At 66.5% G+C, this 57524-nt stretch carries 46 protein-coding genes (1 of these 46 running past the window's edge); 16 read left to right on the top strand and 30 right to left on the bottom strand.

Features of this window, described 5'->3' with window-relative positions; translation table 11 throughout:
- A partial coding sequence (locus AC5Y4H_RS01935; protein ID WP_499978065.1) for an amino acid adenylation domain-containing protein occupies positions 1-12821 on the top strand: 12821 nt, incomplete at its 5' end.
- 42 nt (positions 12822-12863) lie between these two features.
- Here the strand turns inward: AC5Y4H_RS01935 and AC5Y4H_RS01930 are convergent.
- Together AC5Y4H_RS01930 and AC5Y4H_RS01925 are read right to left on the bottom strand one after the other, a co-directional pair.
- Positions 12864-13166, bottom strand: a complete 303-nt coding sequence (locus AC5Y4H_RS01930; protein WP_499978062.1) for a protein UsfY — start codon at positions 13164-13166, stop codon at positions 12864-12866.
- Between the two features lie 156 nt (positions 13167-13322).
- Positions 13323-14150, bottom strand: a complete 828-nt coding sequence (locus tag AC5Y4H_RS01925) for a DUF732 domain-containing protein (RefSeq protein WP_499978060.1) — start codon at positions 14148-14150, stop codon at positions 13323-13325.
- A gap of 145 nt (positions 14151-14295) precedes the next feature.
- Here AC5Y4H_RS01925 and AC5Y4H_RS01920 point away from each other — a divergent pair, with 145 nt between their 5' ends.
- Positions 14296-15249 carry a lytic transglycosylase domain-containing protein gene (locus AC5Y4H_RS01920; protein WP_499978059.1) on the top strand — a complete coding sequence of 318 codons (954 nt, stop codon included), beginning with the start codon at positions 14296-14298 and terminating at the stop codon, positions 15247-15249.
- A gap of 106 nt (positions 15250-15355) precedes the next feature.
- Here the strand turns inward: AC5Y4H_RS01920 and AC5Y4H_RS01915 are convergent, their stop codons facing one another.
- The 4 genes from AC5Y4H_RS01915 to AC5Y4H_RS01900 form a co-directional block, all read right to left on the bottom strand.
- Positions 15356-16342, bottom strand: a complete 987-nt coding sequence (locus AC5Y4H_RS01915) for an MAP_0585 family protein (RefSeq protein WP_499978130.1) — start codon at positions 16340-16342, stop codon at positions 15356-15358.
- A 40-nt stretch (positions 16343-16382) separates the two neighbouring features.
- Positions 16383-16865, bottom strand: coding sequence for a lipoprotein LpqH (locus AC5Y4H_RS01910; protein ID WP_499978057.1), 483 nt, complete (start codon positions 16863-16865; stop codon positions 16383-16385).
- Between the two features lie 184 nt (positions 16866-17049).
- Positions 17050-17718, bottom strand: coding sequence for a S1 family peptidase (locus AC5Y4H_RS01905; RefSeq protein ID WP_499978054.1), 669 nt, complete (start codon positions 17716-17718; stop codon positions 17050-17052).
- 88 nt (positions 17719-17806) lie between these two features.
- Complete coding sequence (locus AC5Y4H_RS01900) at positions 17807-18682, bottom strand: alpha/beta fold hydrolase (RefSeq protein WP_499978051.1); 876 nt, start codon at positions 18680-18682, stop codon at positions 17807-17809.
- A gap of 132 nt (positions 18683-18814) precedes the next feature.
- Between AC5Y4H_RS01900 and AC5Y4H_RS01895 the strand changes: the two genes are divergently transcribed.
- Complete coding sequence (locus AC5Y4H_RS01895; protein ID WP_499978050.1) at positions 18815-20308, top strand: amidase; 1494 nt, start codon at positions 18815-18817, stop codon at positions 20306-20308.
- A 16-nt stretch (positions 20309-20324) separates the two neighbouring features.
- Here AC5Y4H_RS01895 and AC5Y4H_RS01890 read toward each other — a convergent pair whose 3' ends face one another.
- On the bottom strand, positions 20325-20501 hold the full coding sequence (locus AC5Y4H_RS01890; RefSeq protein WP_499978046.1) for a hypothetical protein: 177 nt from the start codon (positions 20499-20501) through the stop codon (positions 20325-20327).
- Positions 20502-20882: 381 nt separating this feature from the next.
- Between AC5Y4H_RS01890 and AC5Y4H_RS01885 the strand changes: the two genes are divergently transcribed.
- The gene (locus tag AC5Y4H_RS01885) at positions 20883-21125 is read left to right on the top strand and encodes a hypothetical protein (RefSeq protein ID WP_499978127.1); all 243 of its coding nucleotides are present in this window, start codon (positions 20883-20885) and stop codon (positions 21123-21125) included.
- A 344-nt stretch (positions 21126-21469) separates the two neighbouring features.
- Entirely contained in the window at positions 21470-23032 is a 1563-nt protein-coding gene (locus tag AC5Y4H_RS01880) for an LCP family protein (RefSeq protein WP_499978045.1), read from the top strand.
- Positions 23033-23197: 165 nt separating this feature from the next.
- Here the strand turns inward: AC5Y4H_RS01880 and AC5Y4H_RS01875 are convergent, their stop codons facing one another.
- The 5 genes from AC5Y4H_RS01875 to AC5Y4H_RS01855 form a co-directional block, all read right to left on the bottom strand.
- Positions 23198-23989 carry an SDR family NAD(P)-dependent oxidoreductase gene (locus tag AC5Y4H_RS01875; RefSeq protein WP_499978043.1) on the bottom strand — a complete coding sequence of 264 codons (792 nt, stop codon included), beginning with the start codon at positions 23987-23989 and terminating at the stop codon, positions 23198-23200.
- A gap of 13 nt (positions 23990-24002) precedes the next feature.
- Positions 24003-24833 (bottom strand): SDR family oxidoreductase, encoded by an 831-nt coding sequence (locus AC5Y4H_RS01870; protein WP_499978042.1) that lies wholly within the window; start codon positions 24831-24833, stop codon positions 24003-24005.
- A gap of 102 nt (positions 24834-24935) precedes the next feature.
- Positions 24936-25871: an enoyl-CoA hydratase gene (locus AC5Y4H_RS01865; protein ID WP_499978040.1), complete on the bottom strand. Its 936-nt coding sequence runs from the start codon at positions 25869-25871 to the stop codon at positions 24936-24938.
- Between the two features lie 110 nt (positions 25872-25981).
- Positions 25982-26770, bottom strand: a complete 789-nt coding sequence (locus AC5Y4H_RS01860; RefSeq protein WP_499978038.1) for an ABC transporter permease — start codon at positions 26768-26770, stop codon at positions 25982-25984.
- On the bottom strand, positions 26770-27534 hold the full coding sequence (locus AC5Y4H_RS01855; RefSeq protein ID WP_499978125.1) for an ABC transporter ATP-binding protein: 765 nt from the start codon (positions 27532-27534) through the stop codon (positions 26770-26772). The genes AC5Y4H_RS01860 and AC5Y4H_RS01855 overlap by 1 nt, the downstream gene beginning before the upstream one ends.
- A gap of 80 nt (positions 27535-27614) precedes the next feature.
- Here AC5Y4H_RS01855 and AC5Y4H_RS01850 point away from each other — a divergent pair, with 80 nt between their 5' ends.
- The 3 genes from AC5Y4H_RS01850 to AC5Y4H_RS01840 all read left to right on the top strand — a co-directional run bounded on the left by AC5Y4H_RS01850 (position 27615) and on the right by AC5Y4H_RS01840 (position 29924).
- Complete coding sequence (locus tag AC5Y4H_RS01850; RefSeq protein WP_155765966.1) at positions 27615-27779, top strand: hypothetical protein; 165 nt, start codon at positions 27615-27617, stop codon at positions 27777-27779.
- On the top strand, positions 27780-29261 hold the full coding sequence (locus AC5Y4H_RS01845; RefSeq protein ID WP_499978033.1) for an alpha,alpha-trehalose-phosphate synthase (UDP-forming): 1482 nt from the start codon (positions 27780-27782) through the stop codon (positions 29259-29261).
- Between the two features lie 84 nt (positions 29262-29345).
- Positions 29346-29924: a hypothetical protein gene (locus AC5Y4H_RS01840; RefSeq protein WP_499978030.1), complete on the top strand. Its 579-nt coding sequence runs from the start codon at positions 29346-29348 to the stop codon at positions 29922-29924.
- 10 nt (positions 29925-29934) lie between these two features.
- Here AC5Y4H_RS01840 and AC5Y4H_RS01835 read toward each other — a convergent pair whose 3' ends face one another.
- From AC5Y4H_RS01835 to AC5Y4H_RS01780, 12 genes are all read right to left on the bottom strand, one after another.
- A complete protein-coding gene (locus AC5Y4H_RS01835; protein WP_499978028.1) occupies positions 29935-30426 on the bottom strand; it encodes a mammalian cell entry protein in 492 nt (163 codons plus the stop codon).
- Positions 30426-31133 (bottom strand): Rv1363c family protein, encoded by a 708-nt coding sequence (locus AC5Y4H_RS01830; protein WP_499978025.1) that lies wholly within the window; start codon positions 31131-31133, stop codon positions 30426-30428. The genes AC5Y4H_RS01835 and AC5Y4H_RS01830 overlap by 1 nt, the downstream gene beginning before the upstream one ends.
- Entirely contained in the window at positions 31133-32860 is a 1728-nt protein-coding gene (locus tag AC5Y4H_RS01825; RefSeq protein ID WP_499978024.1) for a virulence factor Mce family protein, read from the bottom strand. Before AC5Y4H_RS01825 ends, AC5Y4H_RS01830 begins: the two co-directional genes overlap by 1 nt.
- A gap of 14 nt (positions 32861-32874) precedes the next feature.
- The gene (locus AC5Y4H_RS01820; RefSeq protein ID WP_499978022.1) at positions 32875-34029 is read right to left on the bottom strand and encodes an MCE family protein; all 1155 of its coding nucleotides are present in this window, start codon (positions 34027-34029) and stop codon (positions 32875-32877) included.
- Entirely contained in the window at positions 34026-35468 is a 1443-nt protein-coding gene (locus AC5Y4H_RS01815) for a virulence factor Mce family protein (protein WP_499978020.1), read from the bottom strand. The genes AC5Y4H_RS01820 and AC5Y4H_RS01815 overlap by 4 nt, the downstream gene beginning before the upstream one ends.
- The gene (locus AC5Y4H_RS01810) at positions 35465-36532 is read right to left on the bottom strand and encodes a virulence factor Mce family protein (protein ID WP_499978018.1); all 1068 of its coding nucleotides are present in this window, start codon (positions 36530-36532) and stop codon (positions 35465-35467) included. The genes AC5Y4H_RS01815 and AC5Y4H_RS01810 overlap by 4 nt, the downstream gene beginning before the upstream one ends.
- Positions 36522-37574, bottom strand: coding sequence for a virulence factor Mce family protein (locus AC5Y4H_RS01805; RefSeq protein WP_499978014.1), 1053 nt, complete (start codon positions 37572-37574; stop codon positions 36522-36524). Before AC5Y4H_RS01805 ends, AC5Y4H_RS01810 begins: the two co-directional genes overlap by 11 nt.
- A complete protein-coding gene (locus tag AC5Y4H_RS01800) occupies positions 37574-38776 on the bottom strand; it encodes an MCE family protein (RefSeq protein ID WP_499978013.1) in 1203 nt (400 codons plus the stop codon). The genes AC5Y4H_RS01805 and AC5Y4H_RS01800 overlap by 1 nt, the downstream gene beginning before the upstream one ends.
- Before the next feature lie 20 nt (positions 38777-38796).
- The gene (locus AC5Y4H_RS01795; RefSeq protein WP_499978011.1) at positions 38797-39639 is read right to left on the bottom strand and encodes an MlaE family ABC transporter permease; all 843 of its coding nucleotides are present in this window, start codon (positions 39637-39639) and stop codon (positions 38797-38799) included.
- 19 nt (positions 39640-39658) lie between these two features.
- Entirely contained in the window at positions 39659-40423 is a 765-nt protein-coding gene (locus AC5Y4H_RS01790) for an MlaE family ABC transporter permease (RefSeq protein ID WP_499978009.1), read from the bottom strand.
- 236 nt (positions 40424-40659) lie between these two features.
- Positions 40660-41574, bottom strand: coding sequence for a 3-oxoacyl-ACP reductase (locus tag AC5Y4H_RS01785; protein WP_499978007.1), 915 nt, complete (start codon positions 41572-41574; stop codon positions 40660-40662).
- Positions 41575-41618: 44 nt separating this feature from the next.
- Positions 41619-41810 carry a ferredoxin gene (locus AC5Y4H_RS01780; protein WP_007772497.1) on the bottom strand — a complete coding sequence of 64 codons (192 nt, stop codon included), beginning with the start codon at positions 41808-41810 and terminating at the stop codon, positions 41619-41621.
- Positions 41811-42022: 212 nt separating this feature from the next.
- Here AC5Y4H_RS01780 and AC5Y4H_RS01775 point away from each other — a divergent pair, with 212 nt between their 5' ends.
- The 4 genes from AC5Y4H_RS01775 to AC5Y4H_RS01760 all read left to right on the top strand — a co-directional run bounded on the left by AC5Y4H_RS01775 (position 42023) and on the right by AC5Y4H_RS01760 (position 46640).
- Positions 42023-43204, top strand: a complete 1182-nt coding sequence (locus AC5Y4H_RS01775; RefSeq protein ID WP_499978005.1) for an acyl-CoA dehydrogenase — start codon at positions 42023-42025, stop codon at positions 43202-43204.
- 29 nt (positions 43205-43233) lie between these two features.
- Entirely contained in the window at positions 43234-44331 is a 1098-nt protein-coding gene (locus AC5Y4H_RS01770; protein ID WP_499978004.1) for an acyl-CoA dehydrogenase family protein, read from the top strand.
- Positions 44332-44336: 5 nt separating this feature from the next.
- Complete coding sequence (fadD17, locus tag AC5Y4H_RS01765; protein ID WP_499978003.1) at positions 44337-45848, top strand: long-chain-fatty-acid--CoA ligase FadD17; 1512 nt, start codon at positions 44337-44339, stop codon at positions 45846-45848.
- A gap of 78 nt (positions 45849-45926) precedes the next feature.
- Complete coding sequence (locus AC5Y4H_RS01760; RefSeq protein WP_499978001.1) at positions 45927-46640, top strand: hypothetical protein; 714 nt, start codon at positions 45927-45929, stop codon at positions 46638-46640.
- Here AC5Y4H_RS01760 and AC5Y4H_RS01755 read toward each other — a convergent pair.
- From AC5Y4H_RS01755 to AC5Y4H_RS01740, 4 genes are read right to left on the bottom strand one after another with little or no spacing between them, the layout of a single operon-like run.
- Entirely contained in the window at positions 46626-48176 is a 1551-nt protein-coding gene (locus AC5Y4H_RS01755; RefSeq protein WP_499977999.1) for an acetolactate synthase large subunit, read from the bottom strand. The two genes, AC5Y4H_RS01760 and AC5Y4H_RS01755, sit on opposite strands and share 15 nt — an antisense overlap.
- Positions 48173-49000 (bottom strand): amidohydrolase family protein, encoded by an 828-nt coding sequence (locus AC5Y4H_RS01750; RefSeq protein ID WP_499977996.1) that lies wholly within the window; start codon positions 48998-49000, stop codon positions 48173-48175. Before AC5Y4H_RS01750 ends, AC5Y4H_RS01755 begins: the two co-directional genes overlap by 4 nt.
- Positions 49001-49039: 39 nt before the next feature.
- Positions 49040-49807 (bottom strand): fructosamine kinase family protein, encoded by a 768-nt coding sequence (locus AC5Y4H_RS01745; protein ID WP_499977993.1) that lies wholly within the window; start codon positions 49805-49807, stop codon positions 49040-49042.
- A 28-nt stretch (positions 49808-49835) separates the two neighbouring features.
- The gene (locus tag AC5Y4H_RS01740; protein WP_499977991.1) at positions 49836-51488 is read right to left on the bottom strand and encodes an acyl-CoA synthetase; all 1653 of its coding nucleotides are present in this window, start codon (positions 51486-51488) and stop codon (positions 49836-49838) included.
- 34 nt (positions 51489-51522) lie between these two features.
- Here AC5Y4H_RS01740 and AC5Y4H_RS01735 point away from each other — a divergent pair, with 34 nt between their 5' ends.
- Positions 51523-52386, top strand: coding sequence for a crotonase/enoyl-CoA hydratase family protein (locus tag AC5Y4H_RS01735; RefSeq protein ID WP_499977988.1), 864 nt, complete (start codon positions 51523-51525; stop codon positions 52384-52386).
- Positions 52387-52499: 113 nt separating this feature from the next.
- Entirely contained in the window at positions 52500-53390 is an 891-nt protein-coding gene (locus tag AC5Y4H_RS01730) for a type IV toxin-antitoxin system AbiEi family antitoxin (RefSeq protein ID WP_499977986.1), read from the top strand.
- Between the two features lie 19 nt (positions 53391-53409).
- On the opposite strand, the gene AC5Y4H_RS01725 is transcribed toward AC5Y4H_RS01730, so the two are convergent.
- Complete coding sequence (locus AC5Y4H_RS01725; protein ID WP_499977984.1) at positions 53410-54633, bottom strand: cytochrome P450; 1224 nt, start codon at positions 54631-54633, stop codon at positions 53410-53412.
- Between the two features lie 42 nt (positions 54634-54675).
- Here AC5Y4H_RS01725 and AC5Y4H_RS01720 point away from each other — a divergent pair, with 42 nt between their 5' ends.
- Positions 54676-55398, top strand: a complete 723-nt coding sequence (locus AC5Y4H_RS01720; RefSeq protein WP_499977982.1) for an acetoacetate decarboxylase family protein — start codon at positions 54676-54678, stop codon at positions 55396-55398.
- A 179-nt stretch (positions 55399-55577) separates the two neighbouring features.
- Here the strand turns inward: AC5Y4H_RS01720 and AC5Y4H_RS01715 are convergent, their stop codons facing one another.
- Positions 55578-56609, bottom strand: coding sequence for an LLM class F420-dependent oxidoreductase (locus AC5Y4H_RS01715; RefSeq protein ID WP_499977980.1), 1032 nt, complete (start codon positions 56607-56609; stop codon positions 55578-55580).
- A 67-nt stretch (positions 56610-56676) separates the two neighbouring features.
- Between AC5Y4H_RS01715 and AC5Y4H_RS01710 the strand changes: the two genes are divergently transcribed.
- Positions 56677-57524, top strand: the 5' portion of a protein-coding gene (locus AC5Y4H_RS01710; protein ID WP_499977978.1) for a Zn-ribbon domain-containing OB-fold protein. 154 nt of this gene lie beyond the right edge of the window; the window shows 848 of its 1002 coding nt (coding positions 1-848); it begins with the start codon at positions 56677-56679; its stop codon lies off the right edge, out of view.

Here is a 57524-nt window from a genome sequence, read left to right as displayed (position 1 = left end):
CCGGCCTCCCCAAAGGCGTGGCCATCCCACACCGGAACGTCACCCGGCTGTTTGAGTCACTAGCTGGCGAGCTTGAGTTCGCGCCCGGCCAGGTGTGGACGCAGTTCCACTCCTGTGCCTTCGACTTCTCGGTGTGGGAGATCTGGGGGGCGCTGCTGCACGGTGGGCGACTGGTCGTGGTCCCCGAAGACGTCACCCGCTCCCCAAACGACTTCCACGCCCTACTCGCCGCCGAACACGTCAACGTCTTAAGCCAAACCCCCTCAGCGTTTTATGCGCTGCAAAACGCCGACGCGCTGCAGTCCAATGCGGGTAATCAGCTCGAGCTTCACACCGTGGTCTTCGGCGGCGAAGCCCTTGAGCCACAGCGTCTTCGAACTTGGCTGAACAATCACCGTGCGCTACCGCGCTTGATCAACATGTATGGCATCACTGAGACGACGGTGCATGCCTCGTTGCGCGAGATCGCCAACGGTGACACCGACCGCAATGCCAGTCCGATTGGCGTGCCTTTGGCAGATCTTGCGTTCTTTGTGCTCGATGGGTGGTTGCGCCCGGTGCCGGCCGGCGTGGTCGGCGAGCTGTATATGGCCGGGGCCGGGGTGGGCGTGGGTTATGTGGGCCGGGGGTCGTTGACGGCGTCACGGTTTGTGGCCTGTCCCTTCGGCGGCCCAGGGCCGTGGGGACAGCGCATGTATCGGACCGGCGATTTGGTGTGCTGGCGCACCGATGGGCAGTTGACCTATCTCGGCCGCGCCGATGAGCAGGTCAAGATCCGCGGGTATCGCATCGAGCTGGGTGAGATCCAGGCCGCCCTGGCCGCGGTGGCTGGCGTGGTGCAGGCGGTGGTGATCGCCCGCCAGGACCGGTTGGGCGACAAACGCCTGGTCGGCTATATCACCGGGACGGCCGACCCAGCCCAGGCGCGCGCCATGCTGGCCGAGCGGCTACCGGCCTACATGATCCCCGCCGCGGTCATCGCCTTGGACGCGTTGCCGTTGACGCCCAACGGCAAACTCGACACCCGCGCCCTGCCGGCACCCGACTACACCGATGCCGAGCGGTATAGCGCCCCCGACACCGCGATGGAGGAGATCCTGGCCGGCATCTACGCCCAGGTCCTCGGCATCGAACGGGTCGGAATCGACGACTCCTTCTTCGATCTGGGCGGCGACAGCATTGCGGCGATGCGCCTGGTCACCGCGATCAACACCCACCTGGATTCCGGCCTTTCGGTGCGCACCGTATTCGAGGCACCGAAGATCGCCGAATTGGCGCCCCGCATCGGCGGGGAGGCGGGTAGGCGTCCGCCGTTGGTCCCGGCGGAGCGCCCGGCGGTGGTGCCATTGTCATTCGCCCAGCAGCGGTTGTGGTTCCTCAACCGATTCCAGGGCGGGGTTGCGACCTACAACATTCCGACGGCTTTCCGGATGAGCGGGGCGCTGGACGTCGAAGCGTTGAGCGCGGCACTCGATGACGTGATCGAACGGCATGAGTCGTTGCGCACCATATTTCCCGACGCTGACGGTGTGCCGTTCCAGCAGGTGCTGCCGGCCGTGGCCGGGATGTGGCGGCGCGGAGGCGCAACGGTGATATCACTGTCGGATCAGGATCTCGCCCGCGAATTGATGGTGTTGGCGGGATATCGGTTTGACCTGTCGACCGAGATCCCGATTCGCGCACAGATCTATTCGGTGGGTCCCGAGCAGCACGTGCTCGCAATTGTGGTGCACCACATAGCTTTTGACGGGTGGTCCCTGGCCCCGATGGTCCGCGACGTGGCCGAGGCGTATCGGGCGCGGCGGCAGGGCCTGGCCCCACAGTGGGCGCCGTTGCCGGTGCAATATGTCGATTACACGCTGTGGCAGCGGGATTGCCTGGGCGCTGAGTCCGACCCCGACAGTCTGATTGCCGGGCAATTGCGGTACTGGCGGCAGGAGTTGGCCGATCTGCCGGAGGTGGCGTCGTTGCCGACCGACCACGCCCGCCCGCCGGTGCCGAGTTACCGCGGTGATGCGGTGGAGATTCGGATCGACCCTCTGGTATGGGCGCGTGCCAAGGCGCTGGCGACGGCGAACAACGCGACGGCCTCGATGGTCTTGCAGGCGGCGTTGGCTGTGGTGTTGCACCGTGTCGGGGTCGGTGACGACGTCGTCCTGGGCGCGCCGATTGCCGGACGGCAGGACGCGGCACTCGACGAGCTCGTCGGATTTTTCGTCAACACATGGGTCTTGCGGGTGGGGGTGAATGCTCAGCAGCGGTTCAGCGATGTGCTTGCGCAGGTGCGGCAGAAGGCGCTGGACGCCTACAGCAACCAGGATGTGCCGTTCGAGCGACTCGTCGAGCAACTCAACCCGGCCCGCTCCACCGCGCACCACCCGCTCTTCCAAGTGGCGATGGTCTTTCACAACAACGTGCGACCAGACGTTGTGGCGTTCGACGGCGTCGACATCGAGCCGCTGGGGGGATCAACCCGCACCGCCAAGTTCGACCTGGATTTCCATCTCAGCGAGGTGCGCACTGAAGACTCCGACGCGCCGATGGCCGCAGGGGTGGTGACCTACGCGACCGATCTATTTGACCGGGCCACCATCGAGCGGTTGATCACCTGGTTTGGGCGGGTGATCGAGGTGGCCGCGGCCGACGCGTCGGTGGCGGTCGGCGACGTCGCGTTGCTGGAGCGCGGTGAGCGTGATCTGGTGCTGTCGGAGTGGTCTGGCGTCGGTGTGGAGCCGCCGGTTGGGGTGGCGCCGCAGTTGCTGGCCGCGGCGGTTTCGGCCGATGCAGACGCGGTGGCGGTGGTCGACGGTGCTCGAGAGTTGTCGTATCGCCAACTCGATGAGTGGTCGACGCGGTTGGCGCGGATGCTGATCGAGGCCGGGGTCGGTCCGGAGCGCGCGGTGGGCGTGGCGATGGATCGGTCCGCGGAACTGGTCGTGGCGTGGTGGGCCGTAGTCAAAGCCGGCGGTGTGTATGTGCCGCTGGATCGGGCCCATCCGCCCGAGCGGATCGCGACGGTGTTGGACGCGGTGGCGGCGGTATGTGTGCTGACTTGTGGTGAGGACCAGGTGACCGGGGCCGGGGAGCGCCCGGTGCTGCGCATCGACGGCTTGGACGTGTCCGGCCACCCTGCGGATTCGATTACTGACGCCGACCGTCTGGCGCCCCTACGAGCGGATGACGCCGCCTACGTCATCTTCACTTCCGGGTCGACCGGTACCCCTAAGGGGGTGGCTGTCAGCCACGCCGGGTTGTTGGGAATGGTTGCGGCGCAACGCAATATCTTCGGGTCGGCCCAGGATGCGCGGGTATTGATGGTCTCTGTGCCGACCTTCGATGCCTCGGTATTCGAGCTGTTGTGGGCGGTGGGACCCGGGGCGGCGTTGGTGATAGCCCCACCGCAGGTATACGCCGGGGAGGCATTGACAGGCTTGCTCGTTGACCGGCGGGTCAGCGCGGCGGTGATGACCCCGTCGGTGTTGTCGTCGCTGGATCAGAGCCGGCTCGACCGGTTGGACACGTTGGTCACCATGGGCGAGGCCTGCCCGCCGCAGTTGGTGGCCGCTTGGGCGCCGGGTCGGCGAATGTTCAACGCTTACGGTCCCACGGAGACCACCATCTGGGCCTCGTGCAGCGCGCCGCTGTCGGCGGGACAGCCGGTTAACATCGGCGCCCCGATTCCGGGGATGTGCGCGCTGGTCCTCGACGCCCGATTGAACCCGACGCCGATCGGGGTGGTAGGCGAGCTGTATCTCTGCGGACCGGCGCTGGCGCAGGGCTATATAGCGCGCGCGAATTTGACCGCGGAACGATTCGTCGCGAACCCGTACCTGGGTGCGGGGTCACGCATGTATCGCACGGGCGATCTCGTGCGCTGGACCCGCAACAGCACCCTCGATTATCTGGGCCGGGCCGACACACAGATCAAATTGCGTGGACAGCGCATCGAATTGGGCGAAATCGAAAACACGTTGTTGGCCTGTCCGCAGGTCGCGCGCGCCGCTGTCACGGTGCATCAGAGCGGCGCAGCCGCCCAGCTGGTCGCTTACATCACCATCGAGCACACCAGTACCGCCGACCGGGACGCCGAAATCGTCGAGGATTGGCAACACCTTTATGACCAGCTGTACGACGCTGAGGTCGAGGCGCCGGGCTTCGGCATGGATTTCCGGGGTTGGAACAGCAGCTACACGGATGACCCGATCCCACTCGCGGAGATGATGGAGTGGCGTTCTGCCACGGTGGATCGGATCATGGCCCTGCAGCCGCGGCGGGTGTTGGAGATCGGCGTGGGCTCCGGACTCGTGTTGTCGCAGGTTGCTCCCGTGTGTGAGCGCTACGTCGCCACAGATATGTCCGCGGTGGTTATCGACCAGCTGGCAAGCTCACTAGACGAGTTGCAGATCCCGTGGCGTGACCGGGTCGAGCTGCTGATTCGACCGGCTCACGTCACTGAGGGACTGCCGCAGTTCGGCTTCGACACCATCGTTCTCAACTCGGTCGTGCAATACTTCCCCAACGCCGGATATCTGGGTGACCTTATAAACAACGCCATGGATCTGCTGGCGCCGGGCGGGTCTTTATTCATCGGTGATGTGCGAAACCACAGCCTGCAGAGCGCGTTCCAAACCGGGGTCGCGTTGGCCCGCACCACTTCCACCGACGCCGCCGAGATCCGTCAACGAGTCCAGTCCGCCATGCTCGGTGAGCCCGAATTGCTGCTCGCCCCAGAGTTTTTCACCGTCATAGCCGCCGATCATGCGTCGGTGGCCGGAGTTGCCATTGAAGTCAAACGCGGATTCGCCGACAACGAACTCAACCGGTATCGCTACGACGTCATCTTCCATAAAGCTCCCGCCCGGGTTCGCTCAGTGGGCGGCGCACCCACCTGGGCCTGGACCGAATGCGCCGGCCTGGAAGACCTGCACACCCGGCTGCTGTCCCAACGACCGGCTATCGTTCGCGTCACCGACATCCCCCGCGCCGGACTGTTCACCGACGTCCGCATCGAACGAGGCCTTGCCGCCGGGCTGCCTCCGGCGGAAGCCGTAGCCCAAGTCAGCAGTGGGAATCCCGACATCGTCCCCGAAGAATTGCACCGTCTCGGTGACACCACCGGATACCGCGTCGCCGTCACTTGGGGCGCCCAACGCGGCACCCTGAATGCCGTCTTCATCGCCCCCGAAGACGGCGATACCCCGCCCGCCCCACCGCTGACCGACCTCTACCTGGCCTCGGTCGGGGCGGACCGAAGCAGCTTCAATGCCAACGCGCCCCACGCCAACACCAAAGTCAGCGCGGTGCGTCAGCGGCTGAGCGCGCGGTTGCCCGAATACATGATTCCGACACAGATTGTGGTGCTCGAGGAGCTCCCGTTGACCGCCTCGGGAAAGCTCGACCGCAAGGCGTTGCCGGCACCGTTAGTTGCCGGCGCAGCGTTCAGGGCGCCACACACGGAGACCGAGAAAGTTGTCGCCGAAGCGTTCGCCGTGGTGTTGGGTGTGGATCGCGTCGGGCTCGATGACGACTTCTTCGCGCTCGGTGGAGATTCACTGATAGCCACCCGGGCGAGCGCACGGCTGCAGTTGATATTGGGCCGGGAAGTGCCGGTGCGGTACCTGTTCGACGCGTCCACCGTTGGAACTCTCGCGCACTATCTGGACCAGCACCGTGGCGGCATTGCTCGCCCACCGGTGCAGCGGATGGCACGTCCGACGCGGGTCCCGCTCTCGTACGCCCAGAGCCGGTTGTGGTTTATCGACCAGTTGCAGGGGCCGTCACCGGTGTACAACATGCCCGCGGCGTTGCGGTTGGGCGGACGGCTTGATTCCGACGCATTGGGTGCGGCGCTGGGTGATGTGGTGGGTCGGCACGAGAGCCTGCGGACTTTGTTTACCGCGCACGAGGGGATACCGCTGCAGGTGGTGGTACCCGCTGAGCAGGCCGACTTTGGGTGGGACGTTGTTGATGCCGCTGGCTGGCCGACGGAACGGTTGGATGAGGCCATCGGCGTGGCGGTGCGCCACACGTTTGATCTGGCGAGTGAAATCCCATTGCATGCCTGGCTTTTCCGCGTGGCCGACGACGAGCACGTGCTGGTGATCGTGGTGCACCATATCGCGGCGGACGGATGGTCGATCAGCCCGCTGGCACGCGATTTGGGTGTGGCTTATGCCAGCCGGTGCGCTGGACGGGCCCCCGACTGGGCGCCGTTGCCGGTGCAGTATGCCGATTACACCCTGTGGCAGCGCGCAAACTTTGGCGACCTGGCCGACAGCGATAGCCCTATCGCTGCGCAGCTGGGGTTTTGGGAAGACACCCTGGCCGGGATGCCTGAGCGCCTGCAGCTTCCAACCGATCGGCCTTACCCGTCGGTCGCTGATCAGCGCGGCGCCAATGTGGCGGTCAACTGGCGCGCAGAGCTGCAGCAGAGCCTTCACCGGATTGCTCGCGAGCACAATGCCACCAGCTTCATGGTGGTTCAGACCGCCTTGGCGGTGCTGCTGGCCAAGCTCAGCGCCAGTAGCGATGTGGCGGTGGGGTTCCCGGTCGCCGGGCGCCGCGACCCCGGACTCGATGAGTTGGTGGGCTTCTTCGTCAATACCTTGGTGTTACGTGTCGATCTGGCCGGTGATCCCACTCTCGCGGAACTGCTGGCCCAGGTGCGACGGCGCAGCCTGGCTGCCTATGAACACCAAGACGTGCCCTTCGAGCTGCTTGTCGATCGGCTCAAACCCACGCGGTCGCTCACCCATTCACCGCTGATCCAGGTGATGTTGACTTGGCAGAATCAGCCCTGGCAGCTCGACGGCCCCGCCGCCGGACCGACCTTCGGTGATCTGCAGGCCACACAGCTGCGGGTGGACACGCAGACGGCCCGCATGGATTTGGCGTTTTCGTTGGCTGAACGCTTCACCCAGGCCGGTGAGCCTGCCGGGATCGCCGGAACGGTGGAGTTTCGTACCGATGTGTTCGATGCGGCCAGCATTGAGGTGCTGATCGCGCGGTTGGAGCAGATGCTGACGGCGATGTGCGTCGATCCGGCGCGGCGGTTGTCGTCAGTGGATCTGCTCGATGCGGCTGAGCACGAACGGCTGGATCGGTGGGGCCACCGGGCGGTGTTGACCCAGCCGACGCCCGCGCATGCGTCGGTGCCGGCGTTGTTCGGCGCGCAGGTGGCGCACGCACCGCAGGCGGTCGCCATCCGCTGCGGACAGTGCTCATGGACCTATCGCCAGGTGGATGAGGCGTCGAATCGGCTGGCGCATGTGTTGGCTGGCCGGGGTGTCCGTCCGGGTGGGTGTGTGGCGTTGCTGTTCAACCGTTCGGCCGAGGCGGTGGTGGCGATGCTGGCGGTGCTGAAGGCGGGTGCGGCTTACTTGCCGATGGATCCGGCGGCGCCGGCGGCGCGGATCGAGTTCATGGTTAACGATGCTGGGCCGGTGGCCGCGATCACCACCGCGGAGCTGGCCGATCGGTTGGATGGCTATGGCGTAGCGGTCGTGGATGTTGATGACCCCACCGTCGACACCCAACCCGGTACGGCACTGCCGGGCCCCGGGCCGGCCCCCCACGATATCGCCTACCTGATTTACACCTCCGGCACGACGGGGGTGCCCAAAGGTGTGGCGGTCACTCATCACAACGTGACTTACTTGGCGGAGTCGTTGCCCACTGAGCTGTCGGTGGCTGGGGTGTGGACGCAGTGCCACTCGTATGCTTTCGACTTTTCGGTGTGGGAGATCTGGGGTGCCCTGTTGCGGGGTGGACGGTTGGTGGTGGTGCCTGAGTCGGTGACGGGCGCACCGGGTGACTTCCATGACCTGCTGGTAGCTGAACGGGTCAGTGTGTTGACCCAGACCCCGTCGGCGGCGGCGGCGCTCTCCCCGGACGGGTTGGAGTCCACGGCGTTGCTGCTCGGCGGGGAGGCGTGTCCGCCTGAGCTGGTGGATCGGTGGGCGCCCGGGCGGGTCGTGGTCAATGCCTATGGCCCGACCGAGGCCACGGTGTATGTGGCGATCAGTGCGCGGTTGTCAGCGGGAGCCAAGGTCGTGCCGATCGGTGCGCCCGTCGCGGGGACGGCATTGTTCGTGCTCGATGGATGGTTGCAAGCGGTGCCCGCTGGTGTGGTGGGCGAGTTGTATGTGGCCGGCCCCCGGGTGGGGGTGGGATATGTGGGTCGGGCCGGGTTGACCGCCTCGCGGTTTGTGGCCTGCCCCTTCGGCGGTCCGGGCACTCGGATGTATCGCACCGGGGATTTGGTGCGGTGGGGTGTTGATGGCCACCTGCAGTATGTGGGCCGCGCTGATGAGCAGGTCAAGATCCGCGGTTATCGCATCGAATTAGGTGAAGTGCAGGCGGCGCTGGCCGGGCTCGCTGGGGTGGGGCAGGCAGTGGTGGTCGCCCGCGAGGACCGCCCCGGAGACAAACGCCTGGTTGGCTATGTCACCGGGACAGCCGAGCCAGCCGAGATTCGCGCGCTGCTGGCCGAGCGGCTGCCCGCGTACATGGTGCCCGCGGCGGTGATGGCACTCGAGGAGCTGCCGGTGACCACCAACGGCAAAGTGGATACCCGGGCCCTGCCCGCACCGGAATATCGGAGCCTCGACCGGTATCGCGCCCCGGGCAATGCGATCGAGGACATCCTGGTCGGTATTTACGCCCAGGTGCTGGGCCTGCAGCGGGTCGGGGTCGATGACTCGTTCTTCGAACTGGGCGGGGATTCCCTCTCGGCGATGCGTCTGGTCGCCGCGGTCAACGCCGGCCTGCATGCAAACCTTCCGGTGCGCGCGGTCTTCGAGGCGCCTACGGTTGCCGACTTGGCGCCGCGGGTCGAGGCGGAGGCAGGCCGGTATGAGCCCTTGGTGCCCGGAGAGCGACCCGCAGTCCTGCCATTGTCGTTTGCCCAAAACCGGTTGTGGTTCATCGACCAATTGCAGGGCCCTTCACCGATCTACAACATCCCTGTGTCGTTGCGACTGCGAGGGCCGCTTGACACCGAGGCATTGGGTGCGGCACTGGCCGATCTGATTGGTCGCCATGAGAGCCTGCGCACGCTGTTCGCGGCCGTCGACGGGATACCCCGCCAGCTGGTGATGCCAGCCGAGCGCGCCGACTTCGGCTGGCAGATTGTTGACGCCGGCGATTGGCCGGCGGCCCGGCTGGGTGAGGCCATCGACACCGCGGTGCGGTACACGTTTGACCTGTCCGCCGAAATCCCGCTGCACGCAACGCTTTTCCGCGTCGGCGAGGACGAGAACGTGCTAGTAGTCGTGGTGCACCACATCGCCGCCGACGGCTGGTCGATCGCCCCGCTGGTGCGCGACCTGGGGATGGCCTACGCAAGCCGGTGCGCGGGGAATGCGCCCGGATGGGCGCCATTGGCGGTGCAATATGTCGATTACGCGCTGTGGCAGCGCGCGCAGCTGGGCAGCCTCGAGGATGGCCACAGCCTGATCGCCGCGCAGCTGGCCTACTGGGAGAACGCCCTGGCCGGCATGCCCGATCGCCTGCAGCTGCCCACGGACCGACCCTACCCACCCGTGGCTGATCAGCGTGGCAACAGTGTGGCGGTGGACTGGCCGGCTGGGCTGCAACAGCAGGTGGCGCTGTTGGCTCGTGAGCACAAAGCCACCAGTTTCATGGTGGTTCAGGCTGCCCTGGCGGTGCTGCTGGCCAAGCTCAGCGCGAGCGCAGACGTGGCGGTGGGGTTCCCGATCGCCGGGCGGCGCGACCCCGCGCTCGACGAGCTGGTCGGGTTCTTCGTCAACACCCTGGTGCTGCGCGTCGATTTGACCGGAGATCCAAGCGTGGCCGAACTGCTCGCCCAGGTGCGACGGCGCAGCCTGGCCGCCTACGAGCACCAAGACGTGCCCTTTGAGCTGCTCGTTGAGCGGCTCAACCCGACCCGCAGCCTGACCCATCACCCGCTGGTGCAGGTGGCGTTGGCTTGGCAGAACTTCGCCGGGCAGGACACGACGTCGCTCGCCGGATTGGCCTCGGGTGACCTGCAGATCTCGCCGCTGCCCGTGGACACCCACACCGCACGCATGGACCTGACCTTTTCGCTGGCCGAACGGTGGACCGAGGCCGGTGCGCTCGCCGGGATCGGGGGCGCGGTGGAATTTCGCACCGATGTGTTCGACGCGGAGACCATCGAAGCGCTCATCACACGGCTGGAGCGGGTATTGGTGGCGATGACTGCCGACTCCAGCCGGCGGCTGTCGTCAGTGGATCTGCTCGACGAGGCTGACCACGCCCGCCTCGACGAACTCGGCAACCGGGCGGTGTTGGCCCGGCCCGCACCGCCGGCGGCCGTTACGATTCCGGCGTTGTTCGCCGCGCAGGTCGAGCGTGCCCCGGATGCGGTGGCGATGGTATGCGGCGAATGTTCGTGGACCTACCGCGAGCTGGAGGACACCGCTAACCGGTTCGCGCACCTGCTGTCCGACCACGGTGCGGGCCCGGGTCAGTGTGTGGCACTGCTGCTTTCCCGGTCCGTCGAGGCGATCGCGGCGATCTTGGCGGTACTCAAAACCGGTGCAGCGTACGTCCCGGTCGACCCCGCGCTGCCTGACGCCCGGATCGGGTTCATCCTCGCCGACGCCACACCGATAGCGGCGATCACCACCGCGGCCCTACGATCCCGGCTGGACGGGCACGACCTGCTGGTGGTGGATGTCAATGACAGTGCTGTCCAGACCCAACCTAAAACGGCACTTCCGGCGCCGGCTCGTGATGACCTCGCCCACATCATTTACACCTCAGGCACCACTGGGGTGCCCAAGGGCGTGGCGGTCACCCATCACAACGTGACCCAGCTGTTCGATTCGCTGGATGCCGGCGTGGAGTTGGCGCCGGGGCAGGTGTGGACACAGTTTCACTCGCTGGCCTTCGACTTTTCGGTCTGGGAAATCTGGGGTGCATTGCTGCATGGGGGTCGGCTGGTGGTGGTGCCCGAAGAGGAGGCGCGCTCCCCGGAGGACTTCCACGACCTGCTGGTCACCGAACGGGTCAGCGTGTTGACCCAGACTCCCTCGGCTGTGGGGATGCTCTCGGCTGAGGGGTTGGAGTCGGCGGCGTTGGTCATCGGCGCTGAGCCCTGTCCGGCCGAGCTGGTGGATCGCTGGGCGCCGGGGCGGGTGATGATCAACGTCTACGGCCCGACTGAGACCACGATGTGGGCGGCCAAGAGCGCGCCGTTGACGGCGGGGTCGGGATCGCCGCCGGTCGGCTCGCCGGTGCCGGGGGCTGCCTTCTTCGTACTGGATGCGTGGTTGCGTCCGGTTCCCGCCGGTGTGGTCGGCGAGTTGTATGTGGCAGGCAGGGGGGTGGGCTGCGGCTATTGGCGTCGGTCGGGGTTGACCGCATCACGGTTTGTGGCGTGTCCGTTCACGGGCGCCGACGGCGCGGGAGCCCAGGCGCAACGGATGTATCGGACCGGGGATCTGGTGCGGTGGCGCGCCGACGGGCAGCTGGACTATTTGGGCCGCGCTGACGAGCAGGTCAAGATCCGTGGGTATCGCATTGAGCTCGGCGAAGTCCAGGCGGCGCTGGCAGGGCAGGACGGCGTTGATCAGGCGGTGGTAATCGCACGCGAGGACCGCCCCGGCGACAAACGTTTGGTCGGCTACATCACCGGCACCGCCGACCCGGCCGAAGCCCGCACCGCGCTGGCCGCGCGCCTACCGGCGTACATGATCCCCGCGGCGGTAGTGGCGCTTGATGCATTGCCGTTGACCGTCAACGGGAAGCTCGACAGACGCGCCCTGCCAGCACCGGAATATGCGGGCACCGATCGTTACCGCGCCCCTGCCACCCCTACCGAGGAGATGCTGGCCGGCATCTACGCGGAAGTACTGGGGCTCGAATGCGTCGGCGTCGACGACTCGTTCTTCGACATGGGCGGGGATTCGCTCTCGGCGATGCGGGTAGTCGCCGAGATCAATAAGCGCATGGATGTCGACCTTGCGGTGCGAACCTTATTCCGCGCACCGTCCGTTCGAAGCTTGAGCCGGCAGTTGGGTTCAGACGCCGGGCAGCTCGACATTGTCCCGGTTGAGGTCCTCAAAGAAGGTATCGGCCGTCCCCTGTTCTGCATCCATCCCGGGGGTGGGATGAGTTGGCCGTATCAGCGCCTTGGTAATTACTTGGACTGCTCGATCATCGGAATTCAACAACTCCTATTGGACGAAGAAACTGAACCCCAGACAATTCCCGATATGGCGAGGAATTACGCCGACAGGATACAAAGGATTGATCCTGTCGGGCCTTACAATCTTCTAGGCTGGTCTTTTGGAGGTGTCGTCGCTCATGAAATCGCGATCGAACTTCAGCAACGGGGATTCGCAGTCGCACACCTTATCCTGTTTGACGCTCAACTGAGCCTCGAAGGCGCGAGCCTGCCGACCCATCCTTTGCAGGACAAGCAGATGCTAGAAGAAATCTTGCGGTTTTATGGCATAGACATTACCGAGCTGGAAGAGCCGCTTGATGCCGACCAGATAGAAAAGGTCATGCTCGAACGAGGAGTCAAAGACTTCCCAAGGTACAAACGGCTTGTGGATTGGATAATCCAGAACTTTGATAACAACACGGAGTTGCAGCGAGCTCACGAGCCTCGCATTTTCGATGGTGAATTGAGCATATTCTCTGCCGTGGGAACCCAGAGCGATCGGAGTTCATACCTTATCGAAACTTGGCGGCCGTATGTCGCTGGCGACATTGCCGAGTACTCGGTCGACTGCGCACACGAGAACATGTTGACCGTCGAATCGCTCAGCCTGTATGCCGAACAACTCAGACTTTTACTAGAGCCATGAATCGGGCGGTGCTACGAACTCGAACGCCCGTGGTGAAATCGATCAACCCGTTCGGGTTTCGTGTTGCTTGATGTTCCAGTCGCTGTCGAGTTTCCGGACTCGCCTTGCTTCGATCCATAGCAAGGCCCCACCAGTCCCCATCGCCAGCAACGAAATGCCGGCGGCGATGAGGCCGGTCTGATACAGGCGGTGGGCCAGGCTCGCGAGGCAGATCCCGTAAGCCACCAGGCCCACCGCCATCAGAAGCAACGCGGGCTCTTTGGCCGGACTCTTCAGCGCTTGGCCCACGAGCGGGCGACTGGTGCGCAGGTGGTCAACCGGGTCGTTAGAGGTGATATAGCGCATGGGGGCCTCCTCGGCTGTGAGGCTACTCATCCATGATCGCGAAAACAATAACCATTGGTCACTATTTCTGCACGCATTCTTCCGGATCTCGGACGTCCCCTCCCGCTCCGAATCCGAGGGGTCCAAACGCCGCAACTCGCACCGGCCACGACAGGCTCACGGATGGCCCGGGATGCCCGGCAGACCATTTTGAATGTCTTGCAGGTTGCCTTGGATGCCTTGCAGCTTTTGCTCGATCGCCTGCAGATCAGAGAGCGTGTTCTGATATGCCGGCGAGATCTGGTCCGGGGTCGTAGGTCGGGACTGCGGGCAGTACGAAGCGATGGCGCCCGCGGTTACGGCAGTGCTCTGATCGGCGTCCCATACTGTTGTTCGTTGCACGAAGCCGACCGCGTCCGCAAAGTTCGGTTGGTGTGCCAGGAAGTCGCACACCGCGTGTCCTTGCGCCATCACGTAATCCGGGCTGGGCACTGGCACGCCCTCCTGCTTCAACACCGAGATGAACGCCGCATCAATAGGATTGGCCGCCGGCGCAAACGGCTTCTGCGGCGCGGCCGGCGTGGCGGCGGCGGCCGGTGTGGAGGGTGCGGCCGGTGTGGAGGGTGCGGCCGACGGCGGGGTGTCCTCCGCTTGAGCCGGCGATTCCTGGCGGTGGAGCGCGAACATCACCACCACCGCGGACACGACGGCCACCAGAGATAGCGGTAATGCCGCGAAGAGCCCGAAGCGCCGTAGCGCAGCAACCTTGCGTCGCCGAGACGCCATGGCCCGGATTTTGTTGACGCGCAACCGGGTGGCGGTGCCGACCTCGGTCTCCCAGGCTGCAAACGGGTCGAGTTCAGACGTCCCGGCGCCGTGGGCCAAGATTTCGTCGAGCAGTTCGTCGGCCTCTACGGAAGATGGCCGACCACCCTGCTCGCGGATCGCTTGACGCCGCAGCGCGATGAGCCGCAATTCTGAGTCGATCTTTTCGCGGTCGCGCATACCAATCAGTTTGAGAGTGCCGCGCAATTGTGACAACTCCCTGCGAACAAAAGACCGTCATCGCATTGATGTCCGAGGATCAAATGCGACAGACTCGCGGTGACCCAACTAACCGAAGCCGTGGGATTCGAGGCATTGGACGGACGTGATCACCGTGAAACGTGACCGGCACACCGCGCCACTCGTCGTCGGCGCGATCGTGTTCGCGCTCTCCGGTTGTTCGGCGGCGCATCCGACGGCCGCGACAGGACCGACCACGAACGCACGCGTTGCGAGCCCTGCGCTGACCACGCGGATGGTGCCCGCCGACACGGGAACGCCGGGGGGTGCGCAGCCTCGCCTGGCGTCGGACCCTGTGCAGTTGGCCGACGACCTGGTGGCCGACGAGCGCGCGCTGCGTGATCCGGGGACACCGGACCCGGCGCTGACGGCGGCGGCGCATCGCGAACAGGCGGCCTACCGGGCCATCGGGCGCCACCCCGAATGGGACGCCACCACGCGCCCACGCATCCCCCCGGAGCTGCTCGACGTCTACGACCGCAACGTCGACGCACGCCGCCAACTCACCGCGCTGACCCCGGTCCGAGGAACCCTGCCGGCATGGCGCATCGCACCGCCGGCGCCGGCCGACGAGCTGATGAACTACTACCACCAGGCGGAGTCCGAATCCGGCGTGAGCTGGAACTACCTAGCCGCGATCAACTTCGTCGAGTCGCGCTTCGGCAGCATCGTCGGCGCGAGCTCCGCCGGCGCGCAGGGACCCATGCAGTTCCTGCCCTCGACGTTCGCCGGCTACGGCCAGGGCGGCGATATCCACTCGCCCCACGACAGCATCCTGGCGGCAGGCCGCTACCTGGCAGCCAATGGGTTCGCCAACGATCGGGATCACGCCATCTACGGGTACAACCACGCCCGTGAATATGTGCGCGCGGTTGACCAGTACGCGGCGCTGATTGCCGCCGACCCCGCGACGTTCGCCGCGTATTACCGGTGGGACGTCTACTGCATGACGACGGCGGGCGACGTGTTGCTTCCCATCGGGTACGACGCGTCATCACCGATTCCGGCCGCCGATTACGTCGCCGCCCACCCCCAATAAACGCCGCGTCCGTCAGACGGGCTCGTCTATGACTCGGCGCCGAAAGGTCAGCGGGCGCGCCGGATGACGGCTGCGCCCGCTGACATTGCACGGTGATCGCTTCAGATCAGTACAGCGGCACCCACACACCGAAAAACCAGTAGCCCCAACCGCCGTACTGCCAGTTGAAGACCGGGACGACGGTAAAGGTGTTGTAGTTGAAGGGTCCGAAGTCACGCCGTGCCACGTCCACATCACGTGGCGGACCTTCCCAGGGCCGGTTCCAACCTCCAGGAGGGGGCGGACCGTTCCAGCCACCCGGAGGGGGCGGGCCCTCCCAGTGCGGGGGCGGGTGGCCCGGCGCCGGGCCGTCGTTCCAGCCGTAGCCGTGCTCGCGTGGGGGCATGGGCGCCCCGCGGCCCGGGAGGCTGAACTGAACGTTCGGACCGGCGGGGCCACCGATCTGCGCGTTGGCAGTCACCACGTCGTGCCGCGGAATGTACGGCGGGTGCGGAGGCTGCGTGGACGGCGGATTCAGGGCCTCGTACCGCTGCCTGTTGTTCGGCGGCGGGTTCTGGGTGTTCGCCGGCGCATTGGTCTGCCCGCCCTGCTCGGGAGGGTTCTGACCGTGCTCGTTGGGCGGGTTGTTCTGTCCACCCTGCGGGGGGTACTGCCCGTGTTCATTGGGCGGGTTGTTCTGCCCCGTCTGGCCCGGGTTCTGACCATGCTGGTTGGGCTGCGGAGTGTTCTGGCCGCCCTGCGGCGGGTTGTTCTGGCCACCCTGCGGGGGATTGTTCTGACCACCCTGCGGCGGGTTGTTCTGACCACCCTGCGGCGGGTTGTTTGGCTGACCACCCTGCGGAGGGCCGTTGTGTCCGCCCTGCGGGGGGTTGTTCTGGCCCCCCTGGGCCGGCGGAGTATTTCCACCGCCCGGCTGCCCACCTGACCCGCCGGGGTTGCCCCCGCCGCCACCGCCGCCGCCACCACCGCCATGGCAGTTCGGGCACGGGGGCGGCGGCTCGAGTGGAGCGGAGTAGGCCGAGCCTGCGTTCAGCATCGCCGCGGAGATGCTCAGGCCGGTGGCCAACGCGGCAGCGCTGACGGCACGTTTCATAGACATAGCTGCGTCCCCTCTTGGGTGTCGGTGGCCTGCACTACGGGCAGGTGAGGTCCAACTCGAACGGCTTGGTTACCTGCTGCGGTTGCTGCGGGTTGCTCATGTCAGTGCCGGTGGCGGTCCCCTTGATGGCCCAGTCCTTGCCGTTCACCGCGGCCCCGGCGCTGCCACTTTGGTTAGGTGCGGCGTCGGAGAAGCCGAGCGCAACGCCGTTGACGGTGCCCAACCCGACGGAATGCACCAGAGGCGGGTTGCCGTTGCTGACCACGGCACCGAGGCCGGCGGTCGGGTCACCGATACCGATGTTGATGTTGTCGCCCGCGGCGGTGCAGGTGACCTGCCCGCTGATGTTTTGATTCTGCCCGTCGACGGTGAGCACCGGACCCGCCGCTGCCGCCGCGGACGACGATGACGACGGCGAGCCAGACGATCCCGTACTGGACTTGTTGCCCGAACATCCGGCGCTGGCCGCGACCACCAGGGCCACGCCGGCTACGCCGACCACGATCCCACGCTTCACTACTGCTTCCCTTCGTGTCGCTGGTTCCGCTGCCTCTTTACCTTGGCCGCGTCAACACAGGTGGACTACCGGGGCCCTTCCGGGCCGACGCCTTATGGCCGGTCCACCTGATACCCGCTGCCGCTCACTTGCAAACGCTCCGGTAGCGGCGCCGGCCGCCCCGATCACCGCCGTCAGCGGCCCCTTACGGCAGCACCCGAAGCCCCCACTTGCCCAGCAGCGGATTGATGAGCATGAAGTCGGTCGTGTAGTCATCGCCGTCGGGTGATGACATCAGCAAACCGACGGCGCTGACTGTACCGTCCGGGTTCATCACGAAGCCCGGACTGCCGCTGTCACCGTCCAGGCTGAACACGCTGGCTTCGACTACGTCGCCATTGATGCTTTTGACGACACCACACGTCTCGCCGGTCACGGCGCCGATCTTGCAGAACGGCATGCCGGCCTGAATCTGCTGGCGGCTCAACACATCCCGAACCTGATACCGGCCGCCGATGTCGCCCACCGGCATCCCGACACTCGGCTCCAGACGGATGATCGCGGCGTCTCGCTTCTCACCGTCGTGCTCGCTGGCAGAGATCCTGCCGAGCGGAGAGTCGTTACCGTATGTCCATTCGGTGCCGTCGTGCGAGTCGCAGTGCCCGCTCGTCATCAGATAGTAGCTGCCGTCGGACCCCTGGGCCGCGAATCCGGCTGTGCACCTGCCGGATTCATGATCGACTCCGATGCCCGGGGAGGGTGGCGGCGACGGCAGGGCCGGGGGCGGCGCCGCCAGAGCGGTTTTCGCCACCGCCGTCACAACCACCAGTTCGGCTCCCAACAGCCCCAACCCCCGCAACCACGCTATGGTCACGCCGTCCCTTTCCGCTTGTGCCCGGCAGATAGTAGCAGCGTCGTCGACCTCAAATGAGGTGGTGGCCAAGCCGTTCCGCGCACGTGGCTCACCCGCCATCGACATGGCGGGCAAGGAAGTCCAGCACAGCGCCGGCGAAGATGTCGTTGCGGTCGCCGGCGACCATGTGCCCCGCGCCCCGGACATCGGTGAATTCCACCTGCGGGAAGCGCGCGAGGAATTCGTCGGCGCGCTCCTGGCTGACCAGGTCGCTCATCTGGCCACGGACCAGCAGGATGGGCACCCCGCCGCGCAGGATCGCCTCGACGGCGGTGTGCATCCGGTCGGGGTCGGTGACCTCGAAGGGCGGGAAAGCCGCAGTGCCACTGATGAATTGGGGATCCCAATGCCAGTACCAGCGATCACCGCGGCGACGCAGGTTGGTGGTCAGGCCTTCCAGATCGGTTGGTCGCGGCCGGTGCGGATTGTATTCGGCGATCGCGTCGGCGACTTCGTCGAGTGAGCTGAAGCCGGACTCCACCCGGTCGGCCATGAAGGCATGTATCCGGTTCGCTCCGGACTGGTCCATGTTCGGCACGATGTCCACCAGCACGACCGCGCTGGCGGTGCCCGGGGACAGCTCGCCGGCGAGCAGCATCGACGTGAACCCGCCCAGCGAGGCACCGACGAGCACCGGCTGCGGGGGCAGCGTGCGCAGAACTTCCTGGACGTCGGCGGCGAAACTGACGACGCGGTAGTCGCCGTCGTTCGACCAGTCCGATTCGCCGTGGCCGCGCAGGTCGACGGTGACCGCCTGCCACCCCTGCGCGGCGACGGCGGCGGCCGCCTTGCCCCAGGACCGGCGGGTCTGTCCGCCGCCATGCAAGAACACCACCGCCCGCGCCTGCGGATCCCCCAAGCGGTCAGCGACGATCTGCACCCCGCCGGGGCCCCGGATCGTGAACGGTTCAGCTGCCGTGGGCATCAGGTGATACTAAGGCGCACCCCACGAAAAGCTCGCGTTGGCTTAACGTCAACGTCATGCAGCGGCGTCAATTGGGAAGGCGTCCGACGATGCCCGCGCTACGCGCACGCGGACCACAGCGAAGGAGAACGCATGCATCTTGACGAGTACATGTCGTTGGATGCGACCGCGCTGGCCGAGCTGGTCTCGCGCAAGCAGGTCACCCCGGCCGAACTGCTCGCTTTGGCCCGGCAACGGGCGGACGACGTGAATCCACGGCTGAACGCCATCATCTACCGCCTCGACGACGTCGCCGACCGGCAAGCCGCCGACCCGAATCTGAGCGGACCGTTCGCCGGTGTGCCGTTTCTGATCAAAGACCTGGGTCAGGAATACCGCGGCTTTGCGACGTCGCGCGGTTCCCGCTCGCTGGCCCATGACGTGGCCGACCGGCATGCGCTGGTCACTCAACGGTTCCTGGACGCGGGCCTGGTGATCTTCGGGAAAACCAACACCCCGGAGTTCGGGGCCAAGGGCGTGACGGAACCCGACTATTGGGGCCCCGCCCGCAACCCCTGGAATACCGGCCATACGCCCGGCGGCTCCTCGGGCGGATCCGGGGCGGCCGTGGCGGCGGGCATCGTGCCTGCCGCCGGGGCTAACGACGGCGGCGGGTCGATCCGCATCCCCGCCGCCTGCAACGGGCTGGTCGGCCTCAAGCCCAGCCGGGGGCTGGCGCCCTACGGCCCGCAGACGGGTGAACAGCTGCTGGGCATGGCGACCCAGGGAGTCGTGTCGCGCACCGTGCGCGACAGTGCGGCGCTGCTCGACGCGATCGTGGGCCCCGACCCAAGCGCCGCCTATCTAGTTGCATTGCCCGACAAACCTTTTGGCGAGCAGATCAAACACCGCCCGCCGACACTGAAAATCGGCTACTCGGCGCGCTCGGCCATCAACGCTCGGCCGGACCGCGAGGCCGTCGCGGCGGTCGAAAAAGCCGCGGCGCTCCTTCGCGAGCTGGGCCATCAAGTCGAGGAGGTCGAACCCCCCTACGATGATGCGGCGCTGGGGCGCGACTTTCTGACCATCTGGTTCGGCCAGCTACACCAGCAGGTTGCCGACATCAAAGCGCGAACCGGCGCCCGCGACAGCGACTTCGAGGCCGACACCCTGGCCATCGCCGAGCTCGGCCGGTCCGGCGGTGTGTTGCCCGTGATGTCCGCACTGGAAAACCGGAACGACTACATCCGGTCCCTGGCAGCGTTCCACGCCGGTTACGACTTCTTCTTGACTCCCACCCTTGCCACCCCGCCCATTGCGGTCGGTGCCACGGCGACGTCGGCCGTGTTGCAGCGGGTGGCTCGGCTGGTCAGCCGGGTGCGGGCCGGAAAACTGATGGGGCTCAGCGGAATACTCGATGACCTCATCCAGGAGAGTTTGGGCTGGGTGCCTTACACGCAGCTGGCAAACCTCACCGGCCGTCCGGCGATCAGTGTGCCGCTGCATTGGACGGACGCCGGACTTCCGCTGGGTGTGCAGTTCGTCGGAAAACTGGGCGCAGACGGCGATCTGCTGCAGCTCGCCGCGCAACTCGAAGAGGCGCACCCCTGGGCCCACCGGCACCCCGCACCTGCGGCGCCGAATTAGGCTCTCGCTAAACGGTTTACGCGGCGGGCCCGGCCCCTTCGGGACCCCGCCGGCCTCGCCACATGCCAGCGAAGCGCCGGGCGATGTCGCCGAGGCGGCCGCCCCCGTGTTGCGAAGCCTTGATGCGGCCGAGGGTTTCTCGCCCCTCGTTCGCGTAGTCCTTGACGCTTTCGTCGCCTTCCTCGGCGCGCATGTCTGCTCTCCAATCGTGGTCGCTACTCCGGCGCCTGGCGCTCGGGTGGTTCGGACGGTGTCAAGCGTTCGGGCGGTTCCGCCGGCGTGAGCCGTTCGGGCGTCTCCGTCGGCGTGAGCCGCTCCGGCGTCTCGCCGGGAGTGCCAGGCTGCGAAGGTTCCGCCGGCTCGGCCGAAAACGATCTGAGGCGTGTGGCGATCATGCTCAGTCCTTTACTCGGCTCATGGCCGCGTACCCGCGGTACCCGGGCACCCAAACGCCCGCGGCCATACCCGATCGATTGGCCACAGCTGAAGAACCCTACTGCGCCGCGTGCCGAAGCCCGCTGAATCAGCCGCTTACACTCCAACCGTGGTTAATCCGGCGCGACCGCGCTCGGCAGTGAACAGGGTCCCGCTGATCCTCGGCGTCGCCGTCGTCGTGCTGCTTGCCGTCCTCGCCGTCCCCATCAAGCAACGCTGCGGTGCGCCGGGCTTTGCGTGTGCGTCGACGCTGGATACCCACGGCAACACCCGCTACTACTACGAGATCGAACCCGTCGGCGTCTTCCTGGCTGAAATCGTCACCGGCACCAACATCAGGCTGTTTTATAGCTCGGGCGAGGACCTGATCAAAGCCCGGTAACAGGCGACACGGTTTGCTGGCCATGGCGAGCCGCTGGAGCCGCCTGGCCGTATCCGCTCGGTAACAAGTTCGGCTCAATCCGGGCGGCGATGTGACCGGCCCGCGACCGTCAGGAGACCTCAGCGGCACAGGCGGGCAGAACGTGCTGGTAGAGCGGTCGCGACGAGCGCCGAATCGCCCCCGGTCGACCCGACGAACGCGCCTGCGCAGAACGTGTGACGGGCGCTCTCGATTGGAGGCTTCACAGCAAGCTAACGCATACTTGTCACCATGCTTGATGCGACATCGCCGCAAAGCACCGTTGCGGTGCCTGGTGATGTGCTGGGCGTGGGCAGAGGTTTGTGATGGCCCGCTCGGGCGGCGCCCATCGCCGTCATCGAGCCGTCCGTCAACCCTCCCGCTTCCGTAAGGGGCTGACGCGCACCCTGGGCGCGCTCGTCTCCGTGGCCGCCGTGGGGCTCACCGGGGCGGGGTACTACGTGGCGCACGGTGCGTTGGGCGGCATCACCGTGTCGAACGCCCTGCTTCCCGACGACCCGCGGTCCAGCGGCGACAACATGAACATCCTGCTGATCGGGCTGGATTCGCGTAAAGATCAGGACGGCAACGACCTGCCCAATTCGATCCTGAAGCATCTGCACGCCGGCGATTCCGACGACGGCGGCTACAACACCAACACGATGATCCTGGTGCACGTCAGCGCCGACAACAAAGTCGTCGCCTTCTCGATCCCCCGCGACGACTGGGTGCCTTTCACCGGGGTCCCGGGCTACAACCACATCAAAATCAAAGAGGCGTACGGGCTGACCAAACAGTACGTCGCCCAAAAGCTGGCCAACCAGGGCGACATCACCCAGAAGGAACTCGAGACCAAGGGCCGCGAGGCCGGCCGGGCCGCGACGCTGCGCGCGGTGCGCAACCTGACGGGCGTCCCCATCGACTATTTCGCCGAGGTCAATCTGGCCGGTTTCTTCGATCTGGCCCAGACTCTCGGCGGTGTCGATGTCTGCCTGAATCACCCTGTCTACGACGAATATTCGGGTGCGGACTTCCCGGCCGGGCGTCAGCGGCTGGACGCGTCCGAGGCGTTGTCGTTCGTCAGGCAGCGGCATGGCCTGGATAACGGCGATCTGGACCGCACCCACCGGCAACAGGCGTTCATCTCGTCGGTCATGCAGGAGTTGCAGGCCGCGGGCACCTTCACCAACATCGACAAGCTGAAGAACCTGATGGCGGTGGCGCGCAAAGACGTGGTGCTCTCGGCGGGTTGGAACGACGACATGATCCAACGGCTCGGTGGCCTGGCCGGCGGCAACGTCGAGTTCCGGACGCTGCCGGTGGTGCGCTACGACAACATCGACGGCCAGGACGTCAACATCGTCGACCCGGCGGCGATCAAGTCCGAGGTGGCCGCGGCGATCGGTGCCGACACGTCGACGACCGCGCCGACGACGACCGCCGTGAAACCCGATCCGTCCACCGTCGTCGACGTCGTCAACTCCGGCGGCATGAGTGGCCTGGCCACCCAGGTGTCGCGCGCGCTGAAGAAGAAGGGCTATACCCCGGGCCAGGTGCGTGACCGCGAATCGGACGACCCGACCACCACCACGGTGCAGTACGGCGCGGGTGCGCAGACCGATGCGCTCAGCCTGGCCACCCTGCTCGGCGTGGACGCGCCCAAACAGCCGAGCCCCGGCGTCGCGGCCGGGCACATCCGGCTGACCGTGGACACCAGTTTCTCGATGCCCACGTCCGACGACACTCAAATGGACGACACGACGAGCACCAGCTCCAGCACCACGTCGACCAAGGCGAAGAGTTACTACTACAACGGAACGACCACGACCTATCCAACGCCCGATCAGGGAAAACCGATCGACGGCGGCGGCGTCCCCTGCGTCAACTGATCAGGCGTGCGGCGACCGCAAGCGCGGCGAAGCCGGGCGCAGCGGTTTGCCGCCATCAGGCGTGCGGCGACCGCAAGCGCGGCGAAGCCGGGCGCAGCGGGTTGCCGCCATCAGGCGTGCGGCGACCGCAAGCGCGGCGAAGCCGGGCGCAGCGGGTTGCCGCCATCAGGCATGGGTGCCGCCATCTATGCGGATCTCGGTACCGGTGATCCACGCGCCGTCGTCGGACACCAGCATGGCGATGACGCCGGCAATCGCGCCCGGCTCGGCCATGCCGGCGCCGCTGGATTCCACCGTCGTCGGCAGGACCGGCATGAGCCGGCCGAACAGCGACCAATCGGCGTCCTTGGGAATGTATCCGCCGGTCGCATCGGTGATGCCCGACTTGATGCTGCCCGGCGCCACGCACGCCGCGCGCAGGCCGTCCTTGGCGTATTCGAGCGCCAGCGAGTGGGTGAAGGCCTGGATGCCGCCCTTGCTCGCGGCGTAGGCGGCCATGTACGGATGGGCGAACGAGGCCGATGTGGAGCTGAAGTTCACGATCGCGCTGCGCGAGTTCGCCAGCAGGGACGGTAGGGCCTCGCGAACCACCAGGAAGGTTCCGGTCATGTTGATGCCCACGATCTGGTTCCAGAGGTCGAGGCTGGTCTCGTGGGTGTGCGCCGCCCGCAGGATGCCGGCGGCGTTCACCAGGGAATCAAGCCCGCCCAACTGCTCGACGGCCAGGCATACCCCGTCGACCACTGAGTCCTCGTTGGCGACGTCCATCGGCATCGTGGTGAGCCGGTCGGCGGTGCCGTCCTCCTCGGCACGGCCCCGCGTGTTGCTCAGACCATCGGTCGAGACGTCGGCGGCCACCACCGCGGCGCCCTCGCTCAGCAGCCGCAGCGCGGTGGCCTGACCGATCCCCGACGCGCCACCGGTGACCAGGATCCGTTTGCCCTCAAGCCTTTTCATTTGCCTCTCCCAGCTAGACCACTCCGCGCAGGGCGTCGGCGCCGAAGGCCGGTTCCAGCATCGCCGAGAAATCCGGGCCGCGACGCAACAGCACCCCGCCGTCGACGTTGATGATCTGGCCGGTCACGTAGCTGGACGCGTCGCTGAGCAGAAACATCGCGACATTCGCGATGTCTTCGACCTCGCCCGGTCGGGGCAGCGGCGTGATGGCGCGGTAGTCCGCGCTCAGCTCGGGCGAATCGAGGATGGGGGCCACCAGCTCGGTACGGATCAGGCCGGGGCGAATGCTGTTGACCCGCACCCATGACGCTCCGAGTTCGTCGGCCGCCAACTGCATCAGATGATCCAGCGCCGATTTGCCGACGCCGTAGGCGCCGAACCAGCGGTGGGTGTTGCTGGCCGCGATCGACGAGATGCCGACGAACGATCCGCCGCCACCGCGCACCATCTCGCGCGCGGAGTGCTTGAGCACGTACATGGTTCCGTTGACATTGAGGTCGATGGTCCGTCGCCACAACTCGGAGTCGATCTGGGTGATCGGCCCGATGGTCTCCGATCCGCCCGCACAGTGCACCACGCCGTGCAGCCGGCCATGCCAGGCCGTCACCGCGTCAACGGCGCGCGCCGCCTCCTCTTCGTTGGTGATGTCGGCGGGCTCGTAACGAATGGAACCGTCGCCGGGCAGCGCTTCGATCTCCTTGACGGCCCCCGCGAGCCGATCGGCGTTACGGCCGACGATCATGACGGAGGCGCCGGCCGCGACCAGCCCGGCGGCCACGCCCTTGCCGATCCCGCTGCCGCCGCCGGTGATCAGATAGGTCCGGTCTTCGAACGAAAGCTGCACGCGAGGCCCTTTCAAACTGGAACAAGTTCTAGCAATAGAAGCATGTCCCGTCGGGGTGAATATCGCTACCCCCGGTCGCGTTAGGTGCTGTGGCGCGCGATGCTAAGGCGAGTCGCGACGCGCCAGCTTCGTCGGCTTCGCGTCACGCCAATCCTCGACGTGTGGAGGCTGGCCAACCGGCCAGCGGTTCTCGTTGAAGGCCGCCCAGTGGGCGTGCCCCAGCAGGTGCACGTGGAACGCGTGCCGCAGCGCCTCGGTGTAACCCATCGCGTCGGAGGCGGCGTTGACCGAATCCTTGATGAGCAGCGACGCCATCGTGGGTCGCTCGGCGATCCGTCGTGCGAATTCGAGTGTCTTTTCCTCTAATTCGTCGACGGGGAATACCTTGGACACCATGCCTAGTCGGTGCGCCTCATCCGCGTCGATCGAATCACCGGTCAGCAGAAGCTCTTTGGCCTTGCGGGGGCCGAATTCCCAAGGGTGGGCGTAGTATTCGACGCCTGGCATGCCCAGCCGCACCGCGACCACATCGCTGAACTTCGCGTTGTCGGCCGCGACGATCAGATCGCAGGCCCAGATCAGCATCAGGCCGGCCGAAATCGCGTTGCCCTGCACCTGGGCGATGGTGATCTTGCGCAAATCGCGCCAGCGGCAGGTGTTTTCGAAGAAAAAGTGCCACTCCTGGTGGTACAGCTTCTCCATGATCGGTTCATACGTGGCGCCGTGCGAGCGGAAGGTCGGGTGCTGTTGCGGCCCGGGGGCCCGCTCCGCCAGGGCCTGCTCGGAGCCCAGGTCGTGGCCGGCGGAGAAATTCCTGCCGCGGGCCGCCAGGATCACCACGCGAACCTTGTCGTCGGCCTCCGCCCGGCCGAAAGCCTCGTCGAGCTGGACCAGCAGGAGCCGACTCTGGGCGTTGTGGGCATCGGGCCGGTTCAGCCAAATCCGCGCGATACGGCCCTGGTCGAGGGTCTCGTAGGCCACCAACTCCGGGTAGTTGGCGTCGGCCGCCCCGGTGTCGGCTTGCTCGGAGACTGTCATTCCGCCCACCTCGTTCGTCGTTGAATTGGCCTTGTTTACAGATTACGGCCAGTGTGTAACCGCGCACGCGCTGGGGTGATCGGCTGCGGCACCACGCCGAGCATGCGCCCTTACCCGGCGGTCTCGGGCCGCCGGCGCAGCGGCAGCAGGCGATGGTCGCGGGTGAACACCAGCCGGACGATGCCCATCGCGACGACCACGGTGGTGGCGGCGACCGAACCGAGGATCAAGAACATCACCACGGCCTGCACCAGCACCGCCTGCAGCGGCGGCACCCCGGCGAGGATGAGACCGGTCATGGCGCCCGGCAGGAACACCAGGCCGGTGGCCTTGGTCGTTTCGATCTGCGGAGATATGGCCGAGCGCAGGGCGATTCGCAAATACGGCGACGCGGCCTGTCTCGATGGCTGTCCCAGCGCGAGTCGGGCTTCGACCTCGTCGCGCTTGTCGCGCAGCTCGTCTACCAACCGCCGAGCCACCAGCACCATGGCGGTCATCGAGTTGCCGATCATCATGCCGGCGACCGGCACCAGAGTGCGCCCCTGCAGCGGGAACACCCGCAGGCCGAAGAGCACCCCCAGCGTCACCAGCGCCGCACCGGCGAACGCGGCGACGGCCAGCGGTGCAAAGCGCGGCACCTCCGGCGCCCTGCGGCGGGCGACATCGCCCGCGTAGGCCACCATCCCGGCGACCCAGGCCCACGACCACCACAGCGACCGGCCCGATTCGAACAGCAGCGTCAGCGCCCCGCCCACGAGCAGCAGCTGCACCAGCGCCCTGGCCGCGGCCCACAGCAGCTGTCGCTCCAAACCCAATCGCCGCCACAGTGAGATCCCGGCCGCGAACGCCACCAGGGTCAACGACGTCGCCAGCCCCACCCAGCCCACTTGACCGTTCATCAGGCCACCGTGCCGTCGCCCGGCTTCGAAGTGACCGGGCCCAGCCCCAGGCTGCGGCCGGAATCCAGGCGCAAGACGCGGTCGGCCGCCCTTTCCACCTGCGCCGAGTTATGGGTGACCCACAGGGCGGGGATGCCGTCGGCGGCCAGTTCGCGCACCGCGCGCTCGATGACCTCGGCGGCCTCGGTGTCGACGGCCGAGGTGGGCTCGTCCAGCAGCAGCACCCGGGGTTGCGCCATCAGGGTGCGGGCCAGACACACGCGTTGCGCTTCGCCGCCCGAGAGGTCGGCGACGTCGCGGTCCAACCACGATCCGGTCAGCGCGACCCGGGCCAACGTTTCCCGCATTCGGGTTTCGGATGCCTTCGGGTCGGCGGCCCGCAGGTTGTCGGCGACCGTGCCGGGAAAGGGCGTCGGACGCTGGAAGCACATGCCCACCCGGCGCCGCAGCCACAGCGGATCGAGCCCGGCGATGTCCGACCCGTGGAACGAGACCCGCCCGCTCGTCGGCAGCTCCAGCCGGTTGCACAACCGAAGCAGGGTCGATTTGCCCGCGCCCGACGGTCCGAACACCGCCGTCACCCCGTCGCCCGGAATGGCGGCGGTCAGCCCGTCGAGAGCGCGCACGCCCTGGCGCTCGACGACCACTTCGACGAACTCGAACACCATGTCGTTATCGGCGCCCTGATCGACCACCTGCTTATCGTGCATCACCGCGGCGACGATCGATCGTGTCTTCGCGAGCGGCGCGGCGAACCCCTGCAAACCAGCCATAAATACTCCCAGAGCCCGTTAGCTGGTGAGACGGCCTGCGACCTGTCGTGCGCGTCGCCTACAGTTAAGTAATGCCTACAAAATCTGATCCTGGCGAAATCGGCGATGTCGAGCCGCTGGCCGACGACACTGCAAGCCAGGCCAGGCGGGTCGTCGCGGCGTATGCCAACGACGCCGACGAGTGCCGGGTGTTCCTGTCCATGTTGGGTATTGGACCGGCGAAACTCGACGCTTAAATGTCTCCTGGGGGAGGGCGAAGCTCGAAGGCAGCCGATTTCGGGAACTCCGACTTCGTCGTGGTCGCCAACCGCCTGCCGGTGGATCAGGAGCGGCTGCCCGACGGCAGCACCTCGTGGAAACGCAGCCCCGGGGGACTCGTCACGGCCCTCGAGCCGCTGCTGCGTCGCCAGCGTGGGGCGTGGGTCGGTTGGGCCGGAATCGTCGACGAGAACACCGACCAGGACGCCGAGCCCATCGTCCAGGAAGACCTGGAGCTTCGGCCGGTCCGGCTGAGCGCCGACGACGTCGCCGAATACTACGAGGGTTTCTCGAACGCCACGTTGTGGCCGCTGTATCACGACGTCATCGTCAAACCGATCTACCACCGCGAATGGTGGGAACGGTACGTCGCCGTCAACCGCCGCTTCGCCGAAGCCACCTCGCGCGCCGCCGCGAAAGGCGCGACGGTCTGGGTGCAGGACTACCAGCTGCAGCTGGTCCCGAAGATGCTGCGCGAACTGCGGCCCGACCTGACCATCGGCTTCTTCCTGCACATCCCCTTCCCGCCGGTCGAGCTGTTCATGCAGATGCCATGGCGGACGGAGATCGTCGAAGGGCTGCTCGGTGCCGACCTGGTCGGGTTCCATCTGGCCGGCGGTGCGCAGAACTTCCTGTTCCTGGCCCGACGGCTGCTCGGCGCCAACACCTCACGCGGCGCGGTGGGAGTGCGGTCGCGGTACGGCGAGGTGGAGCTCGAGTCCCGGGTGATACGGGTGGGCGCCTTTCCCATCTCCATCGACTCCGGCTCGCTGGACCAGGCGGCCCGTCACCGCGACATCAAGCGGCGCGCCCGCGAGATCCGGGCCGAGCTGGGCAACCCCCGCAAGGTGCTGCTCGGCGTCGACCGGCTCGACTACACCAAGGGCATCGACGTTCGGCTGAAAGCCTTTTCGGAGCTGCTCGCCGAGGGCCGCGCCAAGCGCAACGACACGGTGCTGGTCCAGCTGGCGACGCCCAGCCGCGAACGCGTGGACAGTTATCAGCAGCTGCGCAACGACATCGAGCGCCAGGTCGGCCACATCAACGGTGAGTACGGCGAAGTCGGCCATCCGGTGGTGCATTACCTGCACCGTCCGGTCCCCCGCGACGAACTCATCGCGTTTTTCGTTGCCGCCGACGTCATGCTCGTCACCCCGCTGCGCGACGGGATGAACCTGGTGGCCAAGGAGTATGTGGCCTGCCGCAGCGATCTCGGGGGTGCCCTCGTCCTGTCCGAATTCACCGGTGCCGCCGCCGAACTCCGGCAGGCGTATCTGGTCAACCCACACGACCTCGAAGGCGTCAAAGACACTATCGAGGCCGCGCTGAATCAATCCGCCGAGGAGGGGCGACGCCGGATGCGGTCATTGCGCCGCCAGGTCCTCGCTCACGACGTCGACCGGTGGGCCAGGTCGTTCCTCGATGCGCTCGCCGAATCCCGGCCCGGTGACCCCGATTAGCGCGCACGCGCAAGAACCCATGGTGCTGGCGCCCAAACGCTGTGATACTCAGACGCAGCGCACGAACGTGCAGGAGGGTATCGCATGAAGCTCCGTCACGGGATGGCCGCGGGTGCCGGGATCTGCACGGCCGTCGCGGTGGGAATCGCACTGCAATCCGGTGAACCGGCCAAGGCGATCGGGCCACCGGCGGACGGCACGTACAACTTCAATGAGGCGGGCGTGTCCGGGGTTACCTGGACCATCTCGGCGCTCTGTGATCAGCCGTCGGGCACCCGGAACATGAACGACTACAACGACCCGATCGTGTTCGCGATGAACTGCGCGCTGAACATCGTGAGTTCGACGCCCGAGCAGATCAGCGCCGCGGACAAGCGGCAGAACTTCAGCGGCCGGGCCAGGATGTCCAGCATGCTATGGACTTTCAAGGTCGACAAAGCCGACGGTGTGGCATGCCCGGGCGGCGGCAGCGGACCCACCACCGAAACCTTCGCGTTCAGCGACGAGACGATGAGCGGCACCCACACCACGCTGCATGGCGCCGTCTGCGGGTTGCAGCCGGGCATGAAGAAGGAACCGTTCTCGCTGGCGATGACCGGCCCGCCACCGAGCCCGATCAATCGTTACCCGTTGTACTGCAACGGCATTGCGATGTGCTACTGATGCCGTCAGCCTAGATCGGCGTGATGTAGGCGATCAGCCACTGCTTGCCGACCTTCTTGAAGTCCACTCGTAACCGGCTGCCGTCGTACAGCGGCTGGCGTGACTTGTCCGTCACGGTGCGGTTCATGAACACCATCACCGAAGCCGATTCCCGTTTGGCCGACATCACCCCTACGCCAACGACATTGGCCTGGACGACCACTTCGCGCTTCTTGGCCTCGGGAATGATCTGGTTGTTGGCGCTCTTCTGGAACTCCGCGCGATAGTCGGGGGTCAACAGCGGATACGCCGCCGACAGGCTCCGCTCGACGGTTTGGTAGTCGTACGCGAAGACCTCGGGGATCTCCTTAGCCGCCAACCCGGGCAACACCGCGCGTGCCGCCTGTTCGCCGCGAGTCTGCACCCGGTCCCAGTACATGGCGCCGGCTACCGCGGACAACCCGACGAACGCCACGGCCGACAGGTAACCCGCGATGACCAGCAGCCGTCGCCGCCATCGCATCAATTACCCCCGTCTGGATACTTCAGGTCGTAGCCGGTCATCTTCCCGGCGTCGTCTTCGTGCACGATGACGCGCAGCCGATACGGCATCGACGGCTTGTTGACCCCGTCGATGTCGGCGACGGTGACGCGCACCGACACCAGCACCGAAGCGTTATCTGTAACGGCGTCAACGCCTTCCAATGCCGCACCGTTGATGACGGCCTCCGACGTCGCATTGGTGGAGCGGAACAGCCCCTTGAGGTTCTCGACATTGTTGTTGGCGCCGAGCATGCCGCGCAGCGGCCCGCTGGTGCCGTTGACGAAGCGGTTGACGCTCTCGTCGATGTTGTCCTGCTTGTAGCTGAACATGTTGACCACGGTCTGGGTGGCGGTGTCGACGAAACGCTGATCGCGCGCCTGCGCCGAGGTCGCGTGGCGCTGCTGGACGAGCAGCGCCGCCACACAACCGGCCAGCGCCCCGACCGCCACCAGTGCCGCGGCGAAGGAAATCCACGCGACTAGGGCGCGGTGCGGCTGGCGTCGCGGCGGCGGCTTGATCGACTTGAAGGTTCTGACCGGTTTCGCCGACGGCTTGGGCGCGGCCGGCGCGTCGGTCCGGACCGTGACGGCCTCGGCCGGCTCGCCCTTGGCCGGGCCCGCCGCGCGCGACGCGCGTCGACGAACCCGCGGCGTGGTCTTTGGTTCGTCTGCCACGGCAGGGTCCATTACATAGGCCTTGGATCAAGCATGAGGTCCACCCAGTTCTCGGCGCCGGAGGTACCGGTGGCGCCGGCCGCGAAGATACCAGTGCCGCCGGCCGGATCGACAAACGCGCCGGTCTTCTGGTCGTAGGTCGCATAGGCCGGAGGCGCGCTCGCCTGTGGCTGGCCGCCGGGCGGCGGACCCCACGGTTTCTCCGGCCCCGGGCCCGCCGGCGGCGGGTTGATGCCCTCCGGCGGTGCCGGCGGGGGCAGCCACTTCGGGTACGGGAGCTGTGGCGGCACCGGGGGGACCCCGGGCGGCTGCCACGACGTGAACGGCGGTGGCGGCCCGTTGTTGTTGGGCGGCGGCGGGTCGAAGGCCGGCTGCTTGTTGGGCAGCGGCCCCGGCCCGGGCGTCACGCCTGGGGGCGGCGGCCCGACGATGGGGGTGCCCGGGTCGGGCTCGGCGCCCGGCGGGATATACGGGAAGTGGTTGGGCGGCAATACGTTCAGCCCGTTGGTCACCGGGGTGTCGTACGGCACCGGCGGGCCGCGCCACGGGTTGCGGCCGATCGGCACGTAGCCCTTCGGGTCGCGACACAGCTGGATCGTCGGGGCGCGCTTTCCGGGGAACTCCTGGCACGGGTAATTGCGCGCACCGCGGACGGTGCTCGGATCGTTTTGCGCCGTCTTGCAGTACATGTCCTTCGGCAGCTCGCGCACCGTCTCGTCGGCCGGAGTGCGCATCAACGGCGGCGGCAGGAACCCGACGGCGCATGGCGGCGGATCGTTGAGGTCGAGCTTGAAGTCCAGCTTGGCACCCTCATCCTGCGGCCCACCGCCCGCGGCGGTGGTAATGGCGGCGAACAGCGCCGGTAAGACGACCAGCAGCTGCTCGATCGACTTGTGGTAGATCACGCCGACCCGGCCGAGGTTGGCCAGGCTGGCGGCCAGTGCCGGGAAGGAGGGACGAATGCCGGAGAACGCGGTGCTGGCCTCGTCGGTGGCGCCCGGAGCGGTCGCCAGGGTGTCGCGAAGCTGGGGGTCCGCTTGACGCACCTCCGACGTGAACCGCGCCAGCCCGTCGCTCAGCGACTTGATGTCACCGCCGGCGCGAATCTGAGCCTGCAGGAACGGGCCGGCCTGATCGATCAACTGCGAAACCTGCGGATAGTTGGCGTTCGCCTCGTCCACCAGCAGCCGGGCGGACTCGAAGAGCCGAGCCAGCTCCGGACCTGAGCCGTTGGCCGCGATGAACGTCTCGTGCAGCAGCTCACGCAGCCGGGTGTCGCCCAGGCTGTTGACCAACGACTCCGAACGCTTCAACAGGTCGGCGACGTCCCGGCCGATCCGGGTGTTCTGTCGGTCGATGCGAGATCCATTGTGCAGCTTGCTGGTTGCCGGCGAGCTCGGAGGCACCAGGTCGATGTACTGCTCGCCGACCGCCGACACACTCTTGACCGTCGCGGTGACGTTCGATGGGATGGCGGTGCCACTGTTCAGCCGCATGCCGGCGATGACGCCGTTGGGGCTCAGACCCACCGACTCGACGCGGCCGACGGCCACGCCGCGGTAGGTGACGTTGGCATTCTTGTACAGGCCGCCGCCGGCGACGAAATCCGCGCTCACACCGTAGGTTCCGATGCCGAACGTCGCGGGCAGCCGCAGATAGAAGATCGCCATCACGGTCAGGGTGATGACAGTGATCACCGCGAAGATCGCCAGCTGGATCTTGGTCAGTCTGTCGTGCATCTGCTCCCCCGCCCCTACTGTCCCGAAGCCGTGCCGGGCGGAATCTTGAACGGATCCGCGGCCTGTCCGGACAGGTTGGCCATCTCGCCGGTCAGGAAGTCCGGCGGGTTGAGGATCTCGTTCATGTGGGCCATGTTCGGGTCGAAATAGGCCGTCGTGAAGAAGGTTTCACCAAGGCGGCGCAGGGTCAGGTCGAAGGTGGTGAACACGTTGAGGTAGTCGCCACGCACGGCCTGCTTGATGCCGAAGTTGGGGAATGGGAACGTCAACAAAATCTGCAGGGAGGTGACGAAGTTCTTGCGGTTGTCGTTCAGCGCCTTGGCGGCCGAGTAGAGATCTTTCATGTCGGCGGCGAAGTCCACCTTGGTTTTTGCCAGGATGTTGGAGGTGACGTTCGCCAGTTTGTGCAGGGCGCTGAAGGCCTCGACGATATGGTCGCGGTTCTTGTTGAGCACGCGAATCGCCTCGGGCAGCGTGTCCAGCGCCCTGCCCAGGTTGTCCTTGTCGTGCGCCAGGGTCGCCGAGAATCGGTTCAATCCGTCGACGGCGTCGATGATGTCGTTGACCTGGCGGTTCAGACCCGAAGTCAGCTCCGCGAGCCGGGGAACCAGGTCGACGAACTGGTCCTGCCGCCCGGCGACGGCACGATAGGTCTCATCGGTGATCTCTTCCAGGGCACCGACATTGCCCTTGTTCACCACCACGCCGAGCGCCGAAAGCACTTCTTCGGTGGTGGGATAGCGTCCGGTGTTTGCCTCCGCGATCTTCGATCCGTCCTTGAGCTTGGCGACGGCCGGCTTGCCCTTCGGGCGAGCCAGGTCGATGTGCATCGAACCGAGCAGCGACGTCTGCGCGACCGTCGCGGTCGAGTTGGCGGGCAGCACGACATTTTTGTCAAGCGCCAGTTTCACTGCCGCATAGAACGATCCGTCGGCCCGCTGTTCGGCCGAAATGCCCGCGACACTGCCGACGGTGACGTCGTCCACCATGACCGGCGAGTTCTGCGGCAGGGTCGCGACGTCGGGCAGTTCGACGGTAATCGAGTAGGCGCCGCTGCCGTGGCCTGCGGTGCCGGGCATCGCCAGTGAGTTCAGTCCGTTGAATTGGCAGCCGGCCAGCAGCATGGCACCAGTCGCCAATACGCTGGCGCGCAACCATATTCGGCTCATCCGCCACCGCCCAAGCCGGCCGCGGGCCCGTTCGGCACCTGGCCCGGGGGCGGGCCCGGCAGCGGACCGAATGCGCTTCCGGGAGGGGGCCCGGGCGCCGCAGCGGGGCCGGCCGGCGCCGGCTGGCCCGGCGCTGGGCCGGCCTGCGGGGCCGTCGGGACCAGCAGTGCCTGCAGATCCGCCGGGTTCTGCGGGGCCGGCTGCGTCTGAGCGCCCTTGGCCGGGACCCAGGTCAGCTGCGGTACCGGTGTCGCCGACTTGGCCTGCGTCTCCGGGGTGTCGTAGATGATCTGCCCCTTGTACGCCGTAATCGTGTTGAGCGGGTGGAACATCAGCGGCGGGTAGTTCACGGTGAGCCGGCGCAGTACCGGCCCCAGCCGCTCCCGGCAGAGTTCGGCGCGCTTGAAGTAGTCGGGCGCCCGGGGTCCCCCGGCGGTCTCGAAGGATCCACCGCAGATGAACTGCACGGGGTTGGCGAACTCCGGTATCGACAACAGACCGTTGAGCGTCCCTTGTGCGGGGTCATAGATGTTGTAGAAGTTGGCGATACCCGGACCCGCCACGTGCAGCACCTGCTCGATGTTGTCGCTCTGGTCGCTCAACGTCTTCGCGAAATCGTTGAGGTTGTTGACCGTATCGATGATCGTCGAGTTGTTTTCGTGCAGGAAACCCCGGATGTCCGACAGCGCTACGTTGAGCGTGCCGAGTGTGGTGTCGAGGTGGCGCGAGCTGTCGGCGAGCACCTGTGACACCGAGGCGACGTTCCCGGCGAACTGGACGATCTGTTCGTTGCTGGACGACAACGCGTTCACGAGCACCTGCAGATTCTTCACGGTGCCGAAGATGTCGCCGCGCGAATCCCCCAGCCGTCCAGCGGCTTGCGACAGCTCACGCAAGGCGTTGTGGAAGGACTCGCCCTTACCGTCGAAGGTGTCCGCGGCCTGGTTGATCGCCGCGCCCAGAGGTCCCTGCATCGATCCGGCCGTCGGGCCCAATTGCACGGCCAGCTGGGTCAGCGATTCCTTGACCTCGTCCCACTCCACCGGGACCGCGGTGCGGTCCGGGCCGATGCTCGCGCCGTCGGCCAACGCTGGGCCGCCGGTGTACGCCGGTGTCAGCTGAATGAAGCGGGCCGCCACCAGGTTTGGCGAGATGATGACCGCCTTGGCGTCCTTCGGGATCTTCACGTCCTTGCTCACCGACATGGTGATCTTGACGTCGGACGGTCGGGGTTCGATCGTGTCGATGGTGCCGACCGGGACGCCGAGGACGCGCACCTGGTCACCGGGATACAAGCCGACCGCAGAGGCGAAGTAGCCGACGATCTTGCGGTTCTTCGATTGCGACGTAAGCACATACACGCCCCCCACCAGCACCGCGACGAGCGCGATGATGGTGGCGTAGCGCAGCCCCCTGCTGCCGAGGATCCGCTGCGTCACGGTGACTTCGGCCTGATGATCCAGCGTTCCTGAATCAAGCCGCGCAGGTAATCGGCGAGGCTGGCAGGCATCTTGCCGGGCTGATAGAAGAAGTCGAACATGGTGGCGAGCAGCGGCGCCGGGATCACGCCGTAGACGTTGACGTTGAATCCGGGTCCCGAGCCGACTACCTCGCCCAGCTCGGTGGCGTAGGTGGGCAGCCGCTTGAGGGCCTCGGTGATGTAGTCGCGGCGCTCGTTGAGGTTGGACAGGACGTCGTTGAGCTTGTTCAGCGCCGGACCGAATTCCTTGCGGTTATCGGCGACGAAGCCGGAGATCTGCGTCGAAAGGCCCTGGATCCCGGAGATCAGCTGGTCCAGAGCGCCCCGTCGTTCGTCGAGGGCGGCGAACAACTCGTTGCCGTCGTCGACCAGTTTGTTGACCTGGCCGGCTCGTTGAGACAACACGCCGGTGACCGACTTCGCATGCGCCAGTAGGCTTTGCAGCGCCTCGTCGCGGCGGTCGAGGGTGCGCGACAGCGAGGTCACGCCGTCCAGCGCACCGCGCAGCTGCGGGTTGGCGTCGTGCAGCGTGTCGGTCAGCACGTTCAACGCCTTCTCGAACTGTGGCTTGTCCAGGTTGTTGGCGTTCTGTCCCAGATCCTCGAGCGCGCCGGCGAGCGTGTACGGCGTCGTCGTGCGGCTGAGCGGGATGGTCGTCGCCTTACCGCCACCGGCCGGGGTGACCGAGATGGAGCGCTCACCGAGGATGGTGTCGGTGCGGATCGCGGCCAGCGACTGGTCGCCGACGGCGACGTGACGATCGACGCTGAAGCTGATCTTGGCGCTGTCGCCGGCCAGGCCCACCTCGGTGACCTTGCCGACCTTGAAGCCCGAAACGTAAACGGCGTTACCGGGGTTGATGCCGCCGGCGTCGGTGAAGTAGGCGTCGTAGATCTTGCCCTGCGGCCAGAACGGTAATCCGGCGTAGCCGAACGCGATGAGCACGACGCACACCACCAGCACCACGCCGAAGATGCCGGTGCGCAGGGGATCGCGCTCGCCACGCCTTGCGTCACTTGACAAAAGCGCACCTCCCCTTGCTGGGATCCACCTGGCCACCGAGCGGCAGCAGGATGTCGCTACCGGCCGGGCCGTTGATCTTGATCGTCACGGAGCAGAAGTAGATGTTGAAGAACGACCCGTACGCGCCGAGCGCGGCCAGCCGCAGATAATCCTCGCCCAGCTGCTCGATGTCGTTGTTCACCTCGGCCTTGCGGTTGTCCAGCTCGGTGGCCAGCGGGCGGGTGTTCTCGAGGATGCCCTGCAGTGGACGGCGCGAATTCTTCAGCAGTTCCGTCAGATCCGTCGTGGTCGACGCCAGCGGCGGAATGGCACCGGCGATGTCGTCCTTGTGCTGGGCCAGCCCGGTGATGAGTTGTTGCAGTTGGTCGACGCTGGCCGAGAATTGCGCGCTGCGTTGGTCCACCGTGGTCAGCACCGTGTTGAGGTTGTTGATCACGTCGCCGATGAGCTGGTCGCGCTGGCCCAGCGCCGAGGAGAACGCGCTCGTGTCGGCCAGCACGTTCGACAGCGCCCCGCCCTGGCCCTGCAGCAACTGAATGACCGCGCCGCTGATGGTGTTTACCTTGTCGGCATCAAGACCTTTGAGCACCGGTCGCAGTCCGCCGAGCAGCGCGTCGAGATCCAGCGCGGGCTGGGTGTGTTGGCTGTTGATCGTCCCGCCGGCCGGCAACTTTCGCAGCTCACCGGGGCCCGACGCGATCTCCAGGAACCGGTCGCCGACCAGGTTTTCGTAGCGGATCACCGCGCGCGTGGACGAATAGAGCGTGTAGCGCTTGTCGACCCCGAACTTCACGTCGATGGTGTTGTCGGGGTTGAGCTTGATGCCCGACACCGCGCCGACCGGGACCCCGGCGATGCGCACCTTCTGGCCGGACTTCAACCGTGACACGTTGGTAAAGGTTGCGTGGTAAGTACTTTCGGGTCCGAAGCGGAAGTCACCGAAGACCACGACCAGGCCCGCGGACACCAGCAACATCGCCACCGCGAAGATGCTGACCTTGATCATCATCTCGCGGTGCGACGGCATTCCCGAGGCGGCCATCAGAAGTCGTCCCGTTCCGCGAAGGCGCCGTGGAACAAGAACTGCAGCGTGGACGGCGCGTCGAACTGCAACTCGGTGAACGGCTCGTACGGGATGTTCGCGTTGTCGGTCACCAGGAACGGGGAACGGAAGAACGATCCGCCGGTCTGCTTGGTCGGGATGTCGGGCAACCCGCGGCAGTTCGGGCCGCCGGAGGCGTTCACGATCGGCAGCGACTCCGGATAGGTGTACGACGGGGCGCCCAGCACGAAACTCGACGACGTGAAGAGGCCGGCCTTGCGGACACCGAGCAAGGGGGCGAATTCCTTAATGCCGCGTTCGACGCCGGCGAACAGGCAGCCGAATTCCGGTGAGTAGTCGGCGGCCACCTTGAGCGGGGCGCGCAGCCGGTTGATGGTGGCGATGAAGTCCTCTTCCGCCGGCGCCAGGGTTTCGTAGGCGTTGTTCGACAGCCCGATGGTGGCCAACAGCGTGCTGTCGAGGTTCTTTTGCTGGTCCACGACCGTTTTGTTGATCGTCGGCAGGTTGTCGATAACGGTGGTGAGGTCCGGCGCGGCGTCGGCGTACACGTTGGCCACCACCGCGGTCTTGCGGAAGTCCTCCTGCAGCGCGGGCAGCTTCGGGTTTGCCTGGCGCGTCAGCGTGTTCAAGCCCGACAGGATGCCGCCCAGGTCGTCGCCGTGGCCGCGCAGGCCTTCCGCGAACGCGCTCAACGTGCCGTTGAGTTCAACGGGGTCCACCTTGTGCAGCAGGTCCATCAACGACTGGAACAAGGTGTTGACTTCCAGCTGCACCGAAGAGGCCGCCACGTGCGCGTCCGGGCGCAGCGATGTCGGCGAAGGCGCCTGCGGCGGAATGAATTCCACCGCCTTGGCACCGAAGATGGTGTTACCGGCGAGGCGCACCGTCGCGTTGGACGGGATGAAATGCAGGTCGTCGCTGTTGATGCCGAGCGTCAGCCGCGCCTGGTCACCGGAATAGTCGATCGTCTCGACTTTGCCGATCTGAATGCCCCGGTACTTGACCTTGGCGCCCTTCTCCATCACCAGCCCGGCCCGGGGCGCCGACACCGTGACCGTGTCGATCGACGCGAACGCCGCTGTGTAGGAAAGGTAAGTCACCACAGCGAAAGCCACCAGCAGGCCGGCCAGCACTGCTGCTGCCAGCCGGACGGTTGTGCGTCGCGCGTCTGTCTCTGCCATGTCCCTGTTAAGCGGTCCTGTTATCCGGAGAGGTTGAAGTTACCGGACGCCCCGTACACAGCGAGCGAGATGAACAAAGTGATGACGACCACGACGATCAGCGATGTCCGCACGGCCTGGCCGACCGCAATCCCGACACCGACCGGACCGCCGTGGGCGTTGTAGCCGTAATAGGTATGGACGAGCATGACCGCGATGGACATCACGATGGCCTGCAGGAAAGACCACAACAGGTCGGACGGGATCAGGAACGTATTGAAGTAGTGGTCGTAGAGGCCTTTTGACTGCCCGTTGATGTACACCGTGGTGAAGCGGGCGGCGAAGAACGCGGCCAGCACCGACAGCGAGTACAGCGGGATGATCGCGATGAGGCCGGCGATCAGGCGGGTCGAGACCAGGTAGGACACCGAGTGCACCGCCATGCATTCGACGGCGTCGATCTCCTCGGACACCCGCATGGCACCCAATTGGGCGGTGGCACCGGCGCCGATGGTGGCCGCCAGCGCGATGCCGGCGATCACCGGCGCGACGACCCGGACGTTCAGGAACGCCGACAGGAATCCCGTCAGCGCCTCGATGCCGATGTTACCCAGGGACGAATACCCTTGCACGGCAATGACACCGCCGGAGGCCAGGGTCAAGAAGGCGGCCACACCGACCGTGCCGCCGATCATGACGAGGGCTCCCGCGCCCATCGTCATCTCGGCGATCAGCCGGACGGTCTCCTTGCGGTAGCGGGTGAGCGCATTGGGGACATACCGCATGGTCTGGCCGTAGAACAACGCTTGCTCGCCGAAGTCGTCGACCGGGTCTTGCAGCCGGGACGCGATATTGCGCAGCCGATAGGTGAAGTCATAACTCATTGCGCGCCTACCCGTCCCATCACTTCGCCGAGATTCGCACGCCGATGGCGGTCATCACCACATTGATCACGAACAGACATATGAAGGCGTAGACCACGGTTTCGTTGACCGCATTACCGACGCCCTTGGGCCCACCCTTGACGGTCAAACCGCGGTAGCAGCCCACCATGCCGGCCATGACGCCGAACAGCAGCGCCTTGGCCTCGGCCAGCACCAGCTCGCGCAGTCCGGTGAGCACGGTCAATCCGTTGATGAACGCGCCGGGGTTGACGCCCTGCAGAAAGACGGAGAAGACGTAGCCGCCGGAAAGACCGATGGCGCACACCAATCCGTTGAGCAGCAGGGCCACCACCGTGGAGGCCAGCACGCGGGGCACGACCAGCCGCTGGATCGGGTCGATGCCGAGCACCCGCATCGCGTCGATCTCTTCGCGGATGGTGCGGGCACCGAGGTCGGCACAGATCGCGGTGGCGCCGGCACCGGCCACGACGAGCACCGTCACCACGGGACCCAGCTGGGTGATGGTGCCGAATGCCGTTCCGGCGCCGGAAAGGTCGGCGGCGCCGATCTCGCGCAGCAGGATGTTGAGGGTGAAGGCCACCAGGACGGTGAACGGGATGGACACCAGCAGCGTGGGGACCAGCGACACGCGCGCGATCATCCAGGTCTGGTCGAGGAACTCGCCGAATTGAAACGGCCGGCGGAAAGCCGCTCGGCCGGTATCCAACATCATTTCGAAAAATCCGCCGACGGCGCGGGCGGGAACCGCAAGTTGTTCCCTCAACGCGGTCCCCCCCTCGGTTTGGTCTCGGCGAAGTCTATGTCTGGCCTTTGCGTCGTCTACGGTCCCACTGGGCTCGGTGTGAGCCGGATCATATTAACCCAGAACAAGTTCACCATGTCAATGAACGGCACTTCCGTATCTGAACCGTTAATTTGCCAGGTCAGAAGCACTTGGCGGGTGTCAAACTGACACACGTTCTACCTGGCGATTTCACCCGATCGGCCAGGTTTCCGGCGCTATTGCTCCATCAGCGCGCCAGCGGAGAAATTGTGCTCAGGATCACGGCCAGCAAAGTAATCGTGCAGTGTTGAACTCAGCTGCGCAGGGTCCCAGGCGGCGCCGTCGGCAATGAATTTGCGCTCCGCAGTAGGCGCAGCGACCAGTGTCACCTGTGGACCGTAGACGATGAACACCTGACCGTTCACCTCGGCGGCCGCCGGGGACGACAGGAACTTCACCAGATTGACCACGTGCTCGGGCGACAAGGGGTCGACACCGCCGGCTTCCACCTCGGGTGCGTCACCGAAAACGTCGGCCGTCATCGCGGTGCGCGCGCGGGGGCAGATGGCGTTGGCACATACGCCGTAGCGGCCCAGCGCCCGTGCGGCCGTAAGGGTCAGCGAAATGATGCCCGCCTTGGCCGCACCGTAATTGGCCTGCCCGACCGGGCCGACCAGTCCGGCCTCCGAGGCGGTGTTGACGATGCGCCCGAAAACCTGGCCGCCGGCGTCCTTGGCCTTGGAACGCCAGTAGGTCGCAGCGTTACGGGTCAGCAGGAAGTGGCCGCGCAGGTGCACGGCTATCACGAGGTCCCACTCCTCGTCGGACATGTTGAACAGCATCCGGTCACGCGTGATCCCGGCGTTGTTGATCACGATGCCGAGGCCACCCAGCGAGTCGGCCTGAGCAACCAATTCGTCGGCCGTGGCGCGTTCGCTGATGTCACCGGCCACGGCGACGGCCTTCGAACCGGCGGAATTGATTTCGTCGATGACGTCGGAGGCCTCCAACGCCGCGGCGATGTCGTTGACGACGACGGTTGCGCCCTGCCGCGCCAGGCCGAGCGCCTCGGCGCGTCCCAGGCCCGCGGCCGCACCGGTCACCACCGCGACCTTTCCGGAGAGATCGGTCGCGTTCGTGCTGCTAGTCAATTTATGAATACCTCTAGTTTCGGGTTACGCACTCTGGGCTCGGATTAGTCGCCGCGCTGGAGCGCCGCGCGCGGGCACTCGGCGATCGCCTGCTCGGCCAGTTGCTCCTGATCGGCGGGAATCGGATCGAGCTTCACCACCGCATAGTCCTCGTCGTCAAGGTCGAAGATATCTGGGGCAATTCCCAAGCACACTGCGTTACCTTCGCACCGGTCACGGTCCACGATCACCCGCACAGCACCCTCCTTGAACCTGGCCTTCGCCACGAAACTCGCCTCATCAGTATGTAGGTCCACCATAGGACCCTGGCACCTCTGGGGAAACGGTCGCTGGATTCCCAGACTAGAACGTGTTACAACCGGGGAGGCGAACGGGTAGCCGTTGGTCGAGCTGCAGCCTGTGACGAGGCTTGTTACTCCGAACGTCGTGAACTTCAAGGACGGCCGAAATGCGTATCAGTTACACCCCGGAGCAAGAGGAGCTGCGTCGCGAGCTGCGGTCGTACTTCACCGACCTGATGACCCCCGAGCGCCGGGAGGCGCTGACCTCCTCGGGCGGCGGCGAGGTCGGGACCGGCACCGCCTACCGCGACACCGTCGCGCAGATGGGTAAGGACGGGTGGCTCACCCTGAACTGGCCCAAGGAGTACGGCGGCCAGGACCGCTCCCCGATGGACTCGCTGATCTTCACCGACGAGGCGGCCATCGCCGGCGTGCCGGTGCCGTTCCTGACCATCAACAGCGTGGCGCCGACCATCATGGCGTTCGGCACCGAGGAGCAGAAGAAGTTCTTCCTGCCCAAGATCGCGGCCGGCGAACTGCACTTCTCCATCGGCTACTCGGAGCCCGGTGCCGGAACCGACCTGGCCAATCTGCGCACCACCGCGGTGCGCGACGGCGACGACTACGTGATCAACGGCCAGAAGATGTGGACCAGCCTGATCGCTTATGCCGACTGGGTGTGGCTGGCGGTGCGCACCAACCCCGACGCCAAGAAGCACCGCGGCATCTCGATGCTGACGGTGCCGACGACAGCCGACGGCTTCTCCTGGACCCCGGTGCACACCATGGCCGGTGTGGACACCAGCGCGACCTACTACTCCGACGTGCGCGTCCCGGTGAGCAACCTGGTCGGCGAGGAGAACGGCGGCTGGAAACTGGTGACCAACCAGCTGAACCACGAGCGGGTCGCGCTCGTCTCGCCGCAACCGATCTTCCTGGCCCTGCGCGAGGTCCGCGAGTGGGCGCAGAACACCAAGGACGCCGGCGGCGCCCGCCTGATCGACTCGGAGTGGGTGCAGATCAACCTGGCCCGCGTGCATGCCAAAGCCGAGGTGCTCAAGCTGATCAACTGGGAGCTGGCGTCGTCGGCGAGCGAAGCCCTGTCGCCCGCCGACGCTTCGGCGGCCAAGGTGTACGGCACCGAGCTGGCCACCGAGGCCTACCGGCTGCTGATGGAGGTGCTCGGTACCGCCGCGACCGTGCGCCAGAATTCGCCCGGCTCGAAGCTGTCAGGCCGGGTCGAGCGGATGCACCGGGCCTGCCTGATCCTGACCTTCGGCGGCGGCACCAACGAAGTGCAGCGCGACATCATCGGCATGGTCGCCCTCGGTCTGCCCCGCAACCGCTGAGCCGCTACGTAATAGAAGGACGGACGTTCATGGATTTCACCACAACCGAAGCGGCCAACGACCTCGGCAACCTGGTCAACACCATCGTGGACTCGGTATGCACCCCCGAACACCAGCGTGACCTCGACGGGCTCGATCAACGATTCGATCGCGACCTGTGGCGGAAGCTGATCGACGCCGGCATCCTGTCCAGCGCGTCGGCCTCATCGCTGGGCGGCGACGGCTTCGGGGCACTCGAGCAGATCGCGATCCTCGTCGCGCTGGGCCGCCAGCTGGCTGCGGTGCCCTACCTGGAGTCGGTGGTGCTGGGCGCCGGAGCGCTGGCCCGGTTCGGCTCCGAAGAGCTGCAACAGAGCTGGGGTGTGCCGGCGGTCAACGGGGAGAAAACGCTCAGCGTCGCCCTCGACGGCGAGATGGGCGATGGTCCCGTGCAGGCGGCCGGCGCCGGCGCCGGCTACCGGCTGACCGGAACCCGCACCCAGGTCGGCTTCGGTCCGGTGGCCGACGCGTTCCTGGTTCCCGCGGAGACGGAGTCCGGCACCGCGGTTTTCCTGGTCGCCGCCGACGACCCCGGCGTCACGGTGGCCGCATTGGAAACCACCGGCCTGGGCAGCGTCGGCCATCTCGCGCTGGACGGGACCCAGGTGGACGAAGGCCGCAAGGTCGGCGGCGCCGAGGTCGTGACGTGGCTCGGCACCCTGGGCACCTTGGGCCGCAGCGCTTTCCAGCTCGGCGTGCTCGAGCGTGGCCTGCAGATGACGGCCGAATACGCGCGCGAGCGTGAGCAGTTCGACCGTCCGATCGGCAGCTTCCAGGCCGTGTCGCAGCGCCTGGCCGACGGCTACATCGACGTCAAAGGCCTGCGGCTCACGCTCACGCAGGCGGCCTGGCGAGTCTCGGAGGACATTCCGGCCGAGATCGACGTTGCCAGCGCGGCGTTCTGGGCGGCGGATGCCGGCCACCGGGTGGCGCACACCATCGTGCACGTGCACGGCGGCGTCGGCGTCGACACCGACCACCCCGCGCACCGCTACTTCCTGGCCGCCAAGGAAATCGAGTTCGCCCTGGGCGGCGCCACCGGACAGCTGCGCCGGATCGGCCGGGAGCTGGCCGAGACGCCCGCTTAGGCGCAATGGAACTCACCGACGACCTGACGGTCACCAAGCTGCTGGCGCCGCTGACCGAGATCGACGATCGGGGTATCTACTTCGAGGACGCGTTCACCAGCTGGCGCGATCACCTGCGGCACGGTGCCGCTGTCGCCGCGGTGTTGCGTGCGCGGCTCGACCCCGGCCGACCGCCGCATGTCGGCGTGCTGTTGGAGAACACGCCGTTCTTCTCGGCGATGCTGGTGGCGGCGGGACTGTCGGGGATCGTGCCGGTGGGCCTCAACCCGGTGCGCCGCGGCGAGGCGTTGCGGCGCGACATCGCCCGGGCCGATTGCCAATTGGTGCTGGCCGACTCGAAATCGTCTGAGACGCTGGGCGACATCGAGCACCTGAATTCCGACTCGCCCGAGTGGGCCGACGAAGTCGCGGGCCACCGCAACGCTCCGATCTCCTTTCAGGCGGCCCTGCCGTCGGATCTTTTCATGTTGATCTTCACCTCGGGCACCAGCGGCGAGCCGAAGGCGGTCAAATGCAGCCACGGCAAGGTCGCGATCGCGGGCGTGACGATGACGCAGCGGTTCGGACTGGGCAGTGACGACGTCTGCTACGTATCGATGCCGCTGTTCCATTCCAACGCGGTGCTGGTCGGCTGGGCGGTGGCGGCGGCCTGCCAGGGCTCAATGGCGTTGCGGCGCAAGTTTTCCGCCTCGAACTTCATCGTCGACGTGCGTCGGTACGGTGCCACCTACGCGAATTACGTGGGCAAGCCCCTGTCGTATGTGCTCGCCACGCCGGAGCAGCCCGACGATGCGGACAACCCGCTTCGCGCGGTCTACGGCAATGAGGGCGTGCCCGAAGACATCGAGCGCTTCGGACGCAGGTTCGGGTGTGTCGTGCAGGACGGGTTCGGCTCCACCGAAGGCGGCGTGGCCATCGCGCGCACACCCGATACGCCGGCGGGTTCACTGGGTCCGCTTCCGGAGGGCGTCGACATCATCGACCCCGAGACCGGCTCGTCCTGCCCGCCGGGTGTGGTCGGCGAACTGGTCAACACCGCGGGGCCGGGGCGATTCGAGGGCTACTACAACGACGTGACGGCGGAGGCCGAGCGGATGGCAGGCGGGGTGTACCACAGTGGTGACCTGGCCTACCGCGACGACGCCGGCTACGCGTACTTCGCTGGGCGCTTGGGTGATTGGATGCGCGTCGACGGCGAGAACCTCGGCGCCGCTCCCATCGAACGGGTGTTGCTGCGCCACCCCGACGTCACCGAGGTCGCGGTCTACCCGGTGCCGGACCCGGTCGTCGGCGACCAGGTGATGGCCGCCCTGGTGCTGGCGCCGGGCACCGAGTTCGACGACGACGAGTTCCGTGCGTTCCTGGCCGGGCAGCCCGACCTGGGACCCAAACAATGGCCGGCGTACGTGCGGATCAGCGCCGAACTCCCGCGGACGGTGACCTTCAAGGTGCTGAAGCGGCAGCTGGCCGCTCAGGGCGTCGACTGCGCCGACCCGGTGTGGAAGATCCGCCGTTGACTTGCCGCCCTAGCGGTAAACTCAGCGCTTGATGAAAATCCGCGAAGTGGTCGCCGGTTCGGCCGTGGAATCCAGGGCATGACCGCACGGCCTCTCGAACTCGCGCTGGAAGCGAGCTTCGAACAGCTCTCCGCCGCGGTCCCCGCAAATGTCGGCGTCGCGATCGCGCGCCCGGACAGAACGTTCTCGCTGGGCAGCTGGTGGTCGGGCGTGGCGTGGTCGACGATCAAGGTGCCCCTGGCGATAGCGGCGCTGCGCAACGATTGGCTGGGCGCGCGCGATTTGGCCGTGAAAGCCATCACCGAATCCGACAATCGCGCCTCCGAGCAGTTGTGGTCGCAATTGGGCGAACCGATGGACGCCGCGCGGCGTGTTCAGGTCGTGGTGGCCGAGGGCGGCGACACCGCGACCGTGGTCGAATCACGACGGCTTCGCCGTGGGTTCACCGCTTTCGGCCAAACCGAGTGGAGCCTGCAGCGGCAAGCGCGGTTCGCCGCGGAGCTGTCGGGCATCCAGGACGCCGTCGAGGTCATCGACCTGATGCAACGCCTGGTCGCCGGCGATCAGTGGGGGCTGGCGGCGAAAGGCCTTGCCGCGAAGGGCGGTTGGGGACCCGGCGTACATGGTGGGTACCTGGTCCGCCAATTCGGCATTGTTCCCACCCCATCCGGCCAGTGGGGCGTGGCACTCGCGGCGGACGCGGACGACGGCACTTTCGAGACGGGCGTCGACGTAATCAATACGCTGACGGACTGGCTGCTGAGCCGACTGCCGACGTTAGCCCGTTATTGACGGCACCACGGCGTCGATCAGATGCGGCCCGGGTTCGGCGAATGCGGCGCGCAGCGCATCGGCCAACTCCTCGGCGGTGGTGACGCGCCGCGCCGGCACCCCCATGCCCTCGCTGATCTTTACGAAATCCATTGTGGGGTCTGATAGATCGAGCAGCGCGAGCGCTTCGGGCCCGGGGGTCGACCCGGCGCCTACGCGTTGCAGCTCGATCCGGAGGATGTCGTAAGCGCTGTTGTTGTACACCACGGTCGTCACGTTGAGATTCTCGCGAGCCTGGGTCCACAGTCCCGAGATCGTGTACATCGCTGAGCCATCGGATTCCAGGCACAGCACCGGACGATGCGGGGCGGCCACCGCGGCGCCGACCGCCGCCGGGATGCCGTAGCCGATCGCGCCGCCGGTGAGGGTCAGCCAGTCGTGCGCCGGCGCCCCGGCGGTCGCCCCCGCAAGTAACACGCCCGAGGTGTTCGACTCGTCGACCACGATCGCGGCTTCGGGCAGCAGCGCCCCGATCACGTCGGCGGCCGAGGTGGAGGTCAGTGCGCCGGTCGGCAGCTGGGGACGTGATGCGGGCGCCACCGGCGCCTCGGTACCGGGCGCGACCTGGTCGGCCAGGGCGATCAAAGCATCTGCGGCGCCGCTGTATTCGGCGAGCACGTGCACCTCGCAGCCGGCCGGAACCAGGTCGCTGGGCATGTTGGGATAGGCGAAGAACGACACCGGTGATTTGGCGCCGGCGAGCACCAGGTGCTTGGCGCCGTTCAGTTGAGCGGTGGCGGCCTCGGCGAAATACGCGAGCCGGTCGACCGCGGGGACGCCGGCGCCGCGCTCCAGCCGGGTCGGAAAGGTTTCGCACAGCACGCGGGCGCCCGTCGCCTCCGCAATGCGTGTGGCCGCCGCCAGTCCGGCGTGGCGGGTGGCGTCGCCGCCCACCATGATCACCGTGGGCTCCCCGGAGCGAAGCACCTCCAGCACCTCGGGCGCCAGGAGCGGATCGGCGCCCGTCGGTTGTGCCTCCAGGTTGGAGAACAATTGGGCCCCGTCCGACCACGACACGTCGGCGGGCAGGATCAGCGTTGAGATCTGCGAACCCCACCGGCTGGCCGCGATGCCCTCGACCGCGTCGGCGGAGACCTGGGAGGCGTCAGTGGTCCGGCGCACCCAGCCCGAAACGGTACCGGCGAGCGCGTCGATATCGGATTCCAATGGGGCATCGTACTTTTTGTGATACGTGGCGTGGTCGCCGACAACCACCACCATCGGCACCCGCGCGCGGCGCGCGTTGTGCAGGTTGGCCAGGCCGTTGCCCAGCCCGGGGCCCAAGTGCAGCAGCACCGCGGCGGGACGATCGGCGATGCGCGCATAGCCGTCCGCCGCGCCGGTGGCGACGCCTTCGAACAACGCCAACACGCCCCGCATGCGCGGAACAGCGTCCAGTGCGGCGACGAAGTGCATCTCCGACGTGCCCGGATTGGCGAAACACACGTCGACCCCGCCGTCGACCAGGGTGTTGATCAGGGCCTGGGCACCGTTCACTTCATTGCCTCCAGTCGGAAAACTCGTTCGGCGTTGCCGCGCAGGAAATCTCGGCGAGCCTCGTCGGACAGCCCGAGTTCGTCCAGCCCTGCCAGCGCGTGTTCGTGGGTGATCATCGGATAATTGGTGCCGAACAACACTTTTCGCTGCCCGGTACCGGTCTTCATGAATCGGACGAGTTCGGCCGGCAACCGCTTGATCGTGTACGCCGAGGTGTCGATGTAGACGTTCTCGTGCTTGCGGGCCACCGCGACCATCTCCTCAGTCCAGGGGTACCCGACGTGGCCGCAGACGATCACCAACTCCGGGAAGTCGAGTGCCACCTGGTCGATGTACGGAATCGGTCGGCCGGTCTCCGACGGGCGCAACGGACCGGTATGACCGACCTGGGTACAAAACGGCACCCCGGATTCAACGCATTGGGCGAACAGCGGATAGTAGCGACGATCGGTGGGCGGGGCGTTCCACAACCACGGCACCACCCGCAGGCCGACGAATCCGCCGTCGGCCATCCGGCGCCGTAGCTCCCGGACGGCTTCCATCGGGCGGTCCAGGTCGACGGCGGCCAGGCCGGCGAGCCGGTGGGGATGCGCGGCAATCCATTGCGCCACCTCATCGTTGGAGACCAGGTCCTGTCCGCCCGGGCCGCGCCAGGCGCTGAGCACGCCCAGTTCCACGCCGGCGGCGTCCATCGAGGCCAGGGTCGCCTCGATCGGAATGTCGGTCTCGGGGATCGTCCCGCCCGTCCAGCGCCGCAGGGATGCGAGCATGTCGCTGCGCAGAAACCGGGCAGTCGGATGCTGCATCCAGACATCGACCGTCATGCGATTGGACTCTAGACCGACCCCGGAGGCCCGCCGTGGTCAGCTGGTCAGCGCCGCGCGGGCGCAGGCGTGCGTCTGCTGCGCGTACCCGCCGCCGAACAACACGACGTGCGCCAGCAGCGGGAAGAGTTGGTGCAGGCCGGTGCGCTCGCGCCAGCCGGCCCGTAGCGGTCGCACCTGCTGGTAGGCGCCGACGACGGCGTCGTAATGCGGACAGCCGAACAGCGCGAGCATCGCCAGGTCGGCCTCGCGGTGGCCGGCGTGCGCGGCCGGGTCGATGAGCACCACACCGTCGGGTGTCCACATCACGTTGCCGCTCCACAGGTCGCCGTGCAGCCGGGCCGGGCGGTCGTCGTCGTCGAAATCACCCGCACGGCAACGGGCCGCGACGGAGTCGACGGCGTCGCGCGTGGCGGCGTCGAGCCGCGGGGCGGCGAGTTCGGCCATCGGGCCCAGCCGTTCCTCGGCGTAGAACTCGCCCCAGCTGTGGTGCCGGCGCAGCGACATCGGCAAGGGCTGCGACAGCGGCCCGAAAAAGCCCGGTCCGTCCCAGCCGTCCGGCCCGACGCCGAACGCGGGGGCGCCGGCGTCGTGCGTGACGGCCAGCCGGCCGCCGAACGTGCGCGCGGCCTCGGGGCTCGGGGGGACGGACTCCAGGCGCCGCAAGGTCAGGCTGGCGTCATCGACGGACACGACCTGCGCGCACGGCACACCACCTTCGGCGGCGGAAAGCCATTGCAGCCCTGCGGCTTCCCAGGCGAAGAAGCCGTCGGGCGCGCCCGCCCGCTGCTTGACGAAGTCGCTCACACCGCGCGGGCCCAGCGCCGTAAACGAATCACGCAGTGGCGTGGGCGGCGTGCACGTCGTCGGCCGGGCGGGCCTCGGTCTGTTCCTTGGCCCACCGGTAGTCGGGCTTGCCCGCGGGCGAGCGCTTGACCTCGTCGACCAGCCACAGGCTGCGGGGCACCTTGTATCCCGCGATTTCGGAGCGCACGAAGCTGTCCAGATCGGACAGCGCGGGCCGGGCGCCGGGCCGGGGCTGGACGACGGCGGCGACGTGCTGCCCGTACCGGGGGTCGGGCACGCCGACCACCAGCGCGTCGAAGACGTCGGGGTGGCCCTTGAGCGCGGCCTCGACCTCCTCGGGGTAGATCTTTTCGCCGCCGCTGTTGATCGACACCGAGCCGCGGCCCAACATCGTTACCGTGCCGTCCTCCTCGACCGTCGCGAAGTCACCGGGGATGGCGTACCGAACGCCGTTGAACGTCTTGAACGTCTCGGCGGTCTTCTTCTCGTCCTTGTAATAGCCGACCGGGATGTTGCCCTTCTTCGCGATGAAGCCGCGCACACCGGAGCCGGGCTTGACCTCATTGCCGTCCTCGTCGAGGACGACGGTGCGGTGGTCGATCGTCACGCGCGGGCCGCCGGCGTGCGGCGCGTCCTTGGCGACGATGCTGGTGCCGCCGAATCCGGTCTCCGAAGATCCGATGGAGTCGGTGATGACCCGGTTGGGTAGCAGCTCGAGGAACTTCTCCTTGATGCTCGGCGAGAACAGCGCCGCGGTGGAGGCGAGCAGGAACAGCGACGACAGGTCGTACTCGTTGCCCTCGTCCTGGTGGGCCAGCAGCGCGTCGAGCAGCGGACGGGCCATCGCGTCGCCGGTGAAGAACAGCAGGTTCACCTTGTGTTCGTCGATGGTGCGCCACACCTCGTCGGCGTTGAATTCCGGTGCCAGCACGGTGGTTTGACCGGAGAAGATCGACATCCAGGTGGCCGACTGCGTGGCGCCGTGGATCATCGGCGGAATCGGGTGGCGGACCATCGGCGGGTTGGCCGCGGCGGCCTTGGCCAGGTCATATTCGTCCTTGACGAATTCGCCTGTGGCGAAGTCGGTTCCACCGAACAGCACCCGGTAGATGTCCTCATGGCGCCACATCACGCCTTTGGGAAAGCCCGTCGTGCCACCCGTATAGAGCAGGTAGATGTCGTCGGCGCTGCGCTCGCCGAAGTCGCGCTCCGGCGAGCTCTGCGCGATCGCCGAGTAGAACTCGACGCCGCCGTAGCGGCCGAAGTCGTTGTCGCTGCCGTCCTCGACGACCAGGATCGTCTTGACGTCGGGCGTATCGGGCAACACGTTGGCCACCCGGTCGGAGTACTGGCGCTCGTGCACCAGTGCGACCATGTCGGAGTTCTCGAACAGGTAGCGCAGCTCGCCCTCGACGTAGCGGTAGTTGACGTTGACCAGGATGGCGCCCGCTTTGACGATGCCGAGCATCGCGATGACGATCTCGATGCGGTTACGGCAATACAGTCCGACCTTGTCGTCCTTTTTCACCCCCTGCTCCATCAGGTAGTGAGCCAGGCGGTTGGCCTTCTCCTCTAGCTGGGCATAGGTCAACTTCTCGTCGCCGCAGATCAGGGCGACACGGTCGGGCACAGCGTCGATGGCGTGCTCTGCAAGGTCGGCAATATTCAAGGCCACGGCCACCAAATTAGAACGTGTTACATTTCGAGGCAAGCTCATGCCCATCGTCGAGGGAAAGGCGGTTGCCGTGACCGTGGAGAATGCCGGAACCCCAGCAAACACAGAGAACGGGGAAACCGGGCCCGACGCGCTGGTGGAACAGCGTGGTCACACCCTCATCGTGACCATGAATCGGCCGCACCGCCGCAACGCTTTGAGCACGGAAATGATGGAAATCATGGTCCAGGCCTGGGACCGCGTCGACAACGACGACGACATCCGCGTCTGCATCCTGACCGGCGCCGGTGGCTACTTCTGCGCGGGAATGGACCTCAAGACGGCAACTCAGAAGCCGCCAGGTGAGTCGTTCAAGGACGGCAGCTACGACCCGTCGCGAATCGACGCTTTGCTCAAAGGCCGGAGGCTGAAGAAGCCGCTGATCGCCGCCGTCGAAGGTCCGGCCATCGCCGGGGGCACCGAGATCCTGCAGGGGACCGACATCCGGGTCGCGGGTGAGAGCGCCAAATTCGGCATTTCCGAGGCCAAGTGGAGCCTGTATCCGATGGGCGGCTCCGCGGTCCGCCTGGTGCGCCAGATCCCCTACACCGTGGCCTGCGACCTGCTGCTGACCGGACGGCACATCACCGCCGCCGAAGCCAAGGACATGGGCCTGATCGGCCATGTCGTCCCCGACGGGCAGGCGCTGAGCAAGGCCCTCGAGATCGCGGAGGTCATCGAGAACAACGGACCTTTAGCCGTGCAGGCGATCCTCAAGACGATCCGCGAGACCGAAGGGATGCACGAGGAAGAGGCCTTCAAACCGGACACCGCCAACGGCATCCCGGTGTTCCTCTCCGAGGACTCCAAGGAAGGCCCTCGGGCGTTCGCCGAGAAGCGCAAGCCCCACTTCAAAAACCGCTAGGCGTCTGGCGCTTCCCTGCGCCGAGCGTGCACTCAGAGCGAGTTTTCGGCCGATTTTTCGCACTTGAGTGCACATTGGGCGCTCGTGTCGGTGCTCGACGGCACACTCCCCCCATGGGGGAGCCCTTCATCGGCAGCGAGGCGGTCGCATCCGGCCTTGTAACGAAGTACGCGCTGCGCAGCCGGTTTCACGCCGTCCATCCCGACGTCTACGTACCGGCCGGCACGGCGATCACCGCGAACTTGCGCGCCCATGCGGCGTGGCTGTGGTCCCGACGGCGCGGCGTCGTCGCCGGCCTTTCCGCGTCGGCGCTGCACGGTGCCAAATGGATTGACCACCGCGCGTCGGCCGAGTTACTCCACGACTACCGCCGTCCGCCTCGCGGCATACGCACCTGGTCGGACCGTCTTACCGAGGATGAGGTACAGACCGTCAGCGGGATCCCCGTGACGACGCCCGGGCGCACGGCTCTTGATATTGCTTGCCGCCATCCCGTCGGAAAAGCTGTTGCGGCCATCGATGCACTCGCTCGCGCAACGGATCTCAAAATGGTCGACGTCGAGACGCTCGCCGATCGCTATCGGGGACGGCGCGGCATCAGGCGTGCCCGTGTCGCGCTGTCACTCGTCGACCCCGGAGCCGAGTCGCCTCGCGAGACGTGGCTGCGCTTGCTGCTCATCGATGCCGGCTACCCACACCCGAGCACGCAGATTCCCGTCTACGGCGATTACGGAGAGCTGGTTGCCGTGCTTGATATGGGTTGGGAGAACGTCAAATTGGCCGTCGAGTACGACGGCGATCACCACCGGTCTGACCGACGGCAATTCAACAAAGACATTCGACGTGCGGAATCACTCGCGGAGATGGGCTGGACCCTCGTACGAGTTACCGCGGAGGACACGGCAGGTGGCGTCATCGCTCGGGTGTCCGCGGCCTGGGCGCACCGAACGTGCATTGAGCGCGAGAAATTAGGCGAAACCTCGCCCCGAGTGCACGCTCGGTGAAAGCGAGCCCAAGCTCGGATCAGCTCAGCAGCGGGGCGCTCGGGGTGAACACCACCGGCATCGCTTCCAGCCCGCTGACGAAGTTCGCCGGCCGCAGCGGCAAAGTCGAGTCGTCATCCGCCAGCCTGAGATCGGGGAGCCGCTTGAGCACCCGCTCGGTCATCATCGACAGCTCCAGGCGGGCCAGCTGGTTCCCCAGGCAGAAGTGCGTACCAAAGCCGAAAGCCATGTGGCTGTTCGGGTTACGACGAATGTCGAATTCGTCCGGCTCGTCGAAAACCGACTCGTCGAAGTTGCCCGACTCGAACAGCAGCATGATCTTTTCGCCCTCACGCAGCGAGGTGCCGTGGAATTCGGTGTCGGCGGTCAGGGTTCGGCACATGTTCTTCACCGGCGATGTCCAGCGCAGCATCTCCTCGATGGCGCCGGGCAGCAGCGAGGGGTCGCGCACCAGGGCGTCCCACTGGTCGCGGTGGCGCACCAGCTGCTCTGTCCCGCCGCTCAACGTGTGGCGGGTGGTTTCGTCGCCGCCGATCAGGATGAGCAGTGTCTCCATGACGATCTCGTCGTCGGACATCCGCTGGCCCTCCACTTCCGCGTTCACCAGAATGGAGAACAGGTCGTCGTTGGGCTCGGCTCGCCGCTTGGCGATGATGTCCATGGTGAACGCCGTGTAGGCGGCGAAGGCGTTCATCACGCTCTGGGCCACTTCCGATTCCGGGTCGATGTGCGAGCTCAGCCCGCAGACCAGGTCGTCGGACCATTTCAACAGCATGCCGCGTTCGGAGGGCAGGACGCCCAGCATGTCGCCGATCACCGCCATCGGCAGCGGGGCGGCGATGTCGCGGACGAAGTCGCATTCGCCGCGCTCACACACCGCGTCGATCAGGGTGTCGCACAAGGTGGCGATGGACGGTTCCTTTTCCTTCACCCGCTTGCGGGTGAAACCCGCGTTGACGAGCTTGCGCCGCACCAGATGTGCGGGATCGTCCATGTCGATCATGTACGGCATGCCGGGTTGGTCGGGACGGATGCCGCCGGTGCTGGAGAACAGTTCCGGATTGCGTTCGGCGTCGAGGATGGCTTGATAAGTGGTGGCACCGGCCAACCCATTGCAATCACGAAACACCGGCTGGTTGGCCCGCATCCAGCGGTAGGCTTCCCGCGAGGTGCGACGGTCGGCGAAAAAGTTCCCGTCGGTCAGGTCGATGTTCGAGATTGCTTCCGGGATGGTCGAAGTCATCTACAGCCTCCAGATATTGACGAGCGGATTACAGTTACCGACATGCCTGAGTCACAACACGTCGTTGCGGGGACAGTCCTCACGATGCCGGTGCGGATACGAAAAGCGGACGTGCACACCGCGATGTTCTCGGTGGGTGCGCAAGCGGCGCAACGCCTTATCGATTACAGCGGTCTGCAAGTCTGCCAGCACCGCCCCGGCCGGGCGGTGGTGAACCTGATGCTGGCGCGCTACATCGACGGCGATCTGGGGCAGTACCACGAATTCGGCACCGCCGTCATGGTCAACCCGCCCGGCTCGACGGCGCGAGGCTGGCGGGCACTGGGCGATGCGGCCGCCTTCATCCACCATCTGCCCGTCGACCAGAGTTTCACCCTGGAGGCTGGGCGCTCGATCTGGGGATTCCCGAAGATCATGGCGGACTTCACCGTTCGCGAGCAGGGCCGGTTCGGATTCGACGTCAGCGCCGAGGGCGCGCACATCGCGGGCATCGACTTCGCCCGCGGATTGCCGGTGCCCTCGATGTTCGCGTCGCGGCCGCGAGTGCTCAAGACCTACACCTTCGCCGACGGCACCACCCGGGAAGTCCCCTGGGAAATGCGGGTGCGTGGGCTGCGCGGCCGGCTCGGCGGGGCGACGTTGCGATTGGGCGATCACGCCTACGCCAAGGAGTTGGCGTCGCTGGGCCTGCCAAGGCGGGCGATGGTCTCTGGATCCGTCGGCCACGTCGAGATGACCTTCGGCGACGCCCACCCGATCGGCTGACCGGCCGGCCCGGCGTCCATCGCCCGGTTCCTCATCGCAGTGCGCGTCCCCCTCGCCACTTCGCGGCTGGGGGCGCCCACACGGCAGCGTCGTCGGGCGTGTCATCCGGTCAATCTAGAACGCGTTCTAACAACCTGGCAAGAAGATTAGAACGTGTTCTAATTTTGGTCGCGTAAGTGTCAGACCAGGGTCGCCAGCTCGCGGACCTGCTCTGTACTGCGGCCGGACACCACCATCATGGTGACGCCGGCGGCCTCCCAGGCCTTGATCTGCTTACGCACGTAGTCAACGTCGCCGACGATCGCGGCGTCATCGATCACCTCGTCGGGGATGATTTCCGCCGCCTTGTCCTTCTGGTTGCTGCGGAACAGCTTGGTCACGTCGTCGACCACCTCGGAGTAGCCCATCCGGCGGTAGACGTCGGCGTGGAAGTTGGTGTCTTCGGCGCCCATGCCGCCCATATAGAGCGCGATGTAGGGCTTCATCGCCGCGAAGGCGGCGCTGCGGTCGTCGGTGATGACGATGTTGGCCGTCGCACAGATCTCGAAGTCCTCCCGGCTGCGGCGTGCGCCCGGACGGGCGAAGCCCTCGTCCAGCCACTCGTTGTAGGTGTCGGCCATGCGCGGCGTGTAGAAGATCGGCAGCCAGCCGTCGCAGATCTCGGCGGCCAGCGCCACGTTCTTCGGCCCCTCGGCGCCCAGCATGATCGGGATGTCGGCCCGCAGCGGATGAGTGATGGGCTTGAGCGGCTTGCCCAGACCCGTTGCGCGCTCACCGGTCAACGGCAGCGGGTAGTGCGGGCCGGCGCTGGTCACCGGCGCCTCGCGCGCCCACACCTGCCGGATGATGTCGATGTATTCACGGGTCCGGGCCAACGGCTTGGAGAACGACTGGCCGTACCAGCCCTCGACCACCTGCGGGCCGGAGACGCCGAGGCCGAGGACGTGCCGCCCGCCGGACAGGTGGTCGAGCGTCAAAGCCGCCATCGCGCAGGCCGTCGGGGTGCGGGCGGACAGCTGGACCACCGAAGTGCCCAGCCGCACCCGGGACGTCGACGAACCCAGCCAGGCCAGCGGCGTGTACGCGTCCGAACCCCAAGCCTCGGCGGTGAAGACGGCGTCGAATCCGGCCGCCTCGGCCGCGGCGACGAGTTCACCGTGGTTCTGCGGCGGCTGAGCGCCCCAATATCCCAGCTGTAATCCCAGCTTCATCGTGCTAGCCCTTCCGGTGGTCGACCCGATGTTGAATCGTTTCTTAGAACCTGTTCTACTCGATGGCGTGACAGCCAGCTCGAGTAGCCCGCCCCTGATGGATCACCCTGAGCCACCGCTCTCCGCGCCACTGACGTTGTCCTTCGACTACACCCGTTCGGTCGGCCCCACGCTGAGCAAATTCTTCACCGCGCTGCGTGACCGCCACGTCCTGGGTGTGCGCGGATCGGATGGCCGGGTACACGTGCCGCCGGCGGAATATGACCCGGTCACCTATGAACCGCTGGGCGAGATGGTACCGGTGTCCAGTGTCGGGACCGTGGTCTCGTGGACCTGGCAGCCCGAGCCCATGGAGGGCCAGCCACTGGACCGGCCGTTCGCGTGGGCACTGATCAAGCTGGACGGCGCCGACACACCGATGATTCACGCCGTTGATGTCGGAGCCGCGGGTCCTTCCGCCATCAAGACCGGCAGCCGGGTGCATGTGCACTGGGTCGACGAGCCGGTGGGCGCCATCACCGACATCGCGTATTTCGTGCTCGGCGAGGAAGCCGAAACCGTGACAGAGCAATCGGACGGCGACAAAGACCCGGTGACCATGATCGTCACCCCCGTCTCGCTGACCATCCAGCACAGCGCGTCGCACGAGGAAAGCGCCTACCTGCGGGCCATCGCACAGGGCAAGCTGCTGGGCGCGAAGACGGGCGAGACCGGCAAGGTCTATTTCCCGCCGCACGGCGCCGATCCGGCCACCGGCCAGCCGACGACCGAGTTCGTGGAGCTGCCGGACAAGGGCACCGTCACGACGTTCGCGATCATCAACATTCCGTTCCAGGGCCAGCGCATCAAGCCGCCGTACGTGGCGGCCTACGTGCTGCTCGACGGGGCCGACATCCCGTTCCTGCATCTGGTCGC

It is taken from the genome of Mycobacterium sp. NGS58, assembly GCF_059812385.1.
Note: the sequence above shows the minus strand (reverse complement) of the source record. Positions and strands in the feature narration are given on the sequence as shown.

Excerpts from the sequence above, each read along its gene's own strand:
- AC5Y4H_RS01930 (WP_499978062.1), bottom strand. The coding sequence starts at position 13,166 with ATGCGCTATATCACCTCTAACGACCCGGTTGACCACCTGCGCACCAGT.
- AC5Y4H_RS01925 (WP_499978060.1), bottom strand. The coding sequence starts at position 14,150 with ATGCGCGACCGCGAAAAGATCGACTCAGAATTGCGGCTCATCGCGCTG.
- AC5Y4H_RS01915 (WP_499978130.1), bottom strand. The coding sequence starts at position 16,342 with ATGAAACGTGCCGTCAGCGCTGCCGCGTTGGCCACCGGCCTGAGCATC.
- AC5Y4H_RS01900 (WP_499978051.1), bottom strand. The coding sequence starts at position 18,682 with ATGCCCACGGCAGCTGAACCGTTCACGATCCGGGGCCCCGGCGGGGTG.
- AC5Y4H_RS01895 (WP_499978050.1), top strand. The coding sequence starts at position 18,815 with ATGCATCTTGACGAGTACATGTCGTTGGATGCGACCGCGCTGGCCGAG.
- AC5Y4H_RS01890 (WP_499978046.1), bottom strand. The coding sequence starts at position 20,501 with ATGCGCGCCGAGGAAGGCGACGAAAGCGTCAAGGACTACGCGAACGAG.
- AC5Y4H_RS01880 (WP_499978045.1), top strand. The coding sequence starts at position 21,470 with ATGGCCCGCTCGGGCGGCGCCCATCGCCGTCATCGAGCCGTCCGTCAA.
- AC5Y4H_RS01875 (WP_499978043.1), bottom strand. The coding sequence starts at position 23,989 with ATGAAAAGGCTTGAGGGCAAACGGATCCTGGTCACCGGTGGCGCGTCG.
- AC5Y4H_RS01865 (WP_499978040.1), bottom strand. The coding sequence starts at position 25,871 with ATGACAGTCTCCGAGCAAGCCGACACCGGGGCGGCCGACGCCAACTAC.
- AC5Y4H_RS01860 (WP_499978038.1), bottom strand. The coding sequence starts at position 26,770 with ATGAACGGTCAAGTGGGCTGGGTGGGGCTGGCGACGTCGTTGACCCTG.
- AC5Y4H_RS01850 (WP_155765966.1), top strand. The coding sequence starts at position 27,615 with ATGCCTACAAAATCTGATCCTGGCGAAATCGGCGATGTCGAGCCGCTG.
- AC5Y4H_RS01845 (WP_499978033.1), top strand. The coding sequence starts at position 27,780 with ATGTCTCCTGGGGGAGGGCGAAGCTCGAAGGCAGCCGATTTCGGGAAC.
- AC5Y4H_RS01840 (WP_499978030.1), top strand. The coding sequence starts at position 29,346 with ATGAAGCTCCGTCACGGGATGGCCGCGGGTGCCGGGATCTGCACGGCC.
- AC5Y4H_RS01835 (WP_499978028.1), bottom strand. The coding sequence starts at position 30,426 with ATGCGATGGCGGCGACGGCTGCTGGTCATCGCGGGTTACCTGTCGGCC.
- AC5Y4H_RS01830 (WP_499978025.1), bottom strand. The coding sequence starts at position 31,133 with ATGGACCCTGCCGTGGCAGACGAACCAAAGACCACGCCGCGGGTTCGT.
- AC5Y4H_RS01825 (WP_499978024.1), bottom strand. The coding sequence starts at position 32,860 with ATGCACGACAGACTGACCAAGATCCAGCTGGCGATCTTCGCGGTGATC.
- AC5Y4H_RS01820 (WP_499978022.1), bottom strand. The coding sequence starts at position 34,029 with ATGAGCCGAATATGGTTGCGCGCCAGCGTATTGGCGACTGGTGCCATG.
- AC5Y4H_RS01805 (WP_499978014.1), bottom strand. The coding sequence starts at position 37,574 with ATGGCCGCCTCGGGAATGCCGTCGCACCGCGAGATGATGATCAAGGTC.
- AC5Y4H_RS01800 (WP_499978013.1), bottom strand. The coding sequence starts at position 38,776 with ATGGCAGAGACAGACGCGCGACGCACAACCGTCCGGCTGGCAGCAGCA.
- AC5Y4H_RS01795 (WP_499978011.1), bottom strand. The coding sequence starts at position 39,639 with ATGAGTTATGACTTCACCTATCGGCTGCGCAATATCGCGTCCCGGCTG.
- AC5Y4H_RS01775 (WP_499978005.1), top strand. The coding sequence starts at position 42,023 with ATGCGTATCAGTTACACCCCGGAGCAAGAGGAGCTGCGTCGCGAGCTG.
- AC5Y4H_RS01770 (WP_499978004.1), top strand. The coding sequence starts at position 43,234 with ATGGATTTCACCACAACCGAAGCGGCCAACGACCTCGGCAACCTGGTC.
- fadD17 (WP_499978003.1), top strand. The coding sequence starts at position 44,337 with ATGGAACTCACCGACGACCTGACGGTCACCAAGCTGCTGGCGCCGCTG.
- AC5Y4H_RS01760 (WP_499978001.1), top strand. The coding sequence starts at position 45,927 with ATGACCGCACGGCCTCTCGAACTCGCGCTGGAAGCGAGCTTCGAACAG.
- AC5Y4H_RS01750 (WP_499977996.1), bottom strand. The coding sequence starts at position 49,000 with ATGACGGTCGATGTCTGGATGCAGCATCCGACTGCCCGGTTTCTGCGC.
- AC5Y4H_RS01735 (WP_499977988.1), top strand. The coding sequence starts at position 51,523 with ATGCCCATCGTCGAGGGAAAGGCGGTTGCCGTGACCGTGGAGAATGCC.
- AC5Y4H_RS01730 (WP_499977986.1), top strand. The coding sequence starts at position 52,500 with ATGGGGGAGCCCTTCATCGGCAGCGAGGCGGTCGCATCCGGCCTTGTA.
- AC5Y4H_RS01725 (WP_499977984.1), bottom strand. The coding sequence starts at position 54,633 with ATGACTTCGACCATCCCGGAAGCAATCTCGAACATCGACCTGACCGAC.
- AC5Y4H_RS01720 (WP_499977982.1), top strand. The coding sequence starts at position 54,676 with ATGCCTGAGTCACAACACGTCGTTGCGGGGACAGTCCTCACGATGCCG.
- AC5Y4H_RS01715 (WP_499977980.1), bottom strand. The coding sequence starts at position 56,609 with ATGAAGCTGGGATTACAGCTGGGATATTGGGGCGCTCAGCCGCCGCAG.